The following is a 43,795-nucleotide window of genomic DNA, read 5'->3' as shown; positions in this document are numbered from 1 at the left end:
CCGAGGCGGGCGCTGGTACCCTCCGAGCACCACCCAGCAGCCCCTCGCGGGGAGGGGGTGGGCCCGATATTCACGGCACCCACCCCTTCCGCCGTCATACACAACCCGCAAGGAGAGACGCGTGGCCACCAACTTCGTGGACCGAGTGGTCCTGCACGTGCGCGCCGGGCACGGCGGGCACGGCGTCGCGTCGGTGCACCGGGAGAAGTTCAAGCCGCTCGGTGGACCCGACGGCGGCAACGGCGGCAAGGGCGGCAGCGTGATCCTCGAGGTCGACCCGCAGTCGACCACCCTGCTGGAATACCACCGCAGCCCGCAGCGCGTCGCCCCGAACGGCCGCCCCGGCGCCGGTGACGAACGCAACGGCGCCGACGGCGAGGACCTGGTCCTGCCGGTGCCGGAGGGCACCGTCGTCAAGGACTCCCGCGGCGAGGTGCTGGCCGACCTGATCGGTGCCGGTGCGCGGTTCGTGGCCGCGAACGGCGGCCGCGGCGGCCTGGGCAACAAGGCGCTGGCGTCCCCGCGGCGCAAGGCGCCCGGCTTCGCGCTGCTCGGCGAGCCCGGCGACGAGTCGGACATCACGCTGGAGTTGAAGACCCTGGCGGACGTGGCGTTGATCGGCTACCCGTCGGCCGGCAAGTCCAGCCTGGTGTCGGTGATGTCGGCGGCCAAGCCGAAGATCGCCGACTATCCCTTCACCACCCTGGTGCCCAACCTCGGTGTCGTCACTGCGGGTTCGCAGCGTTACACCATCGCCGACGTGCCGGGGCTGATCCCGGGCGCGAGTCAGGGCAAGGGTCTCGGGCTGGAGTTCCTGCGGCACGTCGAGCGCTGCTCGGTGCTGGTGCACGTCGTCGACTGCGCCACCCTCGAGCCGGGCCGCGACCCGCTGTCCGATCTGGACGTCATCGAGCAGGAGCTCGCCGAGTATGTCGCCGACGACTCCCTCGGCGGCAAGCCGCTGTCGGAACGCACCCGCATCGTCGTGCTCAACAAGGCAGATGTGCCGGATGCCCGCGAACTCGCCGAGCTCGTCCGCCCCGACCTGGAGGCCCGCGGCCTGGAGGTGCACATCGTCTCCGCTGTCGCGCACACCGGCCTCAAGGAGCTCAGCTTCTCGCTGGCCGCGCACGTCGACCGCGCCCGTGCCGAGATCGAGTCCAGCATCACCCCGCAGCGGATCGTGGTGCGCCCCCAGGCCGTCGACGACTCCGGTTTCACGATCCGCAAGGAGATGCACGGCACCGACGAGGTCTTCCGGATCATCGGTGAGCGACCCACCCGGTGGGTGCGGCAGACCGACTTCGCCAACGATGAAGCAGTCGGCTACCTCGCCGACCGGCTGGCGCGCCTCGGCGTCGAGGAGGAACTCTTCAAGGCCGGCGCGGTGCCCGGTTCGACCGTCCTGATCGGCCCGGCGGACAACGCCGTGGTCTTCGACTGGGAGCCGACGATGGCGACCGGTGCAGAACTCCTCGGACCCCGCGGCACCGACCTGCGCTTGGACGTCGATGGCGGCCGCGCCACCCGCGCCCAGAAGCGCTTGGAGTTCCATCGCCGCAAGGACGCACAGCGCGAGGCACGCGAGGAGCTGGACGCCGAGCGCAAGGCCGGGCTGTGGACCGACCGGGACCCCGCCGTCGTCGACAGCGATGAGTGATCGGGACACCGATCAGCTGCGTGCGGCGGTCGCATCGGCCGCCACCGTCGTGGTCAAGGTCGGCTCCAGTTCGCTCACCAGCGTCCAGGGCGGCCTCGACCCGGAGCGGGTCACCGCGCTCGCCGATGCGCTGGCTGCTCGTCGGCTGTCCGGAGCGAACATCGTGCTGGTCTCCTCCGGTGCGATCGCGGCCGGCATGGTCCCGCTCGGGCTGCGCCGCCGTCCGCGTGACCTGGCCACCCAGCAGGCGGCGGCCAGCGTGGGACAGGGCGCGCTGCTGGCGGCATACAGCGTGGCGTTCGCGCGGCACGGCCTGACCGCCGGACAGGTGCTGCTCACCGCCGACGACGTCACCCGGCGCGGGCACTACGTCAACGCCCGGCGCACGATCGAGCGGCTGCTTGCGCTCGGCGTGGTGCCGGTGGTCAAGGAGAACGACACGGTCGCCACCCACGAGATCCTGTTGGGCGACAACGACCGGCTCGCCGCCCTGGTCGCGCATCTCATCGATGCCTCGGCGCTGGTCCTGCTGTCCGACGTCGACGCCCTGTATGACGCGCCGCCCACGCAGCCCGGGGCCCGGCGCATCGGCGAGGTGCTCGAGCAGGCGTCGCTGGACGGTGTGGACGTGGGAGGGACCGGTTCGGCGGTCGGCACCGGCGGCATGGTGACCAAGATCGAGGCGGCCCAGATCGCCACCGCCGCGGGCGTGCCGACCGTTCTGACGTCGGCGCCGCTGGCCGGGGCCGCGCTGGCCGGCGAGGACGTCGGCACGATCTTCGCGCCGCAGGGGCACCGGCCCAGTGCGCGGCAATTGTGGTTGCGCTACGCGACCTCCCCGCAGGGCCGGCTGGTGATCGACGACGGCGCGGTCGCAGCGATCACCGAGCGCGGGAAATCGTTGCTGCCAGCGGGTATTCGCCGGATCACCGGGCACTTCTCGACGGGTGACGCCGTTGACCTGGTGGACGAGTCCGGTCTGGTGGTCGCGCGCGGCCTGGTCAACTACGACGCCAAGGAGCTGCCCCGGCTGCTGGGGCGCAACACCCACGAGCTGGCGCGCACGCTGGGGGCGGCATACGAGCGTGAGGTCGTGCACCGCGACCACCTGGCGGTGCTGGCCGGTAGGGCACGACGATGAGCGAGGATGGTGACGTGAGCGACTACAGTCGGCCGATCCCTGCGTCGGAGGCGCAGGCCGAGCAGTTGGCGGCCGCGGCGCAGGAGCAGGAGCCACCCACCAAGGAATGGTGGGACGACCCCCGGATGCCCTGGAAGGGTAAGCCGGGCAGGGCCGACATGTGGTGCATCGGACTGATCATCGCCACCGGCGCCTACGGCCTGTTGACGATCCCGGTGCGGCCGTGGATCCTCGGCAACTTCTCGGCACCGGCACGTGACTACATCCTGGCCTGCTTCAGCGGCTCCAACATCGCCATGGTCGATATCGGTGCGCTGGCCAGGGTCGGACAGCACCAGCCGTTCTGGTGGCTGGCGATCATCGCCGCGTCGCTGACCTCGATCAAGTTCGACTGGCTGTGGTGGTGGGCCGGTCGCCTCTGGGGGCGCGGTGTCATCGACATGATCGCCGCGCGTTCGAAGTGGGCGGCCCGGACGGCGTACTGGGCCGAGAGCATCGCCCGGCGGTTCGGCGGGCCGGCGGTCTTCTTGGTGTGGTTTATCCCGTTGCTGCCCAGCTCCATCGTCTACGCGTTCGTCGGCGACGCCCGCATGTCGTTGCGGCGCTTCCTGCTCATCGACTTCCTCGCCGGGCTGGTCTACCGCGGCCTGTGGATGTATGCCGGCTACCGGATGGGGGAGCCGGCCAAGGATCTGGTCAACCAGTTGGCCAAGTACAGCCTCTACCTGACCATCGGTGGCATCATCATCGTCTTCATCGGCGTCTACCGGCAGCAGCGGCGGTTCTCCGCGTCGCACCGGTGAGGCTGACCCGTGCATAACTCGCGACGGTCGCGACGTGTGTGGGGGTATGCCGGTGTGGCGCGTGCATAACTCGCGACGGTCGCGACGTGTGTGGGGGTATGCCGGTGTGGCGCGTGCATTACTCGCGACGGTCGCGATTGCGTGGTGCCCGCGAGTTCCTGGCCGGCGCCGACGGACACTGACGGTCGAATGCATGGCTGACGGTCGCGAGCGACCGTCAATGCGCAAACGACCGTCACAGTCGTCCGACGATCGAGTGTCCGGCCCGCGAATACCCACACCCGAACGGTCGGGCCGCTTCTACCCTGAAGGTATGAGCACCCCGCGAGGTTGCTCCTCCGCCACGCTTCTCCGAACACTTCATGGGGACCCCGTATGACGAACACGATCGACCAGCCCACCCGTGCCGACGCCACGAGTCGCGTTGAGCGGGCAGGGGGAGCGGCCCGGGTCGCCGCCCAGCGGCTCGCGGTGCTGACCCGCGCCGACAAGGACGCCGCGCTGCACGCCCTCGCCGACGCGCTGCTCGCGGCGACCGACCGCATCGTCGCCGCCAACGAGGCGGACCTCGCGCGCGGCCGGGAGTCCGGCATGGCCGAGGGCCTGCAGGACCGCCTGCGTCTCGACCCCGAACGGGTGGCCGCGATCGTCGAGGCGCTGCGACAGCTCGCCGGGCTACCGGACCCGGTGGGCGACATCGTGCGCGGTTCCACCCTGGCCAATGGTCTGCAGTTGCGACAGATCCGCGTGCCGATGGGTGTGGTCGGCATGATCTACGAGGCACGGCCCAACGTCACCGTCGACGCCGCGGGCCTCGGCCTCAAGAGTGGCAACGCGATGATCCTGCGCGGTGGCTCGGCGGCGGCTGACACCAACCGGGTCATCGTCGGTGTCCTGCGAGAAGCGCTGGCGCAGCAGGGGATTCCCGCCGACGCCGTGCAGCTGCTGGACGGCGGTCACGAGGACGTCAACGCGCTGATCACCGCCCGCGGACTGGTCGATCTGGTCATTCCGCGAGGCAGTGACCGACTCATCCAGGCCGTCGTGCAGGGTGCGACGGTGCCCGTCATCGAGACCGGGGTCGGCAACTGCCACGTGTATGTCGACGCCGCCGCGGACCTCGATCAGGCCGTGGCGATCGCGGTCAACTCCAAGACCCACCGCCCCAGCGTGTGCAACGCCGCCGAGTCGCTGCTGGTGCACCGCGACATCGCCGACGCCGTGCTGCCCGCGTTGTATGACGCCCTGACCTCCGCCGGCGTCGTGCTGCACACCGACCAGCGCGCCGGGGAGATCGCAGGTCGGCACGGCACGCCATACACACCGGCGACGGAAGATGACTTCGGGACCGAATACCTCGACCTGCAGTTGAGCGTCGCGGTCGTCGACGACCTGGACGCGGCGATCGCGCACATCGGCCGCTACGGGTCCGGTCACACTGAGGTGATCGTCACCGCGGACCGCGCCGCGGCGCGCCAGTTCGTCGCGCGCGTCGACGCGGCGGTGGTCGCGGTCAACGCGTCGTCGCGGTTCACCGACGGCGGTGAGTTCGGCTTCGGGGCCGAGATCGGCATCTCCACCCAGAAGCTGCACGCTCGCGGCCCGATGGGTCTGCAGGAGCTGACCAGCACCAAATGGGTCGTCGAGGGCGACGGGCAGGTCCGCTAGCGCGACGTCCTCCGGTCGCCCGGCGGTGCGAGAGGCCCGCGCCATACCCGATAAGCTGAGCGCATGAGGTCGTCCCTGGTCCAGCTCGCAACAGATTCCTCCGTGCCCAAGCTGGAGGAGCACCACCTGCCGATGCCGCACATCCTCTACGGCTTGATCGCGTTCGCCGTGTTCCTGCTGCTGCTGGGCATCCTGTGGACCTTCCGCAACACCGCCGCCGACCAGCGCGACGGTGCCGAAGGGGAGAAGGAGCACTGACCATCCGGCTGGGGGTGATGGGCGGCACGTTCGACCCCATCCACCACGGCCACCTGGTTGCAGCCAGTGAGGTGCAGGCCCGTCTCGACCTCGACGAGGTGGTGTTCGTGCCGACCGGGCAGCCGTGGCAGAAGGAAGGCCGCGGTGTCACCTCCGCCGAGCACCGCTACCTCATGACGGTGATCGCGACCGCGTCGAACCCGCGCTTCACCGTCAGCCGGGTCGACATCGACCGGCCCGGTCCCACCTACACCATCGACACGCTGACGGACCTGCGCCGACAGCGCCCGGACGCGGAGCTGTTCTTCATCACCGGCGCCGACGCGCTGGCGCAGATCCTGTCCTGGCGGGGCGTGGACCAGATGTGGCCACTCGCGCAGTTCATCGGGGTGACGCGCCCGGGCCACGTGTTGTCCGACAAGGGGCTGCCGCGCGACCATGTGCGGTTGATGGAAGTGCCTGCCATGGCGATCAGTTCGACCGACTGCCGGCAACGCGTCGTCGACGACGAGCCGGTCTGGTATCTCGTTCCGGACGGCGTCGTGCAGTACATCGGCAAGTATCAGCTCTACAAGCCGGAAGCCGGCGCAATGAAGGAGGCGTGAGGGTGACCGCGACCGCACGGGCCATCGACCTGGCCAGGGCCGCAGCCGCCGCGGCGGAGGACAAGCTGGCGACCTCGGTCGTCGCGATCGACGTCAGCGACCAACTGGGGCTGACCGACGTCTTCCTCGTCGTCTCCGGTGAGACCGAACGCCAGGTCTCCGCGATCGTCGACGCCATCGAGGAGCGGCTGCACGAGTTGGGCAGCAAGCCGATCCGGCGGGAGGGCGGCCGTGACGACCGGTGGGTCCTGATGGACTTCGACGACATCATCGTGCACGTGCAGCACGACGAGGAGCGGGAGTTCTACGCTCTCGAACGCCTCTGGCGCGACTGCCCGACGATCGACCTCACCCAGCAGTGAGCGCACCGGCGCCGCGTCGCTTGCTCGTATGGCGCCACGGTGAGACCACCTACAACGCCGCCGGCAGGTGGCAGGGCCAGTTCGACGCCCCGCTCTCCGAGCGTGGTCGGCGGCAGGCCGCGTATGCCGCCGAATCGCTTGCGCAGCAAGATGTTTCCCGCATCGTCGCATCCGACCTGAGCCGGGCCGCCGACACGGCTCGGGCGCTGGCGTCGGTGAGCGGCATACCGTTGTCCTTCGACCGGCGCTTCCGGGAGGTCGACGTGGGCAGCTGGGCCGAGCTGACCACCGCCGAGATCCGCGACCGCGACGCCGACCTGCTGGACCGCATCAGCGCCGGCGAGGACGTGCCACGTGGCGGCACCGGCGAGACGATGGCCGACGTCGCCCAGCGCACCACCGCGGCAGCCCGCGACGTCATCGCCACGATGACACCGGGGGAGACCGTCGTCGTGGCCACCCACGGCTTCGCCGCACGCGTGTTGTGCGCGTCGCTGTGCGGCATACCGCAGCAGATCGCGTTGCAGTCGTTCCAGGGCATGGGCAACTGCCACTGGGCGCAACTGGCCGAGCACGGGGACCGCTGGCAGATCGCCGGCTGGAACCTGCGACGAGCACCACTCACGACGCAAGGAGCGAGGTCGCGATGAGCGGCACCAAGACCACCGGCGCCACCACGAAGTCGTCCAGATTCGGCGGGCGCCGGACGATCCCACCGCGCTGGATGGCGCGTGGGATGTCCCTCTACCCGCCGCTGCTCGGCGCCGGCATCCGGGTGCGCGAATTCTCCGACGACTGGACGGTCTGCCGCACCGAGTTGCGCCTCAACCGGTTCAACCGCAACCAGCAGGGGACCGCGTTCGGCGGCTCGATCGGGTCGATGTCGGACGCGTTCTTCGCGCTGCTGCTGTGGAACCAGCTCGGCAAGGGCTACTACGTCTGGGACACGAAGGCGGAGATCGACTACCTCAGCCCCGGCACCTCGACCGTGCACGGGCGCTTCGAAGTGCCCCGTGAGGTGGCCGAGGAGGTGCGGGCCGCGGCCGAGTCCGGGCAGAAGGTGCTGCGCTGGTTCGAGACCGATCTGACGCTCGACGACGGCACCGTCGTGGCGCACGTGCGGCGGCAGGTTTACGTCCGCAAACGGCAGGATCACCGCGGCTGAGCACGCGGCACCGGCCCGATTTGGTGCAGCCGCCTCCGGCTGGCTACAGTATGTCGGTCGCCGGTTCTCCCGGAGGACAACCCACTACGGGGCATTGGCGCAGTTGGTAGCGCGCTTCCATGGCATGGAAGAGGTCAGGGGTTCGAATCCCCTATGCTCCACCCACCCAGAGCAAGAGCCCGGCCATCGGCCGGGCTCTTGCTGTTGGTATGACGAGGCGGATCAGGCCTGGTGGAAGACCTGCCGCATCCGTCCGAGTCCCTCGATCTCGGCTTCCACGACGTCACCGGCACGCAGGTAGGGCTTGGGCTCCGGCGCACCCAGGGCGACGCCGGCAGGCGTGCCCGTGCTGATCACGTCGCCGGGGTGCAGCACCATGAACTGGCTGAGATGGTGCACGAGGGTCGGCACGTCGAAGATCATCTGATCGGTGTTGCCGTCCTGGCGCCCGACGCCGTTGACCCACAGTCGGATCCGGGCAGACGACGGATCGAACTCGTCGGGCGTCACCAACCACGGACCGAGCGGATTGAACCCCTCGCAGCTCTTGCCCTTGTCCCACTGCCCGCCGCCGCGCTCCAACTGGAACTCGCGCTCGGAGACGTCGTGGGACAGTGCATAGCCGGCGATGTGTTCGGCGGCGTCCGCCGGGGTGCGCAGATAGCGGGCCGTGCTGCCGATGACGACGGCGAGCTCCGCCTCGAAGTCGGTGCTGCTGCTGTCCCGCGGGATCGGCACGGCGTCGTTCGGTCCGACGACGGTCCACGGATCCTTCAGGAAGACGATCGGTTCGGCCGGGATGCCCGCGCCCGTCTCACGCGCGTGGTCGCGGTAGTTGAGACCGATGCAGACCACCTTTCCGGGGCGGGCGACCGGTGGGCCGATGCGCTGGCCGGTCAGGTCGACCGTCGGCAGCGTGCCACCCGCCACCGCGGTCGACAGACGCTCGAGCGAGGCGGCACCGAGGGTGTGGTGGTCCAGGTCCGGCACGACGGACGACAGATCGCACGCCGTGCCGTCGGCCAGTAGGGCGCAGGGCCGTTCAGCGCCCGGCGGGCCGACACGAAGCAACCGCATGGGAACCAACTTCCTGATCCGTCGGATCGATGAGGGAGAGTGAGGAACGACAAGGACGAGTGAGTGTGGTCGACGTGAGGGAGTGTGCGTGATGCCAACTGGGAGTGCCGGTCGGCCGGTGGTGTGTTTCGCGATGGCGGAGGAGTCGCTCCTGGCCGCGTTCGACGCGGCGGCACTGGAGCGGCTGGCCGAGGCGGCGACCGTGGTGCGCGACGACACCGGCGCACCGCGCGTGCTCCATGACTTCGACTCCGCCACGCAGCCGTGGCTGCCGGAGGTCGAGGTGTTGATCACCGGCTGGGGCGCACCGGTGGTCGACCGGGACGTGCTCCGGCGGCTGCCGCGGTTGCGCGCGGTCGTGCACTCCGCCGGCTCGGTCAAGGGATTCCTGGATCTCGCCGTCTGGGACGCCGGTGTCCAGGTCTCGACGGCCGCGGAGGCCAACGCTGTCCCGGTTGCCGAATTCACGCTGGCCACAGTGATTCTGGCCAGTAAGCGGTTCGCCCGACACCAGGCGGCATACCGGGCGAGCGGCCGGAAACGCAGCGGCGACGAGGTGGGGCTGGAGCACGGCAGCTACGGCTGCACCGTCGGCGTGGTCGGCGCATCGCGGATCGGTCGACGGGTGATCGACCTGCTGCGGGCTCTCGACGTCACGGTGCTGGTCAGCGATCCGTTCCTGGACGAGGACGCGGCCCGGCAGGTCGGCGCCGAACTGGTCGAGTTGCCGGACCTGCTGCGGCGCAGCCACATCGTGACGCTGCACGCGCCGGAGACCCCGCAGACCCGTCACCTGATCGACGAGCGGGCGCTGGAGCTCATGCGGGACGGCTCGGTGCTGATCAACACCGCACGCGGCAGCCTCGTCGACACCGCTGCCATGGAGCGTCATGCCGGGTCCGGACGGCTGGACGCCTACCTGGACGTGACCGACCCGGAGCCGCTGCCGGCCGACAGCCCGCTGTTCCGGATGCCGAACGTCGTGGTCACCCCGCACATCGCGGGCTCGATGGGCAACGAGGTGCTGCGGCTGGGTCGGACCGCGGTCGAGGAGGTGGAGCGGCTCGCCGCGGGCCGGCCGCTGCGCTTCCCGGTGCGGGCGAGCGACCTGGCCCACATCGCCTGACCCGGTGGCCACCGCGCTGCCCGCCCTCAATCCTTGCCGCGCACGAGCAGCCGGCCGCCCGGTCGCTGCCCGTCGACGTCCTCGCCACGCACCAGGGTGCGCCGGACGACACCGGCCAGACGCCGGCCGTCGTATGCCGACACGGGATTCTTGTGGTGCAGCTGTGCCGCGTCCACGACGAACTCCTCCTGCGGCGCGAAGACCGCCAGGTCGGCGTCATACCCGACGGCGACCTTTCCCTTGCGCTGCAGGCCGATCCGCTCAGCAGGACGCGACGACATCCAGGTGGAGACCGTGGCCAGGTCGATGCCGCGCCGGCGTGCCTCGGTCCACACGGCCGGCAGCGCCACCTGCACCGAGGCGATCCCGCCCCACGCGACGCCGAAGTCGCCCCGCTCGAGATCCTTCAGCTCGACCGTCGACGGGGAGTGATCGGAGGCGATGTAGTCGATCGTCCCGTCGGCCAGCGCCTGCCACAGCAGATCCTGGTTGGCCGACTCCCGGATCGGCGGACAGCATTTGTATGCCGTACCACCGTTCGGCACGTCCTCGGCCAGCAGCGTCAGGTAGTGCGGGCAGGTCTCCGCGGTGATGTCGATCCCGTCCTCCTTGGCGGCGCGCAGGATCGGCAGGGCGTCGGAGGAGGACAGGTGCAGGATGTGCGCCCGAGCGCCGGTGCGCCGGGTGCGCTCGACGACCTCGGCGATCGCGAGGTTCTCCGCCTCGCGCGGCCGGGACGCGAGGAAGTCGGCGAAGCGCCCGCCGTGCGGTTCCGGGGCGTGGGCAATGGATTCGGCATCCTCGGCGTGAACGATCATCAGACCGTCGAACTCCGCCACCGTCGTCAGGTAGTCCTCCAGCGCATCCGGTGTCAGTGGCGGGTATTCGTCCACGCCCGAGTCGAGCAGGAAGCACTTGAAACCGAAGACGCCCGCGTCGTGCAGTGCGCGCAGGTAGTCCCGGTTGCCCGGCACGGCGCCACCCCAGAAGCCGACGTCGACGAAGGTCTGACCGGTGGCGACCAGCTGCTTGAACTCCAGTGCCTCCGGCGTCACGGTCGACGGGATCGCGTTGAGCGGCTTGTCGATGACGGTGGTGACGCCGCCGGCGGCGGCGGCCCGGGTGGCCGTGGTGAAGCCCTCCCAGTCGGTGCGGCCCGGCTCGTTGACGTGCACGTGTGCGTCCACCACACCGGGCATGAGCACCTCGTCACTGTCGAGGGTGATCACCCGGGGCGCCTGCAAACCGGTCCCCAGCGGCTCCACCGCGGTGATGCGGCCGCCGGCGATGCCGACCTCGCGCGGCGCCTCACCGTCGGGGGTGAGCACCCGGGCACCGCGGATGACCAGCTCGAGCGCCCCCGGCGAGGTCGTCGTCGCGGCATCGGGCGCCTCGGTCCGCGGATCCCCGTGCGCCGCAAGGTGATCGGCGATCTGCTGGCGCACGGTGTCCGGCTGGTTGACCGGTGCGAGCGAGGTGGTGTCGGTCATCGGCTCTCCTTCGGTAGGTCAGGGCTGAGGACGGCGCGCGACGCAGCCGGAGTCGCCCACCGGCCGATCTGCTCGCCGACCTCGGTCAGCAGTCTCGCAGCACCGGCGATGCTGCGAGCCGGATCGGGCTCCAGGTCCGTCAGCGCCCATACGGCGTCGAAGCCGCCGCGGTGCGCCTGCTCCCTGGTCAGTTGATTCACCCCGCAGGCGGCGACCACGACCGGCACGCCCGCGGCACGGGCGATGCGTGCCACGCCGACCGGCGTCTTGCCCGCCAGGCTCTGGAGGTCGAGGCTGCCCTCGCCGGTGATCACCAGATCGGCGTCGCGCACCCGGTCGGCCAGGCCGACGAGTTCCGCGACGAGCTCCAGACCCGGCCGCGCGGCCGCGTGCAGCACCGCCAGCGCGGCGAACCCGACCCCGCCGGCCGCTCCGGCGCCGGGTGTCAGTGCGGCCGCGCGGATCCGGTCGCCGTCGGTCGCCGTCAGCACGTCGACGAACCGGCCGAGCGCCGCGTCGAGCGCGACGACCTGCTGCGGAGCAGCGCCCTTCTGCGGCCCGAAGACCGCGGCGGCGCCGGTGTCGCCCAGCAGCGGGTTGTCGACGTCGACTGCGACCACGATCTCGGTCCGGCCGAGCCGGTCGTCCAAGCCGGAGAGGTCGATGCGGTCCAGACCGGCCAGCGCACCGCCGCCGTCGGGCAGCGACCGGCCGTGCGCATCGAGCAACTGGACGCCGAGCGCGGCCAGCATGCCGGCGCCACCGTCGGTGCAGGCACTGCCGCCGACACCGAGCACGATCCGGCGGCAACCCGCGTCGAGCGCGGCGCGGATGAGTTCGCCCGTGCCGCGACTGCTGGCCGACATCGGCGCCAACCCGTCCGGCGGCAGCAGCGCCAGTCCGGAGGCGGCCGCCAGTTCGACGACCGCGGTGCCGTCCCGCAGCGCGATGACCGCTTCGACCGGTTCACCCAGCGGTCCGGTCACCGTGTGCCGCGACGCCGTGTGTCCCGCGCGCAGCGCGGCCTCGACGGTGCCGTCGCCGCCGTCCGCCATCGGCACCAGGTCGACATCCACCTCTGCCTCGGCATCGACGACCCGCGCCAGGCCGGCGGCCAGTGCTTCGGCGACGGCGTCGGCGGGTAGCGACCCCTTGAACTTGTCCGGGGCGATGATCACTCGCACTGCAGGCTCCGATCAGCTCCAACTGCCTGGCCGGTCACCCGATCGGCAGGATTGCGGTGGGTGCGTCGGCCGCCGACGTCGCGACCTCCTCGAACTCGGTGACCGTGTCGATGCCGGCGGCACCCATGGAGATGTTAGTGACCCGCTCCATGATGACCTCGACCACGACGGGCACCCGCAGCTCGGCCGCCATCGCGCTCGCCTTGCGGAACGCCGCCTCCAAGTCCTGCGGGTGATGCACCCGGATCGCCTTGCACCCCAACCCTTCGACGACCTTCAGATGGTCGACGCCATACCCCGCGACCTCCGGGGAGTTGATGTTCTCGAAGGCGAGCGAGACGTAATAGTCCATGTCGAAGGCACGCTGCGATTGGCGGATCAGCCCGAGATAGGAGTTGTTCACCAGCACGTGCACGTAGCCGATGTTGTGCTGGGCCCCGACCGCCAGCTCCTCGATGAGGAACTGGAAGTCGTAGTCGCCGGAGAGCGCCACGACCGGCTGGTCGGGCTTCGCAGTGGCCACACCGAGCGCGGCCGGCAGCGTCCAGCCGAGCGGGCCGGCCTGGCCGCAGTTGATCCAGCGGCGCGGGCCGAAGACGTGCAGCAGCTGTGCGCCGGCGATCTGCGACAGCCCGATCGTGGAGACATAGGTCGTCTCGCGGCCGAACGCGGCGTTCATCGCCTCGTAGACCCGCTGCGGCTTGATCGGGACGTTGTCGAAGTGGGTCTTGCGCTGCAGCGTCGCCTTGCGCTGCTGGCAGTCCTTGGCCCACACCGCGTTGTCCGGCAGCGGGCCGTCCGCCTGCCGGCGCCGGGCCTCGGCCAGGAACGCGTCGAGGAAGGCGCCCGCGTCCGACACCACCCCGTAGTCGGGGGCGAAGACCCGGCCGATCTGGGTCGGCTCGATGTCGACGTGCACGAACGTGCGGCCGTTGCGGTAGACGTCCAGTGCGCCGGTGTGCCGGTTGGCCCACCGATTGCCGATGCCGAGCACGAAGTCGGATGCCAGCAGTGTCTCGTTGCCGTAGCGGTGCGCCGTCTGCAGCCCGACCATGCCCGCATGCAGCGGATGGTCGTCGGGGATCGCGCCCCAACCCATCAGGGTGGGAATGACCGGTATGCCGAGCAACTCGGCCACCTCGACCAGTCGGTCGGACGCATCGGCGTTGATGATGCCACCACCGGCCACCAGCACCGGGCGCTCCGCCGCCAGCAGCAGATCGAAGACCTTCGCCACCTGCGCCGGTGTCGCGGCCGGCCGGGTGACCGGGAGAGGCTCGTAGGTGTCGATGTCGAAGTCGATCTCGGCCTGCTGCACGTCCAGCGGCAGGTCGATCAGCACCGGGCCCGGTCGTCCCTCGCGCATCAGCCAGAACGCCTTGGCGAACGTGCCGGGCACCTGGGCGGCCTCCTTGACGGTGACCGCCCACTTGGTGACGGGTGCGGCGATCGAGGCGATGTCGACGGCCTGGAAGTCCTCCTTGTCGAGCTTGGCGAGCGGCGCCTGACCGGTGATCGCCAGGATCGGCGTCGAGTCCGCGCCCGCCGAGTAGAGGCCGGTGATCATGTCCGTGCCCGCCGGACCGGAGGTGCCCAGGCAGACACCGATGTTGCCGGGTGCTGCACGCGTGTATCCCTCGGCCATGTGCGAGGCCGCCTCGACGTGGCGGGCCAGCACGTGCTGCATGCCGCCGTGCCGGCGCATCGCGGCGTAGAGCGGGTTGATCGCCGCACCGGGAAGACCGAAAGTCTGTGTCGCACCTTCCTTTTCCATGATCAGGACGGCTGCGTCAACTGCCTGCATGCGGGTCATTTCGCGTCACCTTCGTTCGTGTTGCTGCGGCCCGACAACTGCTCGACCAGGAGCAGCAGCGCGGAGTGGTCGAGGCCGCCGTGGCCCAGGTTGCGCAGGTCCTGCACGAGCTGGGCGGTCTGCGCGCCGAGAGGTATGGCGACCCCGGCGGCGCGCGCGGAGTCCAGGACGATGCCCATGTCCTTGTGGTGCAGGTCGATGCGGAAGCCGGGCTGGAACTCGCGCTTGATCATCGAGGCGGCCTTGCGGTCCAGGATCCGGTTGCCGGCGAGTCCACCGGCGAGCACCTCGACGGCCGCCGTCGTGTCGACGTCGTACGCCTCCAGGAAGACCAGCGCCTCGGCGACCAGCTCGATGGTGCCCGCCACGATCAGCTGGTTGGCGGCCTTGACCGTCTGTCCCGAGCCGCTCGGACCGACATGGACCACGGTGCTGCCGACGGTCTCCAGGACCTGGCGCACTGCCTCCAGGTCGGCAGCGTCGCCGCCGACCATGATCGACAGCGTGCCCTCGACGGCACCGGCCTCACCACCGGACACCGGCCCGTCCAGCGGCTTCAGGCCGGCGGCCCTCGCCTCGTCGGCGACCTCGCGGGCGACGTCCGGCCGGATCGTCGAGCAGTCGACCCAGATGGCGCCCTGCTTGGCGGAGGCGATCAGGCCGGGCTCGTCCTCGGTGCCCCGCGCAACGGCGGCGACGTCGGGGGAGTCGGGCACCATGGTGAGGATGACGTCGGCCTCACGGACCGCCTCGGCGACCGAGGACGCGCCCTTGCCGCCGGCCGCGACGAGCGTGTCGATGGGCTCCTGGCTGCGGTTGTAGCCGGTCACCTGGTAGCCGGCCTTGACCAGGTTGGCCGCCATGGGCGCGCCCATGATGCCCAGGCCGATGACGGCGACCGATGTGGTGTTGCTCATGAATGGCTCCTTCGAAAAAGTATGGCGATCAAGCGGTTTCGGCGTCTGTTCGGGCTGAGTTGTGCCAGGCGAAGGGGTCGCTGTCGCCGGCGAGGTATTCCAGGCCGATCGGCCCGTCGTAACCCCCCTGCTGTGCGGCTGCGATCCACTCCTGCAGTGGCAGCTCTCCGGTGCCCGGTGCTCCGCGGCCGGGGGAGTCGGCGATCTGGATGTGGCCGAAGTCCTCGGCGTGGTTGGCGATGACCTTCGCGACGTCGTCGCCGTTGACCACCAGGTGGTAGAAGTCGGCGAGCAGGCGGACGTTGCCGACGTCGAGCGAGTCGATGACGGCGAGCGCGTCGGCAGCCGTCTTCAACGGGTATCCCGGCGCACCGGAGACCGGCTCGAGCAGGACCGTGCCGCCGATCTCCGCGACCGCATTCGCGGCATACGTCAAGTTGTCGCGGGCGGTGGCGGCCTCGGTGTGGGCGTCACGGCCGTCGGCGTGCAGGCCGTAGAGCGCGTTGAAGTGCTTGCAGCCCAGCCGCTTACCGATCTCGACCACGATGGCGACATTCGCGCGGAACTCGTCCCGGCGCTCCGGGTCGTTGACCACTCCGCGCTCGCCGGCCGGCATGTCACCGGCGAAGAAGTTGAGCCCGGTGAGCTGCACGCCGGCGCCCTCGACGGCCTGCACGAACTCCTCGACCTGCGCCGCCGACGGGGTGGCGGTCTCCGGCCAGGGCCACCAGAACTCGACGGCGTCGAAGCCGGCCTCCCGGGCCGCGGCCGGCCGCTCGAGCAAGGGGTGGTCGGTCAGCAGGATCGAGGCGTTCACGGTGTGCCGAGTCATGCCGGTGGCCTTCCTTCAAGTTTCGTAATACGGAATTAAAATATCGAATAATGAAAGTGTGCCAAGATGGGTCACATCCCGTCAAGGGTGCTGTCCGCATTGCCGTCGCGTCCGCGTCCGATGTGGAGGCATGCGGCATACTGCGACGAAATTCCGGCGGCGCCGCCGTCATCGCGACAGAACGGAGAGGTTCATGACTCACACCAGCCCCGGATACTCGGTGACCCTGCGCGTCGGTCTCACCCCGGGACGACGCACCGCGAGCGACCTGGCATCGGCGGTCGCCGCCGCGGGCGCCTCGGTGACCGCGCTGGACGTGACGGAGTCGACGCCCGACGGCCTGGTGGTGGACGTCACCTGCGACACGGCCGATGAACATCACGCGGAGCGGATTCGCGAATCGCTCGTCGACGCAGGCGGATACGACGTCCGCAAGGTCAGTGACCGGACGTTCCTGATGCATATCGGCGGCAAGCTGTCGGTGGAGCCGAAGGTCGAGCTGCGCACCCGTGACGACCTGTCGCGCGCCTATACCCCGGGTGTGGCACGTGTCTGTATGGCGATCGCGAACAACCCGGAGGACGCCCGCCGGCTGACCGTCAAGCGCAACACCGTCGCGGTGGTGACCGACGGCACCGCGGTCCTGGGACTCGGCGACCTCGGCCCCGAGGCCGCGTTGCCGGTGATGGAGGGCAAGGCCGCGCTCTTCAAGCAGTTCGCGAACGTCGACGCCTGGCCGGTCTGCCTGGCCACGACCGATTCCGATGAGATCGTCTCCATCGTCAAGGCGCTCGCTCCGGTCTACGGCGGCGTCAACCTGGAGGACATCTCCGCGCCCCGCTGTTTCGAGATCGAGCGGCGGCTGCGGGAGGAGTTGGACATCCCGGTCTTCCACGACGACCAGCACGGCACCGCGATCGTGGTGCTGGCCGCGCTGATCAATGCCCTGCGCGTGGTGAACAAGAAGATCGAGGACGTGCGGATCGTCGTGTCGGGTGTCGGCGCTGCCGGCCACGCGATCATCAAGCTGCTGGGTGCACAGGGTGCCTCCGACATCGTCGGCTGCAGCCGCGCGGGGGCGATCCACCGCGGCGAGAGCTACCAGGACGAGCACCGGCAGTGGATCGCCGAGCACACCAATCCTCGCGAGGTGACCGGCACGCTGGCCGAGGCGCTGGTCGGCGCCGACGTGTTCATCGGGGTCTCCGGACCGAACATCCTGGGGGAGAAGGAAATCGCCGCGATGGCCGAGGACTCGATCGTCTTCGCGCTGGCCAACCCGGACCCGGAGATCCCGGCCGCGGAAGCCGCCAAGCACGCCGCCGTCGTCGCGACCGGACGCAGCGATTTCCCCAACCAGATCAACAATGTGCTGGCGTTCCCGGGCCTCTTCCGCGGACTGCTGGACGCCTCCGCACACAAGATCAGCACCGAGTTGCTGGTCGCCGCCGCGCGCGCGATCGCCGACTCGGTCGGGCCGGACGAGCTCAACGCCAGTTACATCGTCCCGAGCGTCTTCGACGCCGCCGTCGCACCCGCGGTGGCTGACGCGGTCCGCCGGACGGTCGAGTCGCACCGCGCGTGAGCGCGGCGAAAGTCGTTCAGCGGCGCAGCAACTCGGCGACCGCGGCAGCGGTTGGCAGGCTGTCGCCGAAGGTCCACAGCACGCGGCGGGCGCCGGACAACTCCTCGGTGCCGTCGGCGTAGCCGACGACGACGACCAGTGCGTCCGGGTTGCGCTGCAGACAGCGCTGCAACTGCTCGTCCTCGGCGCGGTCCTGGCCCGGCGAACCGGTGACCACGACGTCGGCGGTCGGAAGATCCGGGCGCACGGTCAACGCGGCCGGGCCGTCGGCGGCGTCGGCGTGCCCCTCGACCGCGTCGGGCAGCACGAAGGCGGACGTCAGGCAAGAACCGGGCGCGGAGTCGAGCACCGCGCCGACGGTGAGCGCAGGCAGTGCGCCTGCGGCGACGTTGCGCCGGCGTCGGACGTCGACCACCTGCAGCGGAGTCGCCGGCAGGCAGATCGTGCCGCGGGTGGCCAGGGCCCGCCGGGCCACGGACCGGTCGGCCGCGCCGTCGGGCTGCGAAGCCGTGGGGCCGGTCGCGGGTCGCGTGCGCTGCCAGTCGCGCAGCGCACGGACGCGATGCGCGGCCTCCTCGAGCCGCGCGACGGGCAGACGGCCCTCCGCCACGGCAGCCGAGAGGGCGGAATGCGCCTCGGTGAAGATCCGCTCGTCCTTGTCCGGGCGGTCGGCTCCGAGCACCGGATTGCCCAGGCCCAACAGGTCTGCGCCCGCGAGGACCGCCTGCACGCACCCCTCGCCGAGGCCGATGGTGTCGCTGATGGCTCCCATGTCCAGGGCATCGGTCATGACGACCCCGCCGAAACCGAGTTCGTCGCGCAGCATCGACAGGACGGCCGGACTGATCGTGGCCGGCCGGGACGGGTCGAGCGCGGGCACGATGACGTGGGCGGTCATCACGCACCGGACACCCGCGCGCACGGCGGCGGCGAACGGTGCCAGCTCTCGCTCGCGCAGGAGTTCCAGCGGTGCGTCGACGCGTGGGAGGCCGACGTGCGAGTCCACCGCTGTGTCACCGTGTCCGGGGAAATGCTTGGCCGTGGCGGCGACACCGACGGATTGCAGGCCCTCGGCATACGCCACCGCGTGCCGGGAGACCAGCGGCGCGGTGGACCCGAAGGACCGTACGCCGATGACCGGGTTGTCCGGGTTGCTGTTGACGTCCACGACCGGTGCCAGGTCGATGTCGATGCCTGACGCGCGCAGGTCGGCACCGATCGCGGCGCCCACGGCGCGCGTGGCGTCGGCGTCGTCGACCCGGCCGAGCATGGCAGCGCCGACGTGGGGCGAGCCACCACGCGCGCCGAGCCGGCTGACGATGCCGCCCTCCTCGTCAGTGGCGACGAGCACCTCGCCCAGCTCGTGCAGCTGCCGAGACAGCTGCGCGGTCGTTGCGACATCACCGATGTTGTGGCTGAAGTAGACGACGCCGCCGAGCCCGCGCTGCACGGCGTCGCCCAGCCAGCGCGGCGGCCGTTGCGCCCCGGCGAATCCCGGCTGCAGGACCCCGTGGACCAGTCGGTCGACCGAGGGGTCGGTTCCCGTGCGGGGGCGGTTCATTTGACGGCGCCGGACACGAGACCGGCGCCCAGGCGCCGCTGGGCGAGCACGAAGACGATCACGACGGGCAGCGTAACCACTGTGGAGGCCGCCATGAGGCCGCCCCAGTCATTCGTGTGCGCGGTCGAGAAGTGCTGGAGGCCGACCCCGACCGTCAGCACGCTGTCCTTGGCGAGGAAGGTGTTGGCGAACATGAACTCCTCCCAGGCCATCACGAAGGAGAACGCCGAGGTGGCCACCAGGCCCGGCACCACCAGCGGCAGCAGGATGGACCGGAACATCCGCCACCAGCCGCAGCCGTCGAGGTAGGCCGCCTCCTCCAGTTCGCGGGGGACTGCCGCCACGAAGCCGCGCAGGTTCCAGATGGCGAACGGCAGTGAGAACGCGATGTAGACGAGGATCAGCCCGAGCAGCGAGTTGAGCATCCGCCAGTCCTTCATCTGCAGGAACAGCGGTATGACGAGAGCCTCGGCCGGCAGCATCTGCACCACCAGGATGAGCACCAGCATGGTGGACCGGAACCGGAAGCGGAACCGCGCCATCGCCACGGCGCCCAGCAGCGCCAGCGCCCCGGAGATCACCACGACCGCGACGGTGACGATGGCGGAGTTGAGCAGGTAACGGCCGAAGTGGTTCTGCGAGAACACCCGGATGAAGTTGTCGAAGGTGACGTGTTCAGGCACCAGGTTGTCCGTGCCGGAACCGTTGCGGGCGTTGAACGCCGTGCTGAGCATGAAGTAGACGGGGAACAGTGTGAACAGCAGCAGCGCGACGACGGCGATCGTCTTGCCGATCGGGCGCAGGGGTGAGTTGGTCCGCATCATGCGTCCTCCTCCTTGAACAGCACGCGCAGGTAGATCAGCGTGATCACCAGCAGCACGATCGTGAGCAGCACGGCGATCGCCGCACCGAGGCCGTACTTGGTCTGGTTGATCGACGACACGTAGGACCAGACGCCGAGATTGAACAGGTCAGGGTTGCTGCCGTCACCGCCGGGCAGCAGATAGATCTGAGTGAAGACCTTGAAGTCCCAGATCGTCGACAGGATGGTCACCACCGCGAACACCGGCCGCAGCAACGGCACCGTGATCGACCAGAACCGCCGCCACGACGACGCACCGTCGATCTTCGCTGCTTCGTGCAGTTCGGTCGGCACGGTGAGCATGCCGGCGAAGAGGGTGACCGCCACGAAGGGGAAGCTGTGGTGCACGACGTTGAGCAGCACGATCCCGTAGAACGACCAGCGGTCGGTGAACCAGTTGTGCCCCTCGGGGCCGATCAGCCCGAGCCATTCCAGCCCGTGCTTCACCACCCCGTCGTCCGGCGCGAAGATCCACTTCCACACATAGGTGTCCGAGACGGCGGGAATGGCCCACGCGATGAGGATCGAGCCGATGACCAGCGCTCGCACCTTCGGGCCGACATTGACCAGCAGCAACGCCACCAGGGTGCCGAGCACGATGGTGGACAGGACCGCGAGTGCCGCGAACACGACGGTGTTGGGCAGGATCGTGGTCCACAGGTAGGACGCGGGCAGCCCCGGCGCCCCGGAGAAGATCTGTTCGTAGTTGCCGAAGCCGATGTTGACCGGGTGCCCGCTGATCACCTCGCGCAGGTTGTAACGCTGGAAGGACAGCACCGTGACCCGGACGATCGGGTAGAGGAGCAGTCCGGCGATGACGATCAGCGGGCCGGCCAGCAGCAGCCAGGGTCGTGACTTGGAAGAGGGCACGTATCGGGTTTCTTCAGAGGACGGACGGTGGGCGGTAGGCGACTGATCGGTCGCGGGTCAGCTCTGGGCGTTGAGCGTGGAGGTGATCGCCGCCGACGCCTTCGTGGTGGCGGACTCGACCGAGGTGCCGGTCAGGATCGACTGCAGCATCGCGGTGATCGTCTTGTTGCCCTCCACGGTGCCCCACTGCGGTGCACTCGGCACGTTGCGGCCACCCTTGAGCATCGCGGTCGCGAACGGTGCGACGAGCGTGTCGGAGCTGTCGACATACGGCTGCAGGGCGGTCTTGGTCGTCGGGAAGTAGCCGGTCTGGTCGGCCCAGGTCTTGGCCAGCGTGCCGGTGGTCATCAGCTGGATGAACTTCCAGGCGAGGTCCTTCTTCTTGCTGGTGGCCATCACCGACAGGTTGGAGCCGCCGAGGAACGCCGGCGCGACGCCACCGTCCTTGCCCGGGATCGCGAACGCGCCGATCTTGCCCTTGAGGTCCGGGTTCTGCTCGAGGGCGGTCTTGGGCGTCCAGTTGCCCTGGATGACCATCGCCGCCTTGTTCTTCGCGAAGGCATCCAGCAGGTCGGTCTCCTTCCAGGTGGAGGCCGCGGTGGTGGACGATCCGTCCTTGAGGGCCAGCCCGGTGTAGAACTTCAGGCCCTCCCGCGAGGCCGTCGAGTCCAGCGCACCCTTCCACGTGTTGCCGGACTTGGTGGCGAAGTCGCCTCCCGCTCCCCAGATGAACGGCGCTGCGGCGTACTGCGAACCGCCGGCGATCGGCATCGCCGCCATCTTCGGCTCCTTGGCCTGCAGCGTCGTGACGGCCTGCTCCAACTCCGCCCAGTTGGTCGGCACCTTGATGCCGTCCTTGGCGAAGACGTCCTTGCGGTAGACGATGCCGCGCACGCCGGCGTACCAGCCGACGCCGTACTGCTTGCCGTCGTAGGTCGCCGAATCCTTCAGCGCCTTGAGCTCGTCCTTGCCCATGCCGGAGGCCTCGACCTGCTGGGTGATGTCGGCGAGACCGCCCGCAGCCGCGAACTCCGGCGTCCAGGTGGTGCCGATCTCGGACACGTCAGGGCCGCCACCGCCGGCGAAGGACCGCACCAGCCGGTCATGCGCATCGGCCCACTCGATCTCCTGGATGTTGAGCGTGGCGCCGGTCTCCTTCGTGAACTCCTTCTTCACGGCGGCGTAGAACTTCGAGGAGTCCGGGTTGGTGCCCTTCATGACCCAGAAGGTCAGGGACTTCGCGCTGCCGCCCTGGGCGGTGTCACCGCTGCCGCCGCCCGAAGCGCTGGAGCCGCCACTGTCGCCGCAGCCGGCGAGGGCGAGGGTGAGGGCGGTGACGGACGCGAGGGCCGCAGCTGTGCTGGTGCGCATGGTTCTCCTTGGTGACGGACGGGGCGGACCGCAAACAGTGCGACCCTACGGAAACTTCGATACGTACGTGCAGAGTAGAGGAAAATTGTTTCCGTCGGTCCCGCGGCGTCGTCCCGGGACCGCGTGTCGCACCGTGGGACGGCCGAAGGCGGTTCGATGGGCTCATGATGACGATCGATCACGACGGACCGGTGCCGCCGTTCCAGCAGATCTGCGCGGATGTCGCGGCGCGCATCGAGACCGGCGAGCTGACCGTGGGTGAGCGGTTGCCGTCGGTGCGGAGCCTCGCGGCCGAGCTGGGAGTCGCACCCGGCACGGTCGCCAAGGCCTACACCGAGCTGGAGGGCGCCGGTCTGGTCGAGGCGATGGGACGCTCGGGCACCCGGGTCGCCGCCGGCGCCGACGGCACCCGGGCGCTGGCGGCCTCGGCAGCCGCCGAGTTCGCCATCCGGGTGCGCCGGCTGGGTCTGGACACCGAGGAACTGCTGCGTATCGTGCGCACGCACCTGGACCGGACGTGAGCTGAACACGCCTGGGATCGCGCCGATCCCGGTGTGCTCGAAATCACCACATGCCGAGTGGAGGGCCGGTCTTCGGCGAGATAAAATTTCGATAACGAAGAATTCGTTCTCGAACAACTCGTCTCGAAGGAGAGACCAGCATGACCGCCCTGGCCCGTGCCATCCGTGATCGCCGTGAGAACGCCCGTAGCCGGCGCGCGCTGATGGCGGCGATCCACAACGCCTCGACGCAGAGCGCGCGCGACGACCTGGTGATGGCCATGCAGCGCGCCAACAGCGCGCGCTGAGCCGCGCCGGCGGGCCTACTTCAGCTCGCTGGAGCTGAGCTCGAGCAGCCGCCGGGCGACGACGAGCAGCTGAATCTGCTGGGTGCCTTCGAAGATGTCCAGGATCTTGCTGTCTCGCGCCCACTTCTCCAGCAGTTCGGTCTCCGCGTATCCCGTGGCGCCGCACAGTTGCACACAACTGAGTGCCACGTCCACGCAGGTGCGGCCGGCCTTCGCCTTGGCCATCGACGCCTGCATCGAGTTGGGCCGGCCGTTGTCGGCCATCCACGCGGCACGCAGCGTCAGCAGGTATGCCGACTCGTACTCGGCCTCCATCTGCAGCAGCCGCGCGGCGGCATACGACTGGGTGTGCAGGGGAGCGGCAGGGTCGGCCGTGACACCGGCCCGGCCGAGCAGGTCGGTGGCCAGGTCGAGGCTGGCCCGGGTCAGGCCGACCGCCATCGCGGCCACCAGGGGGCGGGTGTTGTCGAAGGTCTGCATCGCGCCGCCGAAGCCGCCCTCGGTGCGGACCTCCGGATCGCCCAGCAGGTCCTGCGCCGGCACCCGGCAGTCGTCCAGCGAGAAGGCGGCCGTGTCCGACGCGCGGATGCCGAGCTTGTGCTCCAGGCGGACCAGCTTCAGGCCGGGGTTGTCCCGGCGCACGACGAAGGACTTGATCGCGCGCTTGCCGAGCGATCGGTCCAGCGTCGCCCAGACGACGACCAGCTCGGCGCGCTCGCCACTGGTGACGAAGATCTTCTCGCCGTTCAGGACGTATTCGTCGCCGTCCTTGGTGGCGGTGGTGCGGATGGCTCCGGAGTCCGAGCCGGTGTCGGGCTCGGTGATCGCCATGGCGGCCCACTTGCTGCCGTAGCGCTGCTTCTGCTCGTCGTTCGCGACGGCCGCGATCGCGGCGTTGCCCAGGCCCTGGCGGGGCAACGACAGCGTCAGGCCCACGTCGCCGCGGCAGGTCTGCATGATCGACAGCACGGACGACAGATTGGAGCCGTTGACCGTCTGCGTGCTCCTGCCGGCCCGCGAGCCGGCCCCCACGCCGGCCGGCTCGGAGGAGCCGCCGCTGGTGGTGCGTGCGCCGGCGCCCTGGGACGCCCCGGAGTCGGACAGGCCGTCGATGACGGCGGACATCAGGTCGAGCTCGCGCGGGTACTCGTGCTCGGCGCGGTCGTACTTGCGGCTGATGGGACGGAAGACCTCGTCGGCGAGACCGGACGCCTGCTTGACGAGCGGAACGAACTTCTTCGGGATCTCGAGATTGATCATGTGCGGAATCCTTTGCGGCGGACGGGTTTCGGAGCGTATGGCGGCAGCGCTAGACCTGCAGCACACCTTCCATGAGTCCGGCGCCCCGCAGGTCGCGGAACCAGCGCTCGTTGTCGAACTCCTTGACGAAGCCGTGGCCGCCGAGCAACTGCACGCCGTCGGATCCGATCTGGGCACAGTGTCTCTCGGTCAGCGCGCGGGCGTGGGCGATCTGCTCCGAGGCGTCCAGGCCGCGGTCGAGGCGCGACGCCGCGCGCCATACGACCAGGCGCAGTCCGTCCAACTCGATGGCGATGTTCGCGACCGTGAAGGCGACCGCCTGACGGTGCGCGATCGGTTCGCCGAAGGCCTTGCGCTCCTTGGTGTAGGTCTTCACCTGGTCCAGCACAGCCTGCGCGGTGCCGACGGCCGCCGCGGCCCACGCGAGGCGGGCCCGGCCGACGGCGTCGGCGTGATCGGCGGTGGTGCCGAGCAGGTTGGTGAGCGGCACCTGGGCGCCCTCCAGGTGCAGAGTGCCGGTGTGCGAGGCGCGGATGCCCATCGCCGGGTCGTCGGAGACGGTCACGCCGTCGGTGGCCGGCGGCACGATGACCAGGCGCGGCTCGCCGTCGACGGACGCCGAGACGATGAACAGATCGGCCGAGGCGGCGCCGGGGACCAGGGCCTTCGTGCCGTCCAGGACGAGCGTGCTGCCCTCGCGGCGGCCGGTCGTCCGCGGCGCGGCCGGGTCGAAGAGCGGTTGCGGCTCCATCAGGGCCAGCGCGCCGGTGGCAGGCGCCTTCTCGTCGGTGAACGCCTCGAGATAGGTGGCCTGCTGATCCGAGTCGCCGTAGTTCACAAGGCAATTCGCCACCGCAGCGGCCGACATGATCGAGACGGCGAGGCCCATGTCGCCGTGCCCGAGCTCCTCCAGCACGAGGGCACTGGTGACCGCGGAGGCCTCCTCGGCGACCCCGCCGAGCTCGGCCGGGACGGCCAGTAGCGTCATACCCATCTGCGCGGCCTGCTCGCGCACCGCGTCCGGCACGGTGCGGTCCGTGTCGGCCTGGGACGCCGCCGGCCGCAGCACCTCGTCCGCGAGTTCGCGAGCCGCCTCGCGGATCATCTCCTGGTCGTCGCCGGGCGTCAGGTCGAACTGCACACGCGGTGTCGCCGGCTTGCTGCGGGTCGGTGCGCCCGAACCGGTCCTGGCGGTGAAGGCCCGGCCGGCGGCCACCTGCGCGCGGAAGCCCTGCCGGGCGCCCCGGTAGAGGAACTTCTCGACCGTCTCACGCAGCGCGGGGTTCTTCATCGCCTCGAGTCCGCCCGCGCGGGTGATCAGACGCATGCCGAAGTTCTGGCTGCGGTCGGCCAGGGACGGCTTGGAGTGCGGGTGACTACTGTTCATGTAACTTACGGTACCGGATAAAAGCGTTGACGGCTGTGCGGCACGAGTCGCGGAACGCGGTGTCGTGCGGAGGTGCGCCTAGTCGGGGAGCGCAGGTGAATCAGCGCAGCAGTGCCTCGACGGGGACACCGCGGATGGAGGCGTCGAGCACCGTTGCGGTGTGCGCCATCGGAATCGGGGAGCCCAGCTTCTCCAGCGCGTTCGCGATCTGCATGAGACAGCCGGGATTGGCCGTGACGATCAGATCCGGCTTCATCGCGAGGAGGTTGCGCGCCTTGGCCTCGCCCAGCTCGCCGGCGGTCTGTGGATGCAGGATGTTGTAGACCCCCGCCGAGCCGCAGCAGATCGCCGCGTCCGGGATCTCGACGATCTCCAGCCCGGGGATCTCCCGCAGCAGCTCCCGCGGCTGCGAGCGCACTCCTTGGGCATGGCCCAGGTGGCAGGCGTCGTGGTAGGCGACACGCAGCGGGAGCGGGTGCCGGGTCGCGACGGTCCCCAGCTCGGTCAGCACTTCGCTGAGGTCACGCACGCCGGCCGCGAAGACAGTGGCGGATCCGGCCGTGGCGGCGTCGTCCTCCGCGGCGAGCAGGGCGCCGTAGTCCTTCATCGCGCTGCCGCAGCCGGCGGCGTTGACCACCACGGTGTCGAGCTGCGGCGCGGCGGCGAAGGTGGCCATCGTCTGCCGTGCGAAATCCTGCGCTTCGGGTTCGCGGCCGGAATGACTGCTCAGGGCACCGCAGCAGCCCTGCCCGGGCGGTATGACGACGCGGCAACCCTCGGCGGCGAGGACCCGCGCCGTGGCGGCGTTGACATCGGAGAAGAAGACGTCCTGCACGCACCCGGTCAGCAATCCCACGACCGCGCGTTCGGCGCCCGCCGCCGGGACCTCGCTCGGCAGCTTCTCCGGCGGACCGAGCTTCGGGGTGAGTCGCTCCATGGCCGCCAGGCCGGGAAGGAAGCGGTCGAGCACCCGGGTGCGGCGCAGCGCCCGGTCGAGCCCGAGACGCTGGGCGACCCGCAGCGGACCGCGCAGTTTGCGCAACCGGTCCGGATAGGGGAAGAGGCTGAATATCGTTCTACGCAGCGCCTTCTCGGCCGGCGTGCGTTCGTGGTGACGCTCGACCTGCGCGCGTGTCTGCTCCAGCAACCGGTCGTACTGCACACCGCTGGGGCAGGCGGTCACGCACGACATACAACCCAGGCAGGCGTCGAAGTGCTCCACCATCTGCTCGGTGAGCACGCTGCCCTCGAGTCCGGCCTGCATCAGGTGGATCCGGCCGCGTGGCGAGTCCATCTCCTCGCCCCACAACCGGTAGGTCGGACAGGTCGGCAGGCAGAAGCCGCAGTGCACGCAGTCGGCGATGAGCTCCTGCGACGGCGGGTTGTGGGCGTCGAAAGCGCTGGACATCAGATCCCTCCCACGAAGCTGCCCGGGGCCAGCAGGCGCTCGGGATCGAATTGTGCCTTGAGCCGGCGCATGACCGGGAGTCCGTTGACCGGACCCCACACATCGACGTTGCTGCGCACCTCGCGCGGGCCGGCCAGCACCACCACGGCACCGCCGGCACGTGATACGAGCGGGCGCAGGGTCCGCAGCATGCCGGCGACGGCCGCGGCGGAGGTCTCCGCCGGTGCGGCGGCATACAGCACGCCGGTGCCGGCCGAGCCACGCACATGCAGTCCGAGATCCGTTGCTGCCGCAGCAGTCTCGGCGACCGCAGCCAGCCGGGAGGTGATCTTGAGAATCGTCTGCGAGCCGTCGTGTGCACCGGGGTAGTGCCACGGCCAGTCCAGCTCCGCATCGACATGGGTGTCGGCGCCGAGGGTGGCGCGCGCCTGCTCGACCCGTCCTGGCACGCCTTCGGCGGTGCCCTCGAGCAGGACCGCGACCGTGGGTGATTCGCCCGGTCGCCAGTCCAGTTCGAGTGCTGCCGGCGCCAGCTGCGTGTGGCACAACGGTGCCAGCACGGACTCCATGGCGCCGGCCTCGATGCGCGTGTGTACCCACGCTCCGGCGGCGGGGACCGGATGCAGCCGGAAGGTCACCTCGGTGATCACGGCGAGGGTCCCGAAGGACCCGACCAGCAACTTGCCCAGGTCGTATCCGGCGACGTTCTTGACGACCTTCCCGCCGGACCGGGCGATGGTGCCGTCCGCCAGCACGAGGGTCACGCCGATCAGCAGGTCGCGAGCGGTGCCGGTGTGCAACCGTCGTGGTCCGCTGGTGTTGGTGGCGACGACTCCGCCCAGCGTGCTGCCGGCGACCGGTTCGTCGATGGACAGCCGTTGTCCGGCGGGAGCGAGCTGGGTCTGCAGGTCGTGCAACGCCATTCCGGCCTGGGCCCGCACGATGAGGTCACCGGGCTGGTGCTCCAGCAGCTGCGGCATCCCGCTCAGGTCGAGCACGACGTCGGCTTCGGCGCCGACGCCTCCGAAGGCGTGCTTCGTGCCATGTCCGCGCACCGCCACGATCTTGCCCGCGCGGTGCGCCTGTGCGAGCGACTCGGCAACCTGCGCGGTGTTCGTCGGCCGGTCGGTCGGCCGGTTGGCCGGCTCGGTTCGGACGTTGGTCATCTCAGAAGACCTCCCCGAGACCGGCTGCGTGCACCGGGTGCGCCGCGCTGCGCTTGCCCGGCACCTCACCGCACAACCGGGGCGTCGGGAAGACCTTGCCCGGGTTGGAGATCCCGGTCGGGTCGAACGCGCACCGCACGAGCTGCATGGTGTCCAGGTCCTGCGCGGAGAACATCTTCGGCATGTGCTTGGCCTTGTCGGCGCCGACGCCGTGCTCGCCGGTGATCGAGCCGCCGTGCTCCAGGCACAGGTCGAGTATGGCGCCCGAGGCGTCCTCGGCCGCATCGCCCTGACCGGGCACGCGCTCGTCGAACAGGACCAGCGGGTGCAGGTTGCCGTCGCCGGCATGGAAGACGTTGGCGACCCGGACACCGCGTTCGGCGGCGAGGGCCGTCATCGCGCGCAGCACCTCCGGCAGTGCAGTGCGCGGTATGACGCCGTCCTGGACGATGTAGTCGGGACTGATCCGGCCGACCGCGGCGAAGGCGGACTTGCGCCCCCGCCAGATCGCTTGGCGCTCCACGTCGTCCGCGGCGACCCGGATCTCGAAGGCTCCGGCGTCGCGGCAGTGCGCCTCGGCGGCGGCGAGCTCGGCGGCCACCTCGTGGTCCGGCCCGTCCAGCTCCACGACCAACACGGCTCCGGCGCCCGCCGGGTAGTTGCAGGCCACCGCGGCCTCGGCCGCCTCGATCGCCAGCGCGTCCATCATCTCGATCGCGGCCGGGACGATGCCGGCGCCGATGATCGCTGACACCGCGGCGCCGGCGGAGTCGGTGTCCGCGAATCCGGCGAGGAAGGTCTCCACGGCCGACGGGGCGCGGGTCAGCCGGACGGTCACCGACGTCGCGACACCGAGCGTGCCCTCCGAGCCGACGAAGGCGCCGAGGACGTCATACCCGGGCGCATCCGGTGCCGTGCTCCCGAGGGTGGTGCGTTCGCCGTCGGGCAGCACGACGTCCGCGGCCACCACGTGCGTGGCGGTGAAGCCGTACTTCAGGCAGTGGGCGCCGCCGGAGTTCTCGGCGACGTTGCCGCCGATGCTGCAGACCTGCTGGCTGGACGGGTCGGGTGCGAAGTAATAGCCCTCGGGCCGGGTACGCGCCGAGATGTCCAGGTTGATGACTCCGGGGTCGACCACGGCGCGCTGGTCACGCGCCGAAACGGTTCGGATCTCACGGAATCCGCTCATCACGATCAGCACGCCGTCGGCGTGGGGGAGCGCCCCACCGGACAGCCCGGTGCCCGAGCCGCGCGCCACGAACGGCACGCCGTGTGCGACACAGGCGCGCACCGCCTGTTGCACGTCATCGGCGGTGCGGGCGAGCACCACCAGCGCAGGGGTCACTCGATAGTGCAGCAGGCCGTCGCAGTCGTAGGTCGCCAGTCGGGTTGGGTCGTCGATGATGCTGCCGGACGCAAGCGCCGACCGCAGCTGTGCGGTGACGGCTGCGATCGGCGCTCGGGTGTCGGGCATCCGGATCAGGGCATCCGGGCGTAGGCGGGCAGGGTGAGGAAGTCGGCGTAGTCGTCCGCCACGGCGACCTCCAGGAACGTCGCCTTGGCGTCCTCGTAGTCGGCCGCGTCGCCGGGCAGGTCGGCGATGACCTCGTCGACCAGCCGCAGCACCATCTCCTTGGTGACCTGTTCGCCGGTGTCGGCGAGCCGCACGTCGTTCTGGATCTGCTGCCAGATCTGCGAGCGGCTGATCTCGGCGGTGGCGGCGTCCTCCATCAGGTTGTAGATGCCGACGGCGCCGCGGCCGGCCAGCCACGACTTGAGGTACTGCAGCGCGACGTCGATGTTGCTGCGCAGCCCTGCGGCGGTGACCTCGCCGGGGGTGGACTTGACGTCCAGCAGCTGGGTGGCGCGCACGTCCGCGGCCGGCACCTTGTCGATCTGGTTGGGCCGGTCGCCCAGCACCTCGGTGAAGACCGACTTGCAGGTCTCGACCATCCCGGGGTGCGCGACCCACGAGCCGTCGAAGCCGTCGCCGGCCTCGCGCGACTTGTCGGCGGTGACCTTCTCGTAGGCCGCCTTGTTGACCGACTCGTCCTTGCTGGGGATGAACGCCGCCATACCGCCGATCGCCGAAGCGCCGCGACGGTGGCAGGTGTTGACCAGCAGCTGGGTGTAGGCCCGCATGAAGGGGACCGTCATACCGACCGAGTTGCGGTCCGGGACGATGTAGTCGGCGCCGCGGGTGCGGTAGGTCTTGATGACCGAGAAGAGGTAGTCCCAGCGGCCGGCGTTGAGGCCGGAGGAGTGGTCCCGCAACTCGTAGAGGATCTCCTCCATCTCGAACGCGGCCGGCAGCGTCTCGATCAGGCAGGTCGCCCGGATGGTCCCCTGCGGTATGCCGAGGCGGTCCTGCGCGATGACGAAGGCGTCGTTCCACAGCCGGGCTTCCCGGTGGCTCTCCATCTTCGGCAGGTAGAAGTAGGGGCCCTTGCCGCGGTCCAGCTGCTTCTGGGCGCACGCGGCGAAGTAGAGTGCGAAGTCGACCAGCGACCCGGAGGTCTCCTCACCGTCGACCAGGATGTGCTTCTCCGGCATGTGCCAGCCGCGCGGCCGCACGATGATCGTGGGCTGCTGCTCCGGCGGGACGAGCTTGTACTCCTTGCCCTCGGGGCTGGTGAAGTCGATGGTCCCGTCGAGTGCGTCCTTGAGGTTGAGCGGCCCCTCGACGACGTTCTCCCACAGTGGGGTGTTGGCGTCCTCCTGGTCGGCCAGCCAGGCCTTCGCCCCGGAGTTGAGCGCGTTGATCGTCATCTTGCGGTCGGTGGGGCCGGTCATCTCCACCCGGCGGTCCTCGAGCCCGGGCGCCAGCGGCGCGACCTTCCAGTCGGGGTCCTCACGCACCGCGCGGGTCTCCTCCAGGAAGTCCAGGTCCTTGCCGGCGGCGACGTCGGCGACCCGCTGTTGCCGTGCCTCGAGGGCCTCCAGGCGGCGGGAGTTCAGCGCGCGGTGCAGCTCGGCGATCAGCTCCAACGCGGTGGGGCTGAGGATCTCGTCATACCTCGATCTGATCGGGCCAGTGACTTTCACGCCGTCGGGCAGGTTCGGCGCGGTCGTGTCGGACATTGGTGCAACCTCCACAATGTGATGTGAAACTTTCGCATGTCGGAATTTTCTGGCTCGCTACGCAGAGCCTAGCGTGCGCTTCGCGGGTGGGTGTGCCGACCCCGTGGACTGCCGCGAATGCTCGCGTGCCGGTCGGTCAATGGTCCCTCCCGTGCGCCGAGCGGCGGTGAATCCGGTCACGTACAGCCGATCTACTCGCGAGTAACCGTGGTGACGCGGAACGCTGGTCCGGTGACGTCACCCGCTACCGCATCGCCCCCCTCCTCCGGCGCTGCCGACGCCCCGCCCGAACCCCGGATCCGCATCGCGCTGTTCGCGCTCGCGCTGGGCGGCTTCGCCATCGGGACCACCGAATTCGTCACGATGGGATTGCTGCCGCAGATCGCCGACGGCGTCCACATCAGCATTCCGACCGCGGGCCATGTCGTGTCGGCATACGCGCTCGGTGTCGTGGTCGGCGCTCCGCTGGTCGCGATGCTCGCCGCAGGTCTGCGCCGCAAGGTCGTGCTGGTCGCCCTGATGGTGGCGTTCGCGATCGGCAACCTCGGCTCGGCGCTGGCGCCCAGTTACGGCACCCTGCTCGTCGCGCGATTCGTCAGCGGCCTGCCCCACGGTGCGTTCTTCGGCATCGGGTCGGTGGTCGCCGCCTCGCTGGTGCCGATCCACCGGCGTACCGCCGCGGTCGCGATGATGCTCGCCGGCCTGACGGTCGCCAACGTCGTGGGCGTGCCGCTCGCCACCCTGCTCGGGCAGCATCTGGGATGGCAATGGCCCTATGTCTTCGTGGGATTCGTGGCCCTGGTGACCGTGGTCGCCGTGCTGGCGTGGGTGCCCATGCAGCCGGCGGACGGGGCGGCCTCGGCCCGCTCCGAGCTCAGCGCGCTGGCCCGCCCGCAGGTGTGGTTGACGCTCGGCGTGGGGACCGTCGGGTTCGGCGGGATGTTCGCGACCTTCTCCTACATCACGCCGACGATGACCCACCTGTCCGGCTTCCAGGACGCCGCGGTGCCGCTCATCCTGGTCGTGTACGGCGTCGGTATGACGATCGGGACGATGCTGTCCGGTCGGGTCGCGGCATACGGGATGTTGCGCGGCATGATCGCGATGCTGTCGGCGATCGCGGTGTTGTTGGCGCTCTTCGGACCGATGGCCCACGCCCGCCCGACCGCAGTCGTGGGTGTCTTCCTGCTCGGCATGCTCCCTTCGGTGCTGGTGCCGTTGCTGCAGACCCGGCTGATGGATGTGGCACAGGAGGGCCAGTCGCTCGCGGCGGCGCTGAACCACTCGACACTCAACATCGCCAACGCGTTGGGGGCGTGGCTGGGCAGTGTCGTGCTCGCCCACGGTCTGGGTTATGAGTGGCCCAGTCGGGTCGGCGCGCTGCTGGCCGTGGCCGGCATCGCGATCGCCGGTGCCAGCGCAGTCGTGGCCCGGCGGGAGGCCGAGGCCGGAGCGTAGGGCCCAACAGTCGTGGCCGACCGCGCGGGACGAGCTTCCGGCCCAAGCGGACACTACGAGTCCGAGGTGCGGATCTCACCCAACGGCAGCATCGTTCTGCCGAACTGGTGGTTGAGCACCTCGGCGGCGGCGACGTACCAGACGACGACGGCTAGCGCGACTCCCGCCCAGCCGCCGATGTGGACCCAGGCTGCGCTGCCGTTCGCGTTACCGATGATCAGGGGGATGATTGTGGCTTCGACGCCGATGAAGGCGATGACTACTGCGACGCTGACTCGGAAGGCGCCGATGAGCATGTAGAGACTGAATACTGCCCAGGGGAAGAGGAACAACGCGGTTGCTGCGCCGTGGTCGGCTGGTGGGATATTGCCGAGGTAGAGGGTCGCGAACAATGCGAACGAGCACCAGAACGCACCGAACGATCCGAATGTGACTGCGGGGAACAGTTCTTCGTTGCGAAGGTGCCAGAACGCGACGAGGATCTGGATGACGCCGCCGAAGATCCAGGCTGTGGCGACGGCGGCGTCGATGCTTGCTTCGTGGATCATTCCGGCGTTGACCCAGCTGAGCAGGAACGTGGTACCGGCGAATGCTCCGAACGCGAGCGGGGCGGGATTGACGGTGGGTTTGTGAGTGGTGCCCTGAGTCGTTGCCGCTGCAGCGGCGGTTGCGATGGACATGGTCGTTTCTCCTTGGGGTTGTTGCTGGTGCTTGGTGGATCCGAGGTCGACCGCCGGCCGGGTCGGCAGGTGGGTCGCCGCGACCGGGCGTTTCGAGCGTCACCCGTTCTGTTCGACCAGGCGGCGGCGCAGGATCTTGCCGACCGGGCTCTTGGGGATGGCGGGAACGATGTGGATGGTCTTGGGGATCTTGTATGCCGACAGGCCCGACTCGTGCTTCGCCCAATCGCGCAGCGACGCCGCGAATTCGAGAGGGTCGGAGACGTCGTCGGTGGGCACGACGAACGCCGTGACTGCCTGGCCCCACTGCTCGTCAGGGAGCCCGACGACCGCGACCTCGGCGACCTGCAGGTGGCGCACGAGGACATCCTCGACCTCCACCGGGTGCACGTTCACGCCACCCGTGACGACCATGTCGTCGACGCGTCCTTCCACCCACAGGTCGCCGTCCTCGTCGACACGGCCCATGTCGCCCGTGTGATACCAGCCGTCCCGGATCGATTTGGCATCCGAGTCCGGCCGTCGCCAGTAGCCTGCGAACGCTTCGTCGGAGCGCAGATCGATCACGATCTCTCCCTCGACCCCGACTGGAAGCGGGTCGTGGTTTGCCGCACCGATCGGGTCGACGACCCGCCACCGGCCGAACACGCCGGCTCGCCCGGCAGCTCCGGGTTTGGCTGCCGCGTCGTCGGCGACCGAGAAGGTGTAGATCTCGGACGACCCGTAGTGGTTGATGAACACCTCGGGACGGATCGCTTCGACCAACTGCTGGCACAGGCTGGAGCTCATCGGCGCACCGTCGAACGCCAGCTTGCGCACGGAGCGTGCGACGCGGTCCATGTGGCCGACCTTGTTGATCATCGACCAGAACGCCGTGGGCACCAGGTAGAGCGCCGTCACACCGGAGTCTTCGATGAGACCGATCGCCTCATCCGGACGGAAGGTTGGCTGGACCACGAACGTGCCGCCGATCACGATCATCGACAGCAGCGACCGCAACCCCATCGTGTGGTACATCGGCATCGCGCCGAGCGTCACTTCGCCGGGGGCGTAGCGCGCCTGGATGATGTGCGCGATGGTCGCGGCGTGCTCGTTGCGGTGCGTGCGCGGGACGCCCTTGGGCCGACCCGTGGTGCCGCTGGTGTAGAGCATGACGCTGAGGTCGTCGGGCGTGATCTCGACGTTGGGCGCGGCGCTCGCTGCGGCGCTCACCGCATCCTCGAAGTCTGCTGCGCCGTCGATCCCGCATTCACCGACGGTGAGCACGACGGCATCCGAATCGCGCAGCGCGCTACGTGCCTGATCCGCGCCGACCGCGTCGACGAGGACGACGCGGGGGTCCGAGTCGGTGAGGCAATGGCGGAGCTCGGGTTCGCCGAGCCGGATGTTGTATGGCGTCGACATCGCCCCGATCTTCTGCAGCGCCAGGTGAGTTGAGGCGAACTCCTCACTGTTGGAACAGAACAGGCCGACTCGCTCGCCCCGGGTGACGCCCAGAGAAGTCATGACGTTGGCGATGCGGTTGGTGCGCTCGTCCAGCTCCCGGTAGGTGAGCTGCCGCTGACCGCTGAAAGCCAGTCGTTCGGGATGCCGTTCGGCGGTCCAGGCGAGCGTGCGGGCGAGGTCCATGGCCGGTGCCTACTTTCCTGCTCGATCCGAGCGCAGCGTGCGCCGGATGCGGGTCTTGAGCAATGCGACGGCCATGGCGAGGGCGCTCGGGCCGGTGTGCGTCACGGCCTCGCCCCGCGCGGCCGCTGCGAGGTGGTCGGTGAAGTCCTGGAAGATGTCACGGCTGACGTCGTTCACCAGGCCGCGGCCGAACTGCGCGATGCGGCCCACCATGTGCAGATCGGCGACGGCATGCACCGTGGTGGCATCGGGACCGTGTGCTGCGACCGTGAGGTCGACCCGTCCGGCAACGTCGCCGGACGATGCGTCGGCGCCCTGCCCGACGACCGTCAGATGATGGCTCGCTTCGTCGCGCTCGGTGATCGCCAGATCGCCGAGGAGCGCCAGCCGCACCGGGCCGAGGTGGATCCCCATCCGCGCCTTGTAGCGGTCATCACCGAAGTCGGCGACTATCTCCGCGCCTGCCAGGCATGCGGCCAGCGTTGTGGTGTCCTGCAGGACGGCCCAGACATCGTCGAGCGGCGCGTCCGCGACGGTGTCGATGGCCACGGTCGCCGTCGGTTCACCGGACGGCACGCGGATCTCGGTCGGGCCTGACGCCGTGCCATCGTCGAAGGCGACCGCGGTGCCAGGACCGCCGAGGGTGGCGCGGGACAGCTGGACGCTCGATTGCGGACATGAGTGCGGTGCCGGGACGCCGTCACGGTAAGTGTGTGCGACATCTGCGACCGCATCGACGATGTTCCGGTATCCCGTGCATCTGCACAACACTCCGGACAGTTGCTCGGGCAACTGCTCGTCGTCGACATCCGGCTCGGAGCTGAGCAGGTCGTAGGCGCTCATGATCTGGCCCGGGGTGCAAAAACCGCACTGGAGCCCGTGGTGCCGGCCGAACGACTCCTGCAGCGGGTGCAGGTCCGTGGCCGTGCCCATGCCTTCGACCGTGACGATGTCGCTGCCGTCAACCTGGCAGGCGAGCGTCAAGCAGGAGCGGGCGGCGTCACCGTCGATCAGCACCGTGCACACTCCGCAGACGCCGTGCTCACAACCGATGTGGGTGCCGGTCAGCCCGAGATGGTCGCGCAGCGCGTCGGCGAGCGTCACTCTCGGGGCGACGTGCACCGTCGCAGCCCGACCGTTGACGGTGAGGTCGACTCGGAGCAAGTCCTCCGACGCGCATCGCAGCGCGTTCGAGGCCGGGCGGCCGGCGTCCCGGCGGCGCACGGCGGATCGGGCTCGGTCACGGAGCCCACTTCGGGCATCCGCGGCGCGCAGCAGGAGGTTGGGTGTCGTCATCAGTGGTTCTCCTTCTGGCCTGCCCGGGCCGCCGCGAGGAGTTCGCGTGCGCCGAGCGTGCGGAGCAGGCGCCGGCGGTATCCGGCGCTGGCGTGCTTGTCCCCACCCGTGGTCACCAACTGCCGCGCGACATCGCGCAGGGCGTCGGCCACCGGTTCCCGGGGACCGCCGTCGAGAGCGGCACCGAGCGGCTCCGCCATCTCGGTGGTGACGTCGGCAACCACTGGGCGGTCGGCGACACCGAAGGCGCCGAGGCGGGCCGAAACAATCCGGTGACCGTCCACCAGGACCCTGGTCGCGACCCCGACGAGAGCGAAGTCGCCGTGCCTCCGCGCGATCTCCGCGAAGCCGAATCCCTCGCCCGGCCGCCGCCGGGGGAAGGTGACGTGTTGCAGGACCTCACCGGTCTCGATCGCCGTCGACATGGCGCCCCGGAAGAACTCCTCGGCGGGGACCTCCCGAGTGCCGGCCGGACCGCGGATCGACATCCGTGCGTCGAGGACGAGGGCAACGGCTGGCAGTTCGGACGCCGGGTCCGCGTGGGCGAGCGAGCCGCAGACTGTGCCTCGGCTGCGGATCTCGCGGTGCCCGATCCAGGGGAGGGCGCGAGCGAGCAGTGGGACCGTGAGGTCGGGTCGCCGCTCGACAGCGCGCTGGCGCACAGCTGCACCGATGCGGACCTCGGAGCCGGCGTCGATCCGGCGCCACTGCTGGACTCGGGTGATGTCGATCAGCGTGGTCGGCCGGCCCAGTCGCATCGCGAGCACCGGCATGAGGGATTGACCTCCGGCGAGCACCTTCGCGTCGCCGCCGGAGGTGCTCAGCTCGGAGACGACGTCCGCGGGGCTGGTCGGGCGGACGTACGAGAATGGCGCGGCCTTCATCTCAGCGGTCCTGGAACTCCGGCTTGCGCTGCTCGCCGAACGCAGCGACGCCTTCGGCGAAGTCCGCGGTCGCGCGCAGCATTGCGTATGACTTGCGCTCCAGTTCGACACCGGTTGCGAGCGGACCGTCGATGCCGCGATCGAGGACCTCCTTGGCGGTGCGCAAGGACACCGCCGAGTAGCCGAGCAGCGCGCTCACCACGCGTTCTACCTCCGCCTCCAGCGCTTCCTTGCTGTTGCTCACGGATGCCGCGAGACCCCAGTCGAATGCTTGCTGGCCGTTGAATCGCTCGGCGGTGAGGATGTGGTACTTCGCACGGGAGAGCCCGATCAACCGCGAGAGTCGCTGCGTGCCGCCGGAGCCGGGCATCATCCCGAGCTTCATCTCCGGCAGCGCGAATTGCGCCCGCTCGGTGCAGAGCCGGATGTCGGCCGACAGCACCAACTCCAGGCCGACACCGAAGCAATAGCCGTCGATCGCGGCGATCACCGGCTTCGGAGAGCGGGACGCCGCCGTCACGTCATGGCCGAGGTCGGTGAGGTCGAACGGCTGCACTTCCATGAAGCCGGCGATGTCGCCGCCGGAAGTGAAGTTGTCGCCGGCGCCGCGGATCACCACGGCGCGAACGTCGCTGTCGGCGTCGATCTCGGCGAAGCGTTCGGCCATCTGCGCCCGCATCTGCATCGTGACGATGTTGAGCCGACCATGGTCGAGGGTCAGGTTCGCGACGCGGCCGTCGTGGCTGCGCTTCAGGTGGATGTCGCCTCCGGTGATGGGCATTGGGGATCCTTTCGAGCGGTGAGGTGTATGGCGCGGAGCTGGATGGTGTTCGGCGCGTCGCGCCGACGTCGGTCAGTCCTGGGCGCCCAGGAGTCGGTGCAGGACATCGGGATGGAGCGGTAGCGAAATGATCTCGACGTCATGCGAGCGCAGCGCGTCCTCGACAGCGTTCGCGATCGCGACCGGAATGCTCATGCTGGCTCCTTCCCCGGCGCCTTTGGCGCCCAGGCGGGTGAGTGGTGACGGTGTCTCCAGGTGCTCCATGTGCAACGGGAACGAGCACTCCGCGGAGGTCGGGACGAGGTAGTCCATGAACGTCGAAACCGGCTGCCCTGACTCGGAATACGCCATTTCTTCGTACATCGCGCCACCGATCGCTTGGACCATGGCGCCATGCACCTGACCTTCGAAGAGGGTCTTGTTCAGGATGGTGCCCGCGTCATGGACGCTCACGACGTTCTCGATGGTGATGGCGAGCGTCTCGGGATCGACACGCACACTCACCAGGTCGGCGACGAAGCCGTAGCAGAGCGAGGAGTTGACCTGGTCGGTCCGCGAGGGCGCTTGCGCCTCCGGCGGGGTGAACGCGACGTTGACTTCCAGTCCGGCCTCTTGACCCGCCGGCAGTCGGCCCGGATCCCAGTGGACGAGGCCGGCAGCGTGTTTGAAGAGCACGAATCGTTCAGGGTCACCGATCACGCGCACCCTGCCGTCGTGCAATTCGAGGGAGTCGGGATCGGTTTCCAGCATGACGGCGGCGGCGATCCTGATCCGGCGCGAAACTTCGGCGCAACCGTCGACGAGTGCCGACGTCACCAGCGGTGAGAACCGCGATGAATAACTCCCGGTGGTGATCGTCCAGGCCGAGGTTGCGGTGTCCATGTCGATGGTGGGCACGACTTGTTCTTCAGGCAGGCCGAGCTCGCGGGCGACAACCTGGCGGGCGACCGTGGCGTGTCCCTGGCCCTGCGGAACCGTTCCCAGCGAGACACCGACGATGCCCTGCGGGTCGACGCTAAGATGGACATGCTCGGTCGAACCCGACTTGCCCCGGCCCGGCGGCCGATTCTCGGCCGGAGTCGCCAGTCCGACATACCCGATGTTGGTGCCGGAGGGTTCCACGATGAGCGCGATGCCCGTCCCGACCAGTTCACCGCGCGCTCGCGCTGCCTTCTGGTCGGCAATCAGTCGCTGATAGTCGGCGCGCTCCTCGAGCAGCCGAACAGCCCGCTCGTAATCGCCGGAGTCGTAGATGCCACCAGTGGGAGTCGCGTAGGGAAACTCGCTGCTACGCACCAGGTTTCGCCGCCGGAACTCCAGCCGGTCGATGCCGAGGACGCTGGCTGCCTTGTCCATGATTCGCTCCAGGCCGAAGTAGAGCTGCTGGCCGCCGAAGCCGCGGTTGAGCCCGGTCGGGCACTTGTTGGTGACCACTGCGCGGGCGCGGATCCGCACTGTGTCGATGCGGTAGGCACCGGTCATGTTGCCGAAGCAGCGATAGAGGGTCGCGGGCTCCGGCGGGCGCAGATACGCACCGACGTTCTCGACGAAGTCGACCTCGGACGCGGTGATGATGCCATCGGCGTCGATCGCGAGGCGTGCGTGCATGTGCCGGTCGGAGCCGGCCGAGCTCGACAGCAAGTGTTCGGAGCGGTCCTCGGTCCAGCGCACGGGCCGCCCCGCGTGTTTGGAGGCCAGGGCCATCAACGCGATGTAGGGGTAGATGCCTGCCTTGATGCCGAACGATCCGCCGTTGTCCCCCGGCACGTGCAGCCGCAATTGGGACGTCGTGACGCCGAGCGCTCCGCACAGGACCGGCACCATCGAGAACGGACCGTGGAAGTTGGACCAGACCTGGACCTCCGGCCGCCGGGGGTGGTCGACCCACTCGGCGACCACGCTGTAGCACTCCATCGGAGTGGAGGAGTAGCGCGGGAAGTAGTAGTCCCCCTCGACCACGTGCTCGGCGGTGGCGAAGGCGTCGTCTACCTCGCCGAAGGTGAACGTGCGGTCGCTGAGGACGTTGCTGCCGGCCTGCTCGTGGAGCAGCGCCGCGCCGGCGTCAGTGGCCTCGATCGCATCGACGACCACTGGCAGCAGGTCGTATTCGACGTGAACCAGGTCGGCTGCGTCCTCCGCGGTGTAGCGATCGGTCGCGACGACGACAGCGACTGGTTCGCCGACGTAGCGGACCTTGTCGGTCCCGGTGGGGTAGTAGGACATTTCGGCCCGCAGCGACAGCGGGAACGGCGAGAGCGCGGTGGTCACGTCCTCGGGTCCGATGACCGCCGCGACGCCAGGGTGAGCGCGGGCGCGTTCGAGGTCGACGGCGGCGATGCGGGCGTGTGCGTGCGGGCTGCGGACAACGGCAGCGACAAGCGTGCCCGGCAGCGGATCGATGTCGTCCATGAAGGAGCCCTTGCCGGTGACCAGCCGGGCGTCCTCGAGTCGAGACATCGAATCTGTGGTCGCCATCATTAACCATCCAATACAGACCGTCTGATTCATACGATGTGAATTAGACGGTAGGTTACAGTGAGCGGCATGTCAACAGTGGGAATGACGGTGACGTCCTATGTCGTGCTCGGCCTGATCGCCTTGCGCGGGCCGTCAACGTCATACGACCTCAAGCGCGCGTCCGGGCATTCGATCGGCTACTTCTGGCCGTTCCCGCACGCACAGCTCTATTCCGAGCCGCGCCGTCTGGTCGAGGCGGGGTTGCTCACGGTCGAGCAGGAGAGTGAGGGTCGGCGCAAGCAGACGTTTTCGTTGACCGACGAGGGCCGGGCCGAGCTCGGCCGGTGGCTCGACGCACCGATCAGCGAGCCGATGCAGATCCGCGATGTGGGCGAGCTCAAGCTGTTCTTCGGCGAGTTGATCAGCGCGGGTAGCCAACGTCAGTTGGCCGAGGGGCAGATCAAGCAGCACCAGGAACGACTGGCGGAATACCACGCAATTGAGGCGCGGTTCGGTGAGCGGGAGGACGTTGCGGCTCGGCTGGTCCCGTTGCGCCTCGGGATGGCGATGACCCAGGCCGCGGTGACGTTCTGGGAGGATTTCCTGGAGACGGTGGACGGCGCATGACCACGTAAGCGCCGACTGTGCCGGATCTTTCGATTCAGACCCAAGAGCGTCGTCATGGGAGACTGGGGAGTCACCCCACCCCACCACGCCCCGCATTCCGAAGGTAAAACACGTTGTCACCCATGGCTCGTCAGGCGCTGCCGCCCGCCGCAACGCCCCCGGACCTGATCCGGAATTTCTGCATCATCGCCCACATCGACCACGGCAAGTCGACGCTGGCCGACCGCATGTTGCAGATCACCGGCGTCGTCGACGAGCGGGCGATGCGTGCGCAGTACCTCGACCGGATGGACATCGAGCGTGAGCGCGGCATCACCATCAAGAGCCAGGCGGTCCGGATGCCGTGGGAGTTGGACGGCTCGACATACTGCCTGAACATGATCGACACGCCCGGTCACGTCGACTTCACCTACGAGGTGTCGCGCTCGCTGGCGGCGTGCGAGGGTGCCATCCTGCTGGTCGATGCGGCGCAGGGTATCGAGGCGCAGACGCTGGCGAACCTCTACCTCGCCATGGAAAATGACCTGACGATCATTCCCGTGCTCAACAAGATCGACCTGCCGGCGGCCCAGCCGGAGCGGTATGCCGAGGAACTCGCCGGACTGATCGGCTGCGAGCCGTCGGACGTGCTGCAGGTCTCGGGCAAGACCGGGGTCGGTGTCGAAGCACTGCTCGACGAGATCGTCCGGCAGTTCCCCGCCCCCGAGGGCGACGCCGACGCGCCCGCCCGCGCAATGATCTTCGACTCGGTCTACGACACCTACCGCGGCGTGGTGACCTACGTGCGAGTCGTCGACGGCTCACTGCATCGCCGGGAGCGCATCGAGATGATGTCGACCCGCGCCAACCACGAACTGCTCGAGATCGGAGTGATCTCACCCGAGCCCACGCCGGCCGACGGTCTCGGGGTGGGTGAGGTGGGCTACCTGATCACCGGGGTGAAGGACGTGCGCCAGTCGCGGGTCGGTGACACGGTCACCTCCGCCCGGGGCGGTGCCACGACGCCGCTGGGCGGCTACCGCGACCCCAAGCCGATGGTCTTCTCCGGTCTCTATCCCATCGACGGCTCGGACTACCCGATCCTGCGCGATGCGTTGGACAAGCTGAAGCTCAACGACGCCGCGCTGGTCTACGAGCCGGAGACGTCGGCGGCCCTCGGCTTCGGCTTCCGGGTCGGCTTCCTGGGCATGCTGCACCTGGAGATCGTCCGCGAGCGGCTGGAGCGGGAGTTCGATCTCGACCTCATCTCGACACTGCCGAGCGTGGTCTACGACGTGACGCTCGACGACGGTCGCACGGTCACCGTCACCAACCCGAGCGAGTTCCCGGACGGCAAGGTCGCCTCGATCACCGAACCCGTGGTGCGTGCGACGATCCTCGCGCCGAGTGAGTTCATCGGTGCGGTGATGGAGCTGTGCCAGTCGCGGCGCGGGACGCTGCGCGGGATGGACTACCTCTCGCCGGAGCGTGTCGAGATGCGCTACACGTTGCCGCTGGCCGAGATCGTCTTCGACTTCTTCGATGCCCTGAAGTCCAAGACGCGCGGATATGCCTCTCTCGACTACGAACCCGATGGCGAGCAGGTCGCCGACCTGGTCAAGGTGGACGTGCTGTTGCAGGGGGACAAGGTCGACGCGTTCTCCAACATCGTGCACCGCGACAAGGCGTACGGTTACGGCGTCTCGATGGCGACCAAGCTGAAGGAGCTCATCCCGCGCCAGCAGTTCGAGGTGCCGATCCAGGCCGCGATCGGCACACGGGTGATCGCCCGTGAGAACATCCGCGCGATCCGCAAGGACGTGCTGGCCAAGTGCTACGGCGGCGACATCAGCCGCAAGCGCAAGCTGCTGGAGAAACAGAAGGAGGGCAAGAAGCGGATGAAGATGGTCGGCTCCGTGGAAGTCCCTCAGGAGGCGTTCATCGCAGCGCTGTCACAGGACTCCGGCGCCGTGGAGAAGGCGAAGAAGTAAGTGTCGCAATCTGATTCGCCGGTCCACCTGGCCCGGACGCGCTCCTTCACGCGGCGCAGCGGCCGGATGGCCGAACGCCACCACCGTGCGCTCGCCGAGCACGGGCCGGCATACCTGCTGGACGTGCCGATGGTGGGTGAAGGCACGCTGGTCGAGCCGGACCACCGCCTCGACGTCGCCGCCGCGTTCGGCAGGTCCGCGCCGCTGGTGGTGGAGATCGGCTCCGGCGGCGGGGACTGCATCGTGCACGCGGCGGCCGAGCACCCCGACGTCGACTTTCTCGCGGTCGAGGTGTGGGTGCCCGGTGTCGCGCAGACCATCGCGAAGTGCGTGCACGAGGGCGTCGACAACGTCCGATTGATCTGTGCCGACGCGGCACAGGCGCTGCCCAGCATGCTGGGACCGGGCAGCGTGCGCGAGGTATGGACGTTCTTTCCGGACCCGTGGCCGAAGTCCAAGCACCACAAGCGTCGGCTCGTGCAGCCGGAATTCGCCGATCGAGTCGCGGATCTGCTGGAGCCGCAAGGTCACTGGCGTCTTGCGACGGACTGGG

General features: G+C 69.3%; 39 protein-coding genes and 1 tRNA gene. 18 read left to right on the top strand and 22 right to left on the bottom strand.

The window, feature by feature from the left end; genetic code table 11:
* Nucleotides 1–121 precede the first annotated feature (121 nt).
* From obgE to ACTHL4_RS09010, 10 genes are all read left to right on the top strand, one after another.
* Nucleotides 122–1,660, top strand: a complete 1,539-nt coding sequence (gene obgE, locus ACTHL4_RS09055) for a GTPase ObgE (protein ID WP_440282425.1) — start codon at nt 122–124, stop codon at nt 1,658–1,660.
* Complete coding sequence (gene proB, locus ACTHL4_RS09050; RefSeq protein ID WP_440282424.1) at nt 1,653–2,801, top strand: glutamate 5-kinase; 1,149 nt, start codon at nt 1,653–1,655, stop codon at nt 2,799–2,801. Before obgE ends, proB begins: the two co-directional genes overlap by 8 nt.
* A gap of 14 nt (nt 2,802–2,815) precedes the next feature.
* The gene (locus ACTHL4_RS09045; protein WP_440282423.1) at nt 2,816–3,604 is read left to right on the top strand and encodes a DedA family protein; all 789 of its coding nucleotides are present in this window, start codon (nt 2,816–2,818) and stop codon (nt 3,602–3,604) included.
* Between the two features lie 375 nt (nt 3,605–3,979).
* Nucleotides 3,980–5,272, top strand: coding sequence for a glutamate-5-semialdehyde dehydrogenase (locus ACTHL4_RS09040; protein WP_440282422.1), 1,293 nt, complete (start codon nt 3,980–3,982; stop codon nt 5,270–5,272).
* A gap of 63 nt (nt 5,273–5,335) precedes the next feature.
* Entirely contained in the window at nt 5,336–5,530 is a 195-nt protein-coding gene (locus ACTHL4_RS09035; RefSeq protein ID WP_440282421.1) for a hypothetical protein, read from the top strand.
* 2 nt (nt 5,531–5,532) lie between these two features.
* Nucleotides 5,533–6,135 (top strand): nicotinate-nucleotide adenylyltransferase, encoded by a 603-nt coding sequence (gene nadD / locus ACTHL4_RS09030; protein WP_440282427.1) that lies wholly within the window; start codon nt 5,533–5,535, stop codon nt 6,133–6,135.
* A 2-nt stretch (nt 6,136–6,137) separates the two neighbouring features.
* Nucleotides 6,138–6,497 (top strand): ribosome silencing factor, encoded by a 360-nt coding sequence (gene rsfS, locus ACTHL4_RS09025; RefSeq protein ID WP_440282420.1) that lies wholly within the window; start codon nt 6,138–6,140, stop codon nt 6,495–6,497.
* The gene (locus ACTHL4_RS09020) at nt 6,494–7,147 is read left to right on the top strand and encodes a histidine phosphatase family protein (protein WP_440282419.1); all 654 of its coding nucleotides are present in this window, start codon (nt 6,494–6,496) and stop codon (nt 7,145–7,147) included. The genes rsfS and ACTHL4_RS09020 overlap by 4 nt, the downstream gene beginning before the upstream one ends.
* The gene (locus ACTHL4_RS09015; protein ID WP_440282418.1) at nt 7,144–7,662 is read left to right on the top strand and encodes a DUF4442 domain-containing protein; all 519 of its coding nucleotides are present in this window, start codon (nt 7,144–7,146) and stop codon (nt 7,660–7,662) included. Before ACTHL4_RS09020 ends, ACTHL4_RS09015 begins: the two co-directional genes overlap by 4 nt.
* An 88-nt stretch (nt 7,663–7,750) precedes the next feature.
* A tRNA-Ala gene (locus ACTHL4_RS09010) sits at nt 7,751–7,823 on the top strand.
* A gap of 61 nt (nt 7,824–7,884) precedes the next feature.
* On the opposite strand, the gene ACTHL4_RS09005 is transcribed toward ACTHL4_RS09010, so the two are convergent.
* Nucleotides 7,885–8,739 (bottom strand): fumarylacetoacetate hydrolase family protein, encoded by an 855-nt coding sequence (locus ACTHL4_RS09005; RefSeq protein WP_440282417.1) that lies wholly within the window; start codon nt 8,737–8,739, stop codon nt 7,885–7,887.
* Between the two features lie 91 nt (nt 8,740–8,830).
* Here ACTHL4_RS09005 and ACTHL4_RS09000 point away from each other — a divergent pair, with 91 nt between their 5' ends.
* The gene (locus tag ACTHL4_RS09000) at nt 8,831–9,865 is read left to right on the top strand and encodes a hydroxyacid dehydrogenase (RefSeq protein ID WP_440282416.1); all 1,035 of its coding nucleotides are present in this window, start codon (nt 8,831–8,833) and stop codon (nt 9,863–9,865) included.
* 26 nt (nt 9,866–9,891) lie between these two features.
* Here the strand turns inward: ACTHL4_RS09000 and allB are convergent, their stop codons facing one another.
* Genes allB through ACTHL4_RS08975 form a run of 5 tightly spaced genes read right to left on the bottom strand, consistent with a single transcriptional unit; the run spans nt 9,892 to nt 16,101 of the window.
* Nucleotides 9,892–11,355, bottom strand: a complete 1,464-nt coding sequence (allB, locus tag ACTHL4_RS08995; protein ID WP_440282415.1) for an allantoinase AllB — start codon at nt 11,353–11,355, stop codon at nt 9,892–9,894.
* Nucleotides 11,352–12,539 carry a glycerate kinase gene (locus ACTHL4_RS08990; RefSeq protein ID WP_440282414.1) on the bottom strand — a complete coding sequence of 396 codons (1,188 nt, stop codon included), beginning with the start codon at nt 12,537–12,539 and terminating at the stop codon, nt 11,352–11,354. The genes allB and ACTHL4_RS08990 overlap by 4 nt, the downstream gene beginning before the upstream one ends.
* Nucleotides 12,540–12,573: 34 nt before the next feature.
* On the bottom strand, nt 12,574–14,352 hold the full coding sequence (gene gcl, locus ACTHL4_RS08985; protein ID WP_440282413.1) for a glyoxylate carboligase: 1,779 nt from the start codon (nt 14,350–14,352) through the stop codon (nt 12,574–12,576).
* Complete coding sequence (locus ACTHL4_RS08980) at nt 14,349–15,269, bottom strand: 2-hydroxy-3-oxopropionate reductase (protein WP_440282412.1); 921 nt, start codon at nt 15,267–15,269, stop codon at nt 14,349–14,351. Before ACTHL4_RS08980 ends, gcl begins: the two co-directional genes overlap by 4 nt.
* Before the next feature lie 28 nt (nt 15,270–15,297).
* Nucleotides 15,298–16,101, bottom strand: a complete 804-nt coding sequence (locus tag ACTHL4_RS08975) for a hydroxypyruvate isomerase family protein (RefSeq protein WP_440282411.1) — start codon at nt 16,099–16,101, stop codon at nt 15,298–15,300.
* Nucleotides 16,102–16,294: 193 nt separating this feature from the next.
* On the opposite strand from ACTHL4_RS08975, the gene ACTHL4_RS08970 reads away from it, so the two are divergent.
* Nucleotides 16,295–17,686: an NAD(P)-dependent malic enzyme gene (locus ACTHL4_RS08970; RefSeq protein WP_440282410.1), complete on the top strand. Its 1,392-nt coding sequence runs from the start codon at nt 16,295–16,297 to the stop codon at nt 17,684–17,686.
* 16 nt (nt 17,687–17,702) lie between these two features.
* Here ACTHL4_RS08970 and ACTHL4_RS08965 read toward each other — a convergent pair whose 3' ends face one another.
* From ACTHL4_RS08965 to ACTHL4_RS08950, 4 genes are read right to left on the bottom strand one after another with little or no spacing between them, the layout of a single operon-like run.
* Nucleotides 17,703–19,247 (bottom strand): glycoside hydrolase family 3 protein, encoded by a 1,545-nt coding sequence (locus tag ACTHL4_RS08965; RefSeq protein WP_440282409.1) that lies wholly within the window; start codon nt 19,245–19,247, stop codon nt 17,703–17,705.
* The gene (locus ACTHL4_RS08960; RefSeq protein WP_440282426.1) at nt 19,244–20,068 is read right to left on the bottom strand and encodes a carbohydrate ABC transporter permease; all 825 of its coding nucleotides are present in this window, start codon (nt 20,066–20,068) and stop codon (nt 19,244–19,246) included. The genes ACTHL4_RS08965 and ACTHL4_RS08960 overlap by 4 nt, the downstream gene beginning before the upstream one ends.
* On the bottom strand, nt 20,068–20,979 hold the full coding sequence (locus ACTHL4_RS08955; RefSeq protein ID WP_440282408.1) for a carbohydrate ABC transporter permease: 912 nt from the start codon (nt 20,977–20,979) through the stop codon (nt 20,068–20,070). The genes ACTHL4_RS08960 and ACTHL4_RS08955 overlap by 1 nt, the downstream gene beginning before the upstream one ends.
* Before the next feature lie 57 nt (nt 20,980–21,036).
* Nucleotides 21,037–22,350, bottom strand: coding sequence for a sugar ABC transporter substrate-binding protein (locus tag ACTHL4_RS08950; RefSeq protein WP_440282407.1), 1,314 nt, complete (start codon nt 22,348–22,350; stop codon nt 21,037–21,039).
* Between the two features lie 164 nt (nt 22,351–22,514).
* Here ACTHL4_RS08950 and ACTHL4_RS08945 point away from each other — a divergent pair, with 164 nt between their 5' ends.
* Both ACTHL4_RS08945 and ACTHL4_RS08940 read left to right on the top strand, forming a co-directional pair.
* Nucleotides 22,515–22,871 carry a GntR family transcriptional regulator gene (locus ACTHL4_RS08945; protein ID WP_440282406.1) on the top strand — a complete coding sequence of 119 codons (357 nt, stop codon included), beginning with the start codon at nt 22,515–22,517 and terminating at the stop codon, nt 22,869–22,871.
* A 140-nt stretch (nt 22,872–23,011) separates the two neighbouring features.
* Nucleotides 23,012–23,158: a hypothetical protein gene (locus tag ACTHL4_RS08940; protein ID WP_440282405.1), complete on the top strand. Its 147-nt coding sequence runs from the start codon at nt 23,012–23,014 to the stop codon at nt 23,156–23,158.
* 15 nt (nt 23,159–23,173) lie between these two features.
* On the opposite strand, the gene ACTHL4_RS08935 is transcribed toward ACTHL4_RS08940, so the two are convergent.
* From ACTHL4_RS08935 to aceB, 6 genes are all read right to left on the bottom strand, one after another.
* Entirely contained in the window at nt 23,174–24,418 is a 1,245-nt protein-coding gene (locus ACTHL4_RS08935) for an acyl-CoA dehydrogenase family protein (RefSeq protein ID WP_440282404.1), read from the bottom strand.
* Nucleotides 24,419–24,467: 49 nt separating this feature from the next.
* Nucleotides 24,468–25,805: an acyl-CoA dehydrogenase family protein gene (locus ACTHL4_RS08930; RefSeq protein ID WP_440282403.1), complete on the bottom strand. Its 1,338-nt coding sequence runs from the start codon at nt 25,803–25,805 to the stop codon at nt 24,468–24,470.
* A gap of 100 nt (nt 25,806–25,905) precedes the next feature.
* On the bottom strand, nt 25,906–27,213 hold the full coding sequence (locus tag ACTHL4_RS08925; RefSeq protein WP_440282402.1) for a (Fe-S)-binding protein: 1,308 nt from the start codon (nt 27,211–27,213) through the stop codon (nt 25,906–25,908).
* Nucleotides 27,213–28,379 carry an FAD-binding oxidoreductase gene (locus ACTHL4_RS08920; RefSeq protein ID WP_440282401.1) on the bottom strand — a complete coding sequence of 389 codons (1,167 nt, stop codon included), beginning with the start codon at nt 28,377–28,379 and terminating at the stop codon, nt 27,213–27,215. Before ACTHL4_RS08920 ends, ACTHL4_RS08925 begins: the two co-directional genes overlap by 1 nt.
* 1 nt (nt 28,380) lies before the next feature.
* Nucleotides 28,381–29,853, bottom strand: coding sequence for an FAD-linked oxidase C-terminal domain-containing protein (locus tag ACTHL4_RS08915; protein WP_440282400.1), 1,473 nt, complete (start codon nt 29,851–29,853; stop codon nt 28,381–28,383).
* A gap of 5 nt (nt 29,854–29,858) precedes the next feature.
* Complete coding sequence (gene aceB, locus ACTHL4_RS08910) at nt 29,859–31,460, bottom strand: malate synthase A (RefSeq protein WP_440282399.1); 1,602 nt, start codon at nt 31,458–31,460, stop codon at nt 29,859–29,861.
* Between the two features lie 231 nt (nt 31,461–31,691).
* Here aceB and ACTHL4_RS08905 point away from each other — a divergent pair, with 231 nt between their 5' ends.
* The gene (locus ACTHL4_RS08905) at nt 31,692–32,918 is read left to right on the top strand and encodes an MFS transporter (RefSeq protein WP_440282398.1); all 1,227 of its coding nucleotides are present in this window, start codon (nt 31,692–31,694) and stop codon (nt 32,916–32,918) included.
* Nucleotides 32,919–32,971: 53 nt separating this feature from the next.
* Here the strand turns inward: ACTHL4_RS08905 and ACTHL4_RS08900 are convergent, their stop codons facing one another.
* The 6 genes from ACTHL4_RS08900 to ACTHL4_RS08875 form a co-directional block, all read right to left on the bottom strand.
* Nucleotides 32,972–33,598: an acetate uptake transporter gene (locus tag ACTHL4_RS08900; protein WP_440282397.1), complete on the bottom strand. Its 627-nt coding sequence runs from the start codon at nt 33,596–33,598 to the stop codon at nt 32,972–32,974.
* A 99-nt stretch (nt 33,599–33,697) separates the two neighbouring features.
* Nucleotides 33,698–35,227, bottom strand: a complete 1,530-nt coding sequence (locus ACTHL4_RS08895; RefSeq protein WP_440282396.1) for a class I adenylate-forming enzyme family protein — start codon at nt 35,225–35,227, stop codon at nt 33,698–33,700.
* Nucleotides 35,228–35,236: 9 nt separating this feature from the next.
* Nucleotides 35,237–36,523, bottom strand: a complete 1,287-nt coding sequence (locus ACTHL4_RS08890) for a 2Fe-2S iron-sulfur cluster-binding protein (protein WP_440282395.1) — start codon at nt 36,521–36,523, stop codon at nt 35,237–35,239.
* Entirely contained in the window at nt 36,523–37,407 is an 885-nt protein-coding gene (locus ACTHL4_RS08885) for an FAD binding domain-containing protein (protein ID WP_440282394.1), read from the bottom strand. Before ACTHL4_RS08885 ends, ACTHL4_RS08890 begins: the two co-directional genes overlap by 1 nt.
* Before the next feature lies 1 nt (nt 37,408).
* The gene (locus ACTHL4_RS08880; protein WP_440282393.1) at nt 37,409–38,188 is read right to left on the bottom strand and encodes an enoyl-CoA hydratase/isomerase family protein; all 780 of its coding nucleotides are present in this window, start codon (nt 38,186–38,188) and stop codon (nt 37,409–37,411) included.
* Between the two features lie 72 nt (nt 38,189–38,260).
* Nucleotides 38,261–40,663 carry a xanthine dehydrogenase family protein molybdopterin-binding subunit gene (locus tag ACTHL4_RS08875; protein WP_440282392.1) on the bottom strand — a complete coding sequence of 801 codons (2,403 nt, stop codon included), beginning with the start codon at nt 40,661–40,663 and terminating at the stop codon, nt 38,261–38,263.
* Nucleotides 40,664–40,732: 69 nt separating this feature from the next.
* Here ACTHL4_RS08875 and ACTHL4_RS08870 point away from each other — a divergent pair, with 69 nt between their 5' ends.
* The 3 genes from ACTHL4_RS08870 to trmB all read left to right on the top strand — a co-directional run.
* Complete coding sequence (locus tag ACTHL4_RS08870; protein WP_440282391.1) at nt 40,733–41,272, top strand: PadR family transcriptional regulator; 540 nt, start codon at nt 40,733–40,735, stop codon at nt 41,270–41,272.
* 122 nt (nt 41,273–41,394) lie between these two features.
* Nucleotides 41,395–43,242, top strand: a complete 1,848-nt coding sequence (gene lepA, locus ACTHL4_RS08865) for a translation elongation factor 4 (protein WP_440282390.1) — start codon at nt 41,395–41,397, stop codon at nt 43,240–43,242.
* A partial coding sequence (gene trmB / locus ACTHL4_RS08860; RefSeq protein ID WP_440282389.1) for a tRNA (guanosine(46)-N7)-methyltransferase TrmB occupies nt 43,243–43,795 on the top strand: 553 nt, incomplete at its 3' end. It abuts the gene before it with no gap.

Source organism: Flexivirga sp., from assembly GCF_051955415.1.
Classification (GTDB): Bacteria; Actinomycetota; Actinomycetes; order Actinomycetales; family Dermatophilaceae; genus Flexivirga.
Note: the sequence above shows the minus strand (reverse complement) of the source record. Positions and strands in the feature narration are given on the sequence as shown.

Bases quoted from the DNA above. Each gene is read 5' to 3' on its own strand.
- ACTHL4_RS08885 (WP_440282394.1), bottom strand. From the start codon at position 37,407: ATGAAGGCCGCGCCATTCTCGTACGTCCGCCCGACCAGCCCCGCGGAC.
- ACTHL4_RS09005 (WP_440282417.1), bottom strand. From the start codon at position 8,739: ATGCGGTTGCTTCGTGTCGGCCCGCCGGGCGCTGAACGGCCCTGCGCC.
- ACTHL4_RS09040 (WP_440282422.1), top strand. From the start codon at position 3,980: ATGACGAACACGATCGACCAGCCCACCCGTGCCGACGCCACGAGTCGC.
- allB (WP_440282415.1), bottom strand. From the start codon at position 11,355: ATGACCGACACCACCTCGCTCGCACCGGTCAACCAGCCGGACACCGTG.
- ACTHL4_RS08880 (WP_440282393.1), bottom strand. From the start codon at position 38,188: ATGCCCATCACCGGAGGCGACATCCACCTGAAGCGCAGCCACGACGGC.
- proB (WP_440282424.1), top strand. From the start codon at position 1,653: ATGAGTGATCGGGACACCGATCAGCTGCGTGCGGCGGTCGCATCGGCC.
- ACTHL4_RS08965 (WP_440282409.1), bottom strand. From the start codon at position 19,247: ATGAACCGCCCCCGCACGGGAACCGACCCCTCGGTCGACCGACTGGTC.
- ACTHL4_RS08920 (WP_440282401.1), bottom strand. From the start codon at position 28,379: ATGACCAACGTCCGAACCGAGCCGGCCAACCGGCCGACCGACCGGCCG.
- ACTHL4_RS08915 (WP_440282400.1), bottom strand. From the start codon at position 29,853: ATGCCCGACACCCGAGCGCCGATCGCAGCCGTCACCGCACAGCTGCGG.
- aceB (WP_440282399.1), bottom strand. From the start codon at position 31,460: ATGTCCGACACGACCGCGCCGAACCTGCCCGACGGCGTGAAAGTCACT.
- ACTHL4_RS08970 (WP_440282410.1), top strand. From the start codon at position 16,295: ATGACTCACACCAGCCCCGGATACTCGGTGACCCTGCGCGTCGGTCTC.
- ACTHL4_RS08940 (WP_440282405.1), top strand. From the start codon at position 23,012: ATGACCGCCCTGGCCCGTGCCATCCGTGATCGCCGTGAGAACGCCCGT.
- ACTHL4_RS08875 (WP_440282392.1), bottom strand. From the start codon at position 40,663: ATGGCGACCACAGATTCGATGTCTCGACTCGAGGACGCCCGGCTGGTC.
- ACTHL4_RS08945 (WP_440282406.1), top strand. From the start codon at position 22,515: ATGATGACGATCGATCACGACGGACCGGTGCCGCCGTTCCAGCAGATC.
- ACTHL4_RS09000 (WP_440282416.1), top strand. From the start codon at position 8,831: ATGCCAACTGGGAGTGCCGGTCGGCCGGTGGTGTGTTTCGCGATGGCG.
- ACTHL4_RS08895 (WP_440282396.1), bottom strand. From the start codon at position 35,227: ATGGACCTCGCCCGCACGCTCGCCTGGACCGCCGAACGGCATCCCGAA.
- ACTHL4_RS08950 (WP_440282407.1), bottom strand. From the start codon at position 22,350: ATGCGCACCAGCACAGCTGCGGCCCTCGCGTCCGTCACCGCCCTCACC.
- ACTHL4_RS08925 (WP_440282402.1), bottom strand. From the start codon at position 27,213: ATGTCCAGCGCTTTCGACGCCCACAACCCGCCGTCGCAGGAGCTCATC.
- ACTHL4_RS08870 (WP_440282391.1), top strand. From the start codon at position 40,733: ATGTCAACAGTGGGAATGACGGTGACGTCCTATGTCGTGCTCGGCCTG.
- ACTHL4_RS09015 (WP_440282418.1), top strand. From the start codon at position 7,144: ATGAGCGGCACCAAGACCACCGGCGCCACCACGAAGTCGTCCAGATTC.
- ACTHL4_RS08900 (WP_440282397.1), bottom strand. From the start codon at position 33,598: ATGTCCATCGCAACCGCCGCTGCAGCGGCAACGACTCAGGGCACCACT.
- gcl (WP_440282413.1), bottom strand. From the start codon at position 14,352: ATGACCCGCATGCAGGCAGTTGACGCAGCCGTCCTGATCATGGAAAAG.
- ACTHL4_RS08890 (WP_440282395.1), bottom strand. From the start codon at position 36,523: ATGACGACACCCAACCTCCTGCTGCGCGCCGCGGATGCCCGAAGTGGG.
- ACTHL4_RS08930 (WP_440282403.1), bottom strand. From the start codon at position 25,805: ATGAACAGTAGTCACCCGCACTCCAAGCCGTCCCTGGCCGACCGCAGC.
- ACTHL4_RS08975 (WP_440282411.1), bottom strand. From the start codon at position 16,101: ATGACTCGGCACACCGTGAACGCCTCGATCCTGCTGACCGACCACCCC.
- ACTHL4_RS08960 (WP_440282426.1), bottom strand. From the start codon at position 20,068: ATGCGGACCAACTCACCCCTGCGCCCGATCGGCAAGACGATCGCCGTC.
- ACTHL4_RS09035 (WP_440282421.1), top strand. From the start codon at position 5,336: ATGAGGTCGTCCCTGGTCCAGCTCGCAACAGATTCCTCCGTGCCCAAG.
- ACTHL4_RS08935 (WP_440282404.1), bottom strand. From the start codon at position 24,418: ATGATCAATCTCGAGATCCCGAAGAAGTTCGTTCCGCTCGTCAAGCAG.
- ACTHL4_RS08980 (WP_440282412.1), bottom strand. From the start codon at position 15,269: ATGAGCAACACCACATCGGTCGCCGTCATCGGCCTGGGCATCATGGGC.
- lepA (WP_440282390.1), top strand. From the start codon at position 41,395: ATGGCTCGTCAGGCGCTGCCGCCCGCCGCAACGCCCCCGGACCTGATC.